This is a genomic window from Gammaproteobacteria bacterium (genome assembly GCA_016705365.1).
Classification (GTDB): Bacteria; Pseudomonadota; Gammaproteobacteria; order Pseudomonadales; family UBA5518; genus UBA5518.
The window spans coordinates 456,021-513,103 of sequence record JADIYI010000008.1 but is presented as its reverse complement, the minus strand read 5'-3'; the positions used below and the strand labels follow the sequence as shown (position 1 = coordinate 513,103).

Here is a 57,083-nt window from a genome sequence, read left to right as displayed (position 1 = left end):
GCGCCCGGTCGGAATCGATCAATACGAAATCGTCGCCGGTGAGCGTCGCTGGCGCGCCGCACAACTGGCTGGCATGAGCGAAATTCCTGCCCTGGTGCGCGACGTGCCCGATGAATCCGCGATCGCGATGGCGCTGATCGAGAATATCCAACGGGAGGATTTGAACGCGATCGAGGAGGCTGTCGCGCTGGCGCGCCTGCAGCAGGAGTTTGGCTTGACCCATGAGCAGATTGCCGAGGCGGTCGGGAAGTCGCGCACCACGGTGACGAATATCATGCGCTTGCTTGGCCTGCAGCCGGAAGTGCGCGGACATCTGGAAGCCCGCCGCCTGGAAATGGGACATGGCCGCGCCTTGCTCGCCCTGTCCCAGCACCAACAGATCGAAGCGGCCCGGGATATTGTTGAAAAAGGGCTTTCGGTGCGGGCTACGGAGGCGCTGGTACGGCGCCTGCTGAACCCGCCCGCGCCGGCGTTAAAACCGGCCGCGCAGAGCGCGGATATTCGTCGCCTCGAGCGCGAGTTGTCGGAAACGATCGGGGCAAAACTGGCGATCGAACACCGCAAGGGCGGCAAGGGTCGGCTGGTAATCGATTATTCGAGTCTTGAACAACTTGACGGAATACTTGGCTATTTTCGCGTTTCCTGAGCGTGTTTTCGCAGTTGAAGGGAGCGCTTCAACTGCCTATAATGCCGGCCCGGCCCGCAGTCGTGAGCTCTGATCCAAGTGCCACCTAGCCCTGGAACGAAGCGAACCGCGACCGGAAGTTCATTGCCGCGACCGCCGCTGAAGCGCGTGTTGCTGGCCGAGTCCGGACTACTAGCTTTGGCCGTCCTCGGGGCGGGAATCATGGATCCGGTGACGGGAAAATCCCTGCTGATCGGCGGGCTGATCTTCCTGATACCGCAGTCCTGGTTTGCCTGGCGAGTGTTCAGATTCAGTGGTGCTGGCGCCGCACGGGAGGTTGTGCAGGGCTTTTATCGCGGTGAGGCAGGCAAATTCCTGCTGACCACCGCAGGCTTCGCCAGCGCGTTTTTGATTGCCGGGCCGCTGCAGGCGGCGGCCCTGTTTGGTGCCTATATCGTTCTGCACGTCGTGCATTGGCTGCTGCTTTCCCGCTTTGCGGGCATCTGAGCGGCCATTGACGAACGAGAGGAGTTTTATGTCGGCTGAAGCCCAGACGTCGAGTGAGTACATACTCCACCACTTGACCAATATGACCTACGGCAAGTTGCCGGCGGGTTCCTATTGCGACGGCAGCCAGGTACTGAGCCATGATGCATGGGCCTTTGCGCACTGCAACGAGCAGATCGACGCGATGGGATTCCTTGCAATCCATCTCGACAGCATGGGCTGGGCAATCATCATAGGCCTGCTGTTCACGTTCCTGTTCAGCCGCGTGGCGCGCACAGCGGCGGGCAACGCCGGCGCGCCCAGCGGACTGCAGAATTTTGTCGAGATGGTGATCGAATTCGTCGATGGTACCGTCAATGATATTTTCCACCACAAGAACCGCATGGTCGCGCCGATGGCGCTGACGATATTCGTGTGGATCTTCATGATGAACCTCATGGACCTGCTGCCGGTCGACTGGCTGCCACATGCTGCCGGGTATCTGACGGGCAATACACACCTGTTCCTGAAGGCGGTGCCGACCACCGACCCCAATGTCACGCTCGGCATGTCGTTCACGGTATTTGGCCTGATGTTGTATTTTTCGGTGCGTGAGAAGGGCATCGTCGGTTTCGTGAAAGAGCTGACCCTGCACCCGTTTCATGCACCGAAATGGTACTTCAACGTCGTCCTGGTGCCGATCAACCTGTTGCTCGAAACCGTGTCGTTGATCGCCAAACCGATTTCGCTCGGCCTGCGTCTGTTCGGCAACATGTACGCCGGGGAGATGATCTTCATCCTGATTGCCATCATGTTTGGCGCGGGCTGGCTGCTGGGGCCGTTGGCAGGTGTGCTGCAGTGGGCGTGGGCCGTGTTCCACATTCTGATCATCACGCTGCAGGCCTTCGTGTTCATGGTCCTGACCATCGTCTACATGTCGATGGCACATGACGTCGCGGAAGAACATTAATTTCTTTATCAATACTCACTCACTCGCTGGGAGAACATCATGGAACAAGCAATCCTCTACGTCGCGGCCGCGCTGATGATCGGTCTGGGCGCCGCCGGAACCGCCATCGGTTTCGGCATCCTGGGCGGCAAACTGCTCGAAGGCTCGGCGCGCCAGCCGGAAATGGCGCCGATGCTTCAGGGCAAGATGTTCCTGATCGCCGGTCTGCTCGACGCCGTGCCGATGATCGGTGTGGGTATCGCGATGTACCTGATTTTCGCAGTCCAGCTCTGAAGTCTGCCGCTTGCGGAGCCATTCGCGTGATAACGGCTAAACCGATCGCAGGAGTGACGGCGTGCATATCAATCTGACACTCATAGGCCAGTCCATAACCTTTCTGATCTTCGTGTGGTTCTGCATGAAGTTCATATGGCCGGTCATCCGTAACGCGATGGACGCGCGCACCCAGCAGATTGCCGCGGGGCTTTCGGCTGCCGAGCGGGCCCACCGTGATCTCGAGCTGGCCCAGGACAGGGCGTCCAGCCAGTTGAAAGAAGCCAAAGTGGAAGCGGCATCGATCGTCGAGCAGGCCAATCGCCGTGCGGCGCAGATCGTCGACGAAGCCAAGGACCGGGCGCGCGAGGAGGGTGATCGACTCAAGGTCGCGGCGCAGGCCGAGATCGAACAGGAACTCAACCGTGCCCGCGAGCAGTTGCGCACCCAGGTTGGCGCGCTGGCGGTCGCCGGTGCCTCGCGCATTCTCGGCCGGGCGGTCGACGAAAGCGCCCACCGCGACATCGTCGACAAACTCGCCGCGGAACTCTGAGCCAAACCTCATGGCAGAACTCATCACACTTGCCCGGCCCTACGCCAAGGCCGCGTTCGAACACGCACTGGCCGCTGATCAGCTCACGGCATGGTCCGAGGCGCTGGCCGACGCTGCAGCGGTGACGGTCGAGCCACGTATTGCAATATTGCTTGCCTCGCCGGGACTGACATCCACCCAGAAAGCCGAGGCCCTGATCTCGGTCTGCGGTGAAGAATTGCCGCAGTCGACCGCAAATTTCATCCGCGTTCTGGCGGAGAACCGACGCCTTCCGCTGCTGCCGCAGGTGCATCAGCTGTTCCTGGCCTTCAAGGCAAATCAGGAGCGAGCGGTGGATCTCGAGGTAGTCAGCGCGTTCGAGATCAGCGATGACCAGGCGGCGAGACTGGCCGGCGTGATGGGCGAGAAGCTGCGGCGTCAGGTGCGTGTCAGCACCTCGGTCGACAAAACACTCATAGGCGGGGTGGTCATGCGCGCGGCCGATCTGGTGATCGACGGCTCGGTGCGTGGCCGGCTCGCGAAACTATCCGAAGCAATGAATTCCTGACGGGATTAAAGGAAACCGAGATGCAGCAACTGAACCCAACGGAAATCAGTGAAATCATCAAGAGCCGTATCGAGCGGCTCGACATCAGCACCCAGGCCCAGAACGAGGGCACCATCGTCAGCGTGTCCGACGGTATCGTGCGGATTCACGGCCTGGCCGAGGTGATGTACGGCGAGATGATCGAGTTCCAGGGCGGCGTGTACGGGATGGCGCTCAACCTCGAGCGCGATTCGGTCGGCGCGGTTGTGCTGGGCGAATACAAGGGCCTCGAGGAAGGCCAGACCTGCCGCTGCACCGGGCGCGTGCTCGAAGTGCCGGTTGGCCCGGAACTCGAGGGACGCGTGGTCGATGCGCTGGGCAGCCCGATCGATGGCAAGGGTCCGATCAATGCCAAGATGTTCGAGCCGATCGAAAAGGTGGCTCCGGGCGTGATCACGCGCCAGTCGGTTTCCCAGCCGGTGCAGACCGGACTGAAGGCGATCGATGCAATGGTTCCGGTCGGTCGCGGCCAGCGTGAACTGATCATTGGCGATCGCCAGATCGGCAAGACCGCGATAGCCATCGACGCGATCATCAACCAGAAGGGCACCGGCGTTAAGTGCGTCTACGTGGCGATCGGGCAGAAGCAATCCTCGGTCGCGGCCGTGGTGCGCAAGCTCGAGGAGCACGGTGCGATGGCTCACACCGTGGTGGTGGTGGCGAGCGCGTCGAACCCGGCCTCAATGCAATACATCGCGCCGTTCTCGGGCTGCACCATTGGCGAGTACTACCGCGATCGCGGCCAGGATGCGCTGATCATCTATGACGATCTGACCAAGCAGGCCTGGGCCTATCGCCAGATCTCGCTGCTGCTGCGTCGCCCGCCGGGCCGCGAAGCCTACCCGGGTGATGTGTTCTATCTGCACTCACGCCTGCTCGAGCGCGCTGCGCGGGTCAACCCGGAATATGTCGAGAAGTACACCAACGGTGAGGTCAAGGGCAAGACCGGTTCGTTGACTGCGTTGCCGATCATTGAAACCCAGGCCGGCGACGTGTCGGCCTTCGTTCCGACCAACGTGATCTCGATCACCGATGGCCAGATCTTTCTCGAGAGCAGCCTCTTCAACTCGGGCGTGCGCCCGGCAATGAACGCCGGTCTGTCGGTATCCCGGGTGGGCGGTGCCGCCCAGACCAGCATCATCAAGAAGCTCGGCGGCGGTATCCGTCTGGCGCTGGCCCAGTACCGCGAACTGGCCGCCTTCGCCCAGTTTGGTTCCGACCTCGACGAGGCCACCCGCGCCCAGCTCGAGCACGGCGAGCGCGTGACCGAACTGATGAAGCAGAAGCAGTATTCGCCGTTGTCGGTGTCACAGATGGGCGTGTCGCTGTTTGCCGCCAATGAAGGCTACCTGAAGAATGTCGAGACCAGGAAAGTGCAGGATTTCGAGGCGGCATTGCACTCCTACATGGCCGGCACCCACGCCGACCTGATGAAGAACATCGACGAGACCGGCGATTACAGCAAGGAAACCGCGGCGGCCCTGAAGGAAGCGCTGGACAAGTTTGTCGCGACCCAGGCCTGGTAGGCAACCCGAGGTTATTCCATGGCAGGCACAAAGGAAATCCGCACCAAGATCGCCAGCGTGTCGAGCACGCAAAAGATCACCAAGGCGATGGAAATGGTTGCGGCCAGCAAGATGCGCCGGGCTCGTGAGCGCATGGCACGCGGCAAACCCTATGCCGAGCGCATCCGGGCAGTGGTCGGGCATATCGCCAATGCCGCGCCGGAGTACAAGCACCTCTATCTGCAGGAGCGCGAGGTGCGCCGGGTTGGCTACATCATAATCTCCAGCGATCGCGGACTGTGCGGCGGTCTGAACACCAACCTGTTCAAGGCCGTGATCCGTTCGATGAAGGAATGGCACAGCGCTGGTGTGGAAATCGATCTCTGCATCGTTGGCGCCAAGGGCGCGAGTTTTTTCAGCAGCCTCGGCGGCAATATCGTCGCGGTGCTCAGGCAGCTCGGCGATGCGCCGCTGGCAACCGATCTGATCGGTGGAGTCAAGGTCATGCTCGATGCCTATGGCGAGCACAAGATCGATCGCCTGTTTCTTGCCAGCAACAAGTTCGTGAATACCCTGACCCAGCTGCCGACCATTGCCCAGACCCTGCCGCTCGAGGCGTCGGATGATGCCGCGATGAAGCATCACTGGGACTATCTCTACGAGCCCGATGCCAAGGAATTGCTCGATGGTCTGCTGACCCGCTACATCGAGTCGCAGGTCTATCAGGGACTGGTGGAAAACCTGGCCTGCGAACAGGCCGCGCGCAAGGTTGCGATGCAAAACGCAACCGACAACGCGGGCGAGCTGATCGCCGACCTGAAGCTGGTGTACAACAAGGTACGCCAATCCGCGATCACCCAGGAACTTGCGGAAATTGTCAGTGGCGCTGCGGCCGTATCGTAAACTGAAGAAATCTTTGACGAGGAACAGGAAATGAGCAGTGGAAAAATCGTCCAGGTGATCGGCGCCGTCATTGACGTCGAGTTCCCCCGTGACGCGGTTCCCGCGATCTATGACGCGCTGGCGGTCGAGGGCAAGGATCTGGTGCTCGAAGTGCAGCAGCAGCTCGGCGACGGCGTGGTGCGCACCATCGCGCTGGGATCCACGGAGGGCGTACGCCGCGGGCTGGACGTGAACAACACGCAGGCGGCCCTGTCCGTGCCGGTCGGAAAGGAAACGCTGGGGCGCATCATGGATGTGCTCGGACGTCCGATTGATGAGAAGGGTCCGATCGGCGAGCAGAAGCGCATGCCGATCCACCGCGCGGCCCCCACTTATGCCGAGCAGTCTTCGAGCATCGAACTGCTGGAAACCGGCATCAAGGTCATCGACCTGATCATGCCGATCTCCAAGGGCGGCAAGATCGGATTGTTCGGCGGTGCCGGTGTGGGCAAGACCGTGACCCTGATGGAGTTGATCCGCAATATCGCGATCGAGCACTCCGGCTACTCGGTGTTTGCCGGTGTCGGCGAGCGTACCCGTGAAGGAAACGATTTCTACCACGAGATGAAAGAGTCCAACGTACTGGACAAGGTCGCATTGGTCTACGGCCAGATGAACGAGCCGCCGGGCAACCGTCTGCGGGTGGCGCTGACCGGATTGACGATGGCCGAGGACTTCCGCGACGAAGGCCGTGACGTGCTGATGTTCGTCGACAATATCTACCGTTACACGCTGGCGGGCACCGAGGTCTCCGCATTGCTTGGCCGGATGCCGTCGGCGGTGGGTTACCAGCCCACACTGGCCGAGGAGATGGGTGTGCTCCAGGAGCGCATCACCTCTACCAAGAACGGTTCGATCACCTCGTTCCAGGCGGTCTACGTTCCGGCGGACGATCTTACCGATCCGTCGCCCGCGACCACCTTCGCTCACCTCGATGCGACGCTGGTGCTGTCGCGCCAGATCGCGGAGCTGGGTATCTACCCGGCGGTCGATCCGCTCGACTCCACCTCGCGCCTGCTCGACCCGCTGGTCATCGGCGAGGAGCACTACAGCGTCGCACGTGGCGTGCAGTCGGTGCTGCAGCGTTACAAGGAGCTGAAAGACATCATCGCGATCCTCGGCATGGACGAGCTGTCGGAAGAAGACAAGCGTACCGTTGCCAGGGCGCGCAAAATGCAGCGCTTCCTGTCGCAGCCGTTCTTTGTCGCGGAAGTGTTCACCGGCAGCCCCGGCAAGTACGTTTCCCTGAAAGACACGATCGCGAGCTTCAAGGGCATCCTGAGCGGTGATTACGATCATCTGCCCGAGCAGGCGTTCTACATGGTCGGTGGCATCGAAGAAGCCATCGAGAAAGCCAAGAAGCTCTGACCGGGCACACTCTGGAGCGAACAAGGCATGGCAATGACCGTACACTGCGATATCGTGAGCGCCGAGGAGGCCATCTTCTCGGGGCTGGTGGAACTGGTCGTTGCGCATGGTGCGCTCGGTGATCTGGGCATTGCGCCCGGGCATGCACCGCTGCTGACCGAGTTGCGGCCAGGGCCGGTCCGCGTGACCACCCAGGCTGGAGAAGAGCAGATTTTCTATGTCTCCGGCGGCTTTCTCGAGGTGCAGCCAAGCACCGTGACCATACTCGCCGACACCGCGGTGCGCGCCGGTGACATGGATGAGGCGGCCGTAGTCGAGGCGCAGAAAGCGGCCGAAGCCGCGCTCACGAACCAGCATGCGGAATTCGACTACGGGCGGGCGGCAGCCCAGCTTGCCGAGGCGGTTGCGCAGGTGCGTACCATCCAGGCGCTGCGCAAGAAGATGGGCAAGGGCTGAGCCGCGCTGCGAACCCGGGGCGAAGGCACATACTTCGCCCATGTCAGACCCGATCCTCTATCTCGATCGCAACAGCGTGCTGAATCCGCAGGTGCAGATTCGCCAACAGCCGATCGAGTCAATTCGCTTCGCAGGAATCAAGTCACGGCGTGCTTGCCGGCCCAATTTATGCCAGTAACACGCGGAGTCATTTGCGGCGTCGGTGACTCCGGCTAAGCTGTAAGCTCCGATCCCGCAAACAATCACCGGGACACACAACTGCCAGGAGCCCAGGGTGCCACTCGAGATCGTCATTCTTGCCGCGGGCCAGGGCACCCGCATGGTGTCCGATCTGCCGAAAGTGTTGCACCGCCTTGCCGGACGCGCGCTGTTGCAGCATGTGGCCGATACCGCGGCGCTGCTCGGCCCGCAAAATCTTCATATCGTGATCGGACATGGCGCGGAACAGGTCAGGACCGCCCTTGCCACCAGTGACGCACACTGGGTGGTGCAGGAGCGCCAGCTCGGTACCGGACACGCGGTGCAGCAGGCACTGCCCGGACTCGCCGACGGGGGCATCACGCTGATTCTGTATGGCGATGTGCCACTGGTGCGGGAAAGTACCTTGCGCGAACTGGTGGCGATTGCCGAGGAAGGCGCGCTGGCATTGTTGACCGTCGAGCTTGCCGACCCGAGCGGTTATGGACGCATCCGGCGCGATGAGCACGGGCGGGTCGCGGCAATCGTCGAGCACAAGGACGCGAGCAGCGCCGAGCGTGCCATCTGCGAGGTCAACACCGGCATCATGGCCATGCCGACCGCGCAACTGCGCAACTGGCTCGGGAGGCTCGGCAACAACAATGCCCAGGGCGAGTACTACCTGACCGATATCATCGCGCTGGCGGCCGGCGACGGCGTGATCGTGCAGCCGCTGGCAGCGGCCAGCGAGGAAGAGGTTGCCGGGGTCAATGACCGGCAGCAGCTGGCGATGCTCGAGCGCAGCTACCAGCGCCGGAAGGCGCGCGAACTGATGCTCGCCGGGCTGACGCTGGTCGACCCTGCACGTTTCGATCTGCGTGGCAGTCTGCGTCACGGTCGTGACACGGTGATCGACATCAACGTGATCATCGAAGGCGATGTGGTGCTCGGCAACAGGGTCAGGGTTGGCGCCAATTGCGTGCTGCGCAACGCCCGCATCGCCGATGGTGCCATCATTCATGAAAACTCGGTGATCGAGGATGCCGATGTGGGACCCGCCTGCAGCGTCGGACCTTTTGCGCGCTTGCGCCCGGGTACCCGGATGGCCGACGGCGCGAAAATCGGCAATTTCGTCGAGACCAAGAAGGCGCGCATCGGCGCCCACAGCAAGATCAGCCATCTCAGCTATGTGGGCGATGCGGTGCTCGGCGAGAATGTGAATGTGGGTGCCGGCACCATCACCTGCAATTACGATGGCGTGAACAAGTTCCAGACAGTCATTGGTGATGGCGCTTTCATCGGCTCCAATACCGCGCTGGTGGCACCGGTCGAGGTCGGACGCAATGCCACGGTGGGCGCCGGTTCGGTGGTGACCACGGCGGTGCCCGACGAGGCGCTGGCGGTGGCGCGCGGCAAGCAGCGCAATATCGAACGCTGGCAGCGGCCAGCCAGGAAGAGCAGGGATCAGTAGCATCAATCACGCGCGTCGTCCGGATCCGGGCGGGCGTCAGCAGGGTCAATGAGTCATGTGTGGAATCGTCGGCGCGGTGGCGCAAAGACAGGTAGGCGGCATCCTGCTCGAGGGGCTGCGGCGCCTGGAATACCGCGGCTACGATTCGGCGGGCATTGCCCTGCTCGATCCTGGGCTCGGGCTCAAATGCACCAAGCGCGCCGGCAAGGTTGCCGCGCTCAGCGCCAGTCTAGAGGCCGAACCGCTGCTCGGCGTGACCGGTATTGCCCATACTCGCTGGGCAACCCATGGGCGTCCAAGCGAAGTGAATGCCCACCCACAGTTGAGCGCAGACCGCCTGGCGCTGGTGCACAACGGCATCATCGAAAACCACGAGCGGCTGCGCGAACGCCTGCGCAAGGCCGGGTACCGGTTCGTTTCCGAGACCGACACCGAGGTGATCGTTCACCTGATCGACAGCCTGCGTGCCAGCGGGCTCTCGCTGCTGGACGCCGTGAAAGCATCCATTTCCGAACTCGAAGGTGCGTTTGCGATCGCGGTGATCGCGAGCGACGAGCCGCACCGTCTGGTTGCAGCGCGCAAGGGCAGCCCGCTGGTGGTCGGCATCGGTATCGGCGAGCATTTCGTCGCCTCCGATCAGATGGCCCTGCGCCAGGTCACCGACCGCGTGATCTTCCTCGAGGAAGGCGATATCGTGGATGTGACCACGCTCGGCGTGCGGATCTCCGATGCGGCGGGCCATGATGTGCAGCGCCCGATCGAGCAGCTGGGGGAAATGGCGGATCATGCCGACAAGGGCCATTTCCGCCATTTCATGCTGAAGGAGATCCACGAGCAGCCGAGCGCAATCGCCAATACCTTGCGCGGGCGTATCGGTGCCGAGCGGATCTACGAACAGGCTTTTGGGGTCGCGGCCAACGAAGTGTTTGCCGATGTTGCCGCGGTCCAGATCGTGGCCTGCGGCACCAGTTACCACTCCGGGCTGGTAGCCCGCTACTGGGTCGAGGAACACGTCGGGATTCCGTGCGCGGTGGAAATCGCCAGCGAGTTCCGTTACCGCAAGCTGGTGGTGGCGGCAAACACGCTGTTCGTGACCATTTCCCAGTCCGGAGAGACCGCCGACACGCTGGCCGCGCTGCGCCTTGCGCACACGCTCGGTTATCGCTCGACGCTGGCAATCTGCAACGCGCCGCAATCATCGCTGGTGCGTGAATCCCATCTCGCGATCATGACCGAGGCCGGACCCGAGATCGGCGTTGCCTCGACCAAGGCCTTCACCACCCAGTTGGTGGCGTTGATGCTGCTCACTGGCGTGCTCGCGAAGCGTCGTGGTGCCGATGCCGCCCATGAACGGCGGCTGGTCGAGGCGCTGCACGGGCTGCCCGCCCTGGTCGAGCAGGTGCTGGCCCTCGATGAGCGGATCCGCGAAGTTGCCGGGCAATTCGTCGAAAAGCGCCATGCCCTGTTCCTCGGTCGCGGGGTGCAGTACCCGGTGGCAATGGAGGGTGCGCTGAAGCTCAAGGAAATTTCCTATATCCACGCCGAAGCCTACGCGGCCGGTGAACTCAAGCATGGCCCGCTGGCGCTGGTGGACGATGATATGCCGGTGGTAGCGGTGGCCCCGAACAACGAGCTGCTGGAAAAATTGCGCTCGAACCTCAGCGAGGTGCAGGCGCGCGGCGGGAGGCTCTATGTGTTCGCCGACGAGCAGGCCGGCTTCAGTGACAGCGATACCGTGACCGTGGTTCAGTTGCCGCATGTGCCGTCCATGCTCGAGCCGGTGGTCTACACCGTGCCGCTGCAGTTGCTCGCGTATCACGTCGCGGTGATGAAAGGCACCGATGTCGATCAGCCACGCAATCTCGCCAAATCGGTGACGGTGGAGTAGCGCTGCGTCGGGCGTGCCATGCGCGTGTTTCGGGCACACCGCATCCTGCCGGTTTTCGGCAGATGGCGGCGAATTGGGTAAACTGCCCGCTTGACCAGCTGCCCATGATGACCCGATGCCGGATTTACTGAACGACGCATGCCACTGCATCCTGCTCGACGAAGCAGCGCTGCGCAGTCATTTCGACGCCGCGCTGCTGCGTGAGGAAGTCTGCCGGAACTGAGCCTGGGGCGCGAGCATCTGTTTGCGCCCTACCCTGTCTTTGCCAATCACCATCAGGTTGCGGCGATGCGCGTGCTGATCGAGGCCGTGCATGAAGTGATCGCGTTGCCCGCTTTCCAGCTCGATGCGCTCGCAGGCAGCGACTGGCCCGACCAGCACACCCTGAGTGCGCTGATGGCCTTCGATTTCCATCCCGAGCCGCAGGGCGCGAAGCTGATCGAGATCAATACCAACGCCGGCGGTGCCTACCTCGCCGCGCTGTTGGCCGAGAGCCAGCGGGCCTGTTGCGTGCCGGTCGAAGAGTTGCTCGACAGTCCGACGCGCGGCAGCGACGTGCCGCAGCGCCTGCTAGGCGATTTCCTCAACGAGTGGCGCCTCGCGCGCGGCACGCGGCCGCTGGGCAATGTGCTGATCGTCGATGACCAGCCACGCGAGCAGTTCCTGTACCCGGAATTCCTGCTGTTTCGCGAGCTGTTCCGGCGTCATGGCATCGCCGCGGAAATTGCCGATGCGCGTGAGCTCGATTTCGACGGTAATGCCCTGTTGCACCAGGGGCAGCCGGTCGACCTGGTCTACAACCGCTGCACCGATTTCAAGCTGGCTGCCGATGATCACGCCGCGCTTCGTGCGGCCAGTATGCAGGACGCCGTGGTATTGACCCCCTCACCGCGCCACCATGCACTGTACGCCGACAAACGCCACCTGGTGCGCCTTGCGGACGAGGCCTGGCTGCAGCGCATCGGTGTCCCGGCCGCAGCCCGAAGGGTTCTGGCGGCACATGTGCCGAAAGCGCGCCTCGTTGCGGCGACGGATGCCGAGCAGTTGTGGAGCGAGCGCAAACGCTATTTCTTCAAGCCCTTCGCCGGCTACGCCAGCCGTGGCGCCTACCGCGGCGATCGCCTGACCAAACGGGTATGGTCGGAGATCATTGCCTCGGGCAATTACATAGCCCAGGAGTTCGCGCCGCCCGCGACCCGGCGCGGAAGCCCCGGCGATGAGGCGGCGATGCTGAAATTCGATTTGCGTTGTGTCAGTTACGGGACCGAAATCCGCCTGTTGAATGCTCGCCTCTACCAGGGACAGACCACCAATATGCGCACGCTGTCCGGCGGGTTGGCCTCGGTGTTCCTGATCAAAGAGGATCAGCTGCCGGCCGGATCCGTTTCCTCGCCGAACCAGACTACCGCGTAATGCTCACCGATCGCCGCGCCCATCGCGCGCCAGGTATTGTCGGCCCAGCGCCCGCCGTTCACGATCATCACGTGGTGGTTGGGGCTTTCGCGCCAGATCTGCAACGCCATCGCCGGCGTCATCGGGTCACTGTAATGCGCGACGATCTCGTAGCCTGGAGACTGGTAGACATTGTTGCTGAGTTCCTTGGGTTTGTTCCACATGCAGGCTGCCTGCGCATGATCCGGCGTATAGCAGCAGGAGGACCAGTTGCCGTGAGCAGACCACGAGTGCATGTTGCAGGCGCTGCCCTTGGCGGTAGTTTGCCTCGAGGTCGGCCACGTGCGCCGCCGCGACCCGGTTGAGCGATCGCGACTGCGCAATCGGCGCCAGCCCTCTGCCTGCACGATAGCGATTGACGGTGTCCGCAACCGGATTTGAGCCGTCAGCCGGAGCAACCGGCACTGCCGGCATACGGTCTGGTGGTGGCGCGCTGCTGCAGGAGGCGAGCAGCACAGCCAGGGCGAGCGTGAGTGTTCGTGTCATGGCGGGTGCTTTCCAGGGGCGCAGGCAGAAAATTTACACTACCGTGCGGCGCACGGCCAATCGGGTAATCCAGACGGTGCGCGCCGGCGCGAAACACCCGCTATCATGATCGCGCCCTGCAGGACGGAGGAAGTGCAGTGAGACGAATCGCCAGGCTGGCTGTCGTGGCCTTGTGGGTCGCCGCTGTTGCGGGCTGTGATCGTCGTACGGATACGATCGATTATGCGGGTCCGGTTGCCGACTGGCCGGCATACGGTTCCTCGCCGGGGGGCGGGCACTACTCCGCTGCCACGCAGATCACGCGCGCCAACGTCCACGCGTTGCACAAGGCCTGGGAGTATCGCAGTGGCGATATGCGCGAACCGGGCACCTCGGTGATCGAGATCGCACCCGGCATCAGCAAGCCGATGCCGGGCAGCAGCTGGCAGATGACGCCGATACTGGTCGGCGACACGCTTTATGGTTGCACGGCATTCAATCGCATGTTCGCGCTGGACCCGGTCACCGGCCGGGAAAAATGGAGCTTCGATCCGGGCATCGACAAGAGCAGGGATATCCTCGCCAATTGCCGCGGGGTGAGCAGTTGGCAGTCGCGCGTGCCGGGTGGTGGCGATTGCGACCACCGCATCGTGATGGGTACCCTCGATGGGCGCCTGATCGCGGTGAGCGCGGCCGAGGGCAAACCGTGCAGGGACTTCGGCAGCAACGGCACCGTGGATCTGCGCGATGGGCTTGGTGAGTACGCCGAGCACGAGTACTCGGTGACATCGCCGCCGGCGATCATCGGCGAGCGCATCATCGTCGGCGCACAGGTGCTCGATCGTATCCACGACCACATGCCGAGCGGCGTGGTGCGCGCCTACAACGCGCGCAGCGGTGTACTCGAATGGTACTGGGATGCGATTCCGCCCGGCCAGACGCCGGCAATCGACAGCGACGGCAAGCCCCTGTACCGGCGTGGCACCACCAATGTCTGGTCGATTATCTCGGTGGACGAGGCGCGCGACCTGGTGTTTCTGCCAACCGGCAATACCTCCACCGACTTTTTCGGCGGGCAACGCAACCAACTCGATTACTATTCGAGTTCGGTGGTCGCCCTGAAGGGCAGTAGCGGCGAACTCGCCTGGCACTACCAATTGGTGCACCACGATCTGTGGGATTACGACACGCCGGCGCAGCCAACATTGTTCGATCTCGAGCGCGACGGCAGGAGCATTCCCGCCCTTGCCCAGCCAACCAAGATGGGCCACCTGTTCATACTCGACCGCGAGACCGGCAAGCCGCTGTTTCCGGTCGAGGAGCGCGCGGTTTCGCAGCGGGGGCAGGTGGCCGGGGAGTATCTTTCGCCAACCCAGCCGTTTCCGCTGCAACCCGTGCCGCTCAACCGCGCGCCACTCTCCGTGGACGATGCCTGGGGCTTCACGTTCTGGGATCGCGATTCCTGCCGCGAGCGCATCGCCGGTTTGCGCAACGAGGGCATCTTCACGCCGCCTTCCATCCAAGGCTCGGTCTACTATCCCAGTGATTTTGGTGGCAACAACTGGGGTACGCCGGCGATCGATCCGCTGCGCAAGCTGATCGTGCTGAACACGATGTACGTGCCCTCCGCGATCAGGCTGATTCCGCGCGCGGAATGTACCGCGGGCGCTGACCTGCTGACCTCACCACAACTCGGTACGCCGTATTGCGTGAAGATCGAGCCGCTGATGTCGCCGCTTGGTGCGCCCTGCGTGGCGCCACCTTGGGGTACCCTGGCGGCAATCGACCTGGTGAGTGGCGACAAGCGCTGGGAGGTCCCGCTCGGGACGCTTGGTTCGCTTGCGCCGTGGCCGTTCTCGTTGATGAAAGGCGCGCCGAACGTCGGCGGCGCGAGCGTGACGGCCGGTGGTGTTACCTTTATCGCCGCAACCCCGGATTATTATCTGCGTGCCTTCGACAGCGAGACCGGCGCGGAACTGTGGAAAGCGAAATTGCCGACCGGCGGGCACGCCACGCCGATGGTCTATCGCGCCGCCGCCGACCAGAAGCAATACGTGGTGATTGCGGTCGGCGGGCATTGGGGCATGCCCCAGGAACCGGTTGGTGATTACCTGATCGCGTTTGCGCTTTAGCATCCGGGAGCGAGCGCGGGTCTTTCATCGGCCCACCTTGCCCGATAGCCAGCCGGCCTGGTATTCGCCAGCGAAAATCCGCGTAGCGGCAGGGCACACGGCATTCATCCATTGCGGATCAACCGCTTCATCACTTGCCCCTGGCGCGGCGAACTTTGCCGACAGTGACGTGACCTGTGGTTCGAGTCCCGGCAAGCTGTGCGCTCGAGCTTGTAATGATGGTGTCATATCGGCTGGTAACAATGCCCATGCCGCGCGCAACCGGTCACGGTAGCGTTACTTGAAGAACAGCGTATTGGCAACGCCAATCAGATCGAGGAGACAGGATATGCGTATTTCAAAAGCAGGTGCAGGTATGTGCGGCGCTCTGCTGCTGGCAGCCATTGCGCCGGTCAATGCCGGTTCGGTCGATGCCAAGCTGCTCGACATGCTGAAGGCCAACGGCGCGATTACCGCGGCGCAGCATGCGGAACTCAGCGCCGACCTCGCCAGGGAAGCGAGTGAGGAGAAGCTCGCCGCCAAGACCCAGGTCAGCGAGAAGGATTTTTTTGAATTCAAGGAGTTGGCGGGCTGGGCAGCCAATACCAGGCTCAAGGGCGATATGCGGGTGCGTCATGGTTATGTCAACATCGAGGACGAGAACAAGGACGCCGGGCGCGACAAGGATCAACAACGCATCCGCGCACGTCTCGGTGCCTTCACGCAGGTGAACCCCGAAATCGAGGCAGGTATACAGGTTGCGAGCGGCAACAGTACGGATCGCCGCTCCAGCAACCAGGATCTGGATAATTATTTTGACAAGAAGAGCATCTGGCTGGATCTGGCTTATATTGACTATCACCCCGCCGCGGTTCCCGGTCTCAAGGGCTTCGCTGGCAAGATGAAGCAACCCTGGGTGGCTGTCGCCGATATGGCCTGGGACACAGATATCAACCCCGAAGGCTTTGCCGCGAGTTACTCGAGAAAATTCGGTTCCACCACGCTGTTTGGCAGCACCGGATATTTCATCGTCAAGGACAATGTCGATGCTGAAGGTGTCGAGTGGCAGCACGACCTGAGCCTCACCGCGCTGCAGATCGGTGCATCTTTCGACGCCAGCGAAGAGCTGCGAATCATGCTGGGCGGCAGCGTCAATTCGTTCAGCAACGACAAGTACGGCAGCACCAGCTCGTTTCGCACCAGCGGTAACACTACCGACAAATTCGGTCTTTACGAGTTGTTCGGCCAGGTTGACGTGAATGGCTTGCCGCTGCCTCTCTCGGTGTATGGGCAATACATCCGGAATGTCGAGGCCGAGGACTTCGGTGTTTACCAAGACGGCGATCAGGACACCGCGTGGCTGGTGGGGCTACGGACCAACATCGATGATTTCTCCATCGACTACAACTACCGCGATGTGCAGAACAATGCGGTGGTCGGTGGCTTTACCGATTCCGACTTCGCCGCCGGTTTCACCGGTTCGAGCGGGCACAAGCTGCAGCTGAAATACGAGTTCCTGAAGAACTTTTCGGGTGGCGTGACGTATTTCAACACGGAGGCTGATGCGGTAAGTCGGAGCAAACCCGACGACGCTCAGGTGGATGTTATCCAGATTGATCTCAACGCCAGGTTCTAAGTGAGAGAGCGGGGGCTATTTCAGCGCGAGGTCTGCATCCGTGCTCGGGATCGTGAAGTTCCCGCCCAGCGCGAGGTGCAGATTCACCCGCTGCGCCAGCTGTTCGGCCTGTACCCGCAGCAAGGCGAGGCGAGCGGCGTTGACGCTGAGTTGTTGTTGCCCGGCAGCGCGTTGATCCGCCTGCCCGACACGCACGCTGGTCTGCACCATTCCCAGCGCCCGCAGGTTGTAGTCGAGACTGTCCTGCAGTAACGGCACGCGCTCGGCAAGCGAATGACCGGCCGCCAGCGCCCCTTCCACGTCGGCAAGTGCACGCAATGCGAGGCGTGCGTATTCGATGACTGCCTGTTTCTGTTCGAGCGTGCGGATCTCGACCTGCGCCTTCAGCTCTCCCCCCTGAAAGATCGGTGCGATCAACTTGGCTCCGGCGCCGCCGATCGGGTTCTCGAAGTCCTTTTTCAGATCGACGACATTGCTGTCGATCGCGGCAATGTTCGCATTCAGTATGATGCGCGGCAGGCGGGCCGCCTTGGCCTCGCCAACGCGGTTGAAGGCCGCTGCCACCCGGCGCTCGGCGGCCAGCATGTCCGGGCGTCGCTCCAGCATCTCGAGCGGCAGACCCGCGGGAACATCGGCGGGGAGCGCAACGAGCTCCGCGCGGGCCTGCAGCTCGGCTCCCGGGTAGCGGCCGAGCAGCAGTTCCAGAGCGCGCACGGCCTGCGTATGTGCGTACTGCAGCTGCCGTTCCGCGTCCTGCAGATTGCCCAGATTGGCTCGCGCCAGCAGCACCTCCTGTTCGTTGCCGGGACCAACTTCCATGCGCTTTTCGGCCAGGCGCACCAGCTCCGAGGCTACCTGTGTCGTCTCCCGGGCAATACCCGTTTGCAACAGGGTTTCGGTTGCCGTGAACCAGCTTTTGGCCACCGTGGCGGCCAGCGATTGGCGGCCGAACTCCAGGTCCGCCTCCGCCGATTCATAGGTGGCCTGGGTGGCGTTGCGTCCGTAGCGCAAGCGACCCCACAGATCCGGTTCCCAGGAAGCGCCGAGCGAGATGCCCTGCAGCGCCGAATTGACATCCCCGCCGCCCATGTTCAGACCGCCGGTACCGAATATGTTGATGCCCGGCAGCAGCGCCGCTTGCGCCTGTATGACGTATTGCTGGGCCTGTTCGACCAATACCGCGGCGACTTGCAGGTCCGGGTTGTGTGCGATGGCCTCGCCAACCAGCGCATCCAGCTGCGCATCGCCAAACGAGCTCAGCCAATTGTCCGTGACCGTGCCTGCGACGGCCTTCTCGTGCCAGTCCGCGTCCGGGGCAATGGCTGCAAGCGGCGTTGATTGGGCCTGGATTTCGTGGCTGGTCGGGGGGTCGAGGACGGCGCAGGCGCCAAGCCCCACCACGCAGGCCAGCAATGGCAGCGCGCACCAGCGACGCTTGCGCTGGATCAGGATTGCAAGCGAGTGCTTGCTTGCTGCAGGTCGAGGCATATCCATGAGCATGCTCAATGCAGCTTCAGAATCAGCCAGTCGAGCTTGGCACCAACACGCATGAACACCTTGCGCAGGATTTGGATTGCGTGACCGCTGTCGGTATAAATCGCGCCATTGCCCTTCGAGCCGGAAGCAAGGAACAAGCCCTTGTCCTTTGCGTCCACCAGAAGACGCACAGCCAGGTGGCCCGGGGGAATCGGGGCGATGCCGCTGTTGTTGCTCGCCGCGCCGATGGGCAACTGGCCCTGCGCGGTGGCCCACATGATGGAGTCCACGCGGCATTTGATGATCCGCCCGGGCCACATGCCGAGCGCCATCTCGGCTTCCTGCCCGGGTTTGACCTTGCGCACCTCGTTCTGGGCGAAAACGGCCATGATCCACTGCTCGTTCTCGACGAAGCTCATGGCCGGCATCGCGGGAAACTGAACTGCCATCGCGCCCGGACGCAGTGCCAGCGAGACCACTGTGCCATCGGCGGGCGCGCGATATTCGGTCTGGCTCAACTCCCACCGGGCGTTGGCAAGTTGTGCCTGCGCGTTGGCGATCTGGGCTTTCACCTTCGCGACTTCATCCAGTTCCCCGTCGGGCGTGGTCGCGGCGAGTTTCGCGCGCACCTGTTGTTCTGCCGCGTTTGCGGCGGCCAGATCCGCCTCGAGACTGGCGACATCCGCCTGGGCCTGCTCCTGGTCGAAACGGTTACCCGCGCCGGCGCTGGCGAGTTCCTTGAACTGTTGCGCGCGCTGGCGGCTGAGCAGCAGCCTGGAGCGGATTGAATCGCGATTGCCGGCGGCGGCTTTCAATTGCTCACCGAGCGAGAGCTGGTTTGCTTGTGCGGTGATCAGTTGCGCCTGCAGTTGAACGATCTGCGCTTCAAACGACTCCACCGCCAGCTTGAATGGCGTCGCATCAAGGCGGAACAGCACATCGCCCTTGCTGATCGGCCGGTTCGGCTCGATCGGGACCTCGGTAACCAGGCCATTCACGCGCGGGTTGATCGGTACCACGTAGTTGATCACCCGCACATCGGCCGAAGAGGGTGCCACGATATTCAAAATCAGGATCAGCACGGTCAGGCCCACGACCGGGATCGTGAATGAAATCACCTGGCTGATGATATTCCACGGCAACAGCCGGAATTTGAAAAAAATCAGCCAGACGAAGAAGGCGTAGATACCAAGCAGCAGGATTTCCATCGATCAGACCCGCCCTGCCGGGTTGTGGCGCGACGCCAGTTCCGCCTCGAGCCGCGCGATCTGTGCGCGCAATGCGTCGATTTCGTCTGGCTGAGGCTCCTCCGGCGCTGCAGATTGCGCGTCGGGAACATGCGATTCATGCTTGTCGGTGCCATACGCCATTTTGTAGAGCACCGGTTTGGAATAGGCCCACAGCCAGGCCAGCGGCCACAGCATTCCGCCGAAAAACAGGGAAAGCAGACATAGAGTCTGGATCGCTTCGGCCTGCGGATGCTGCCTCTTCTCGGCGATTTTTTCCGGCAGTATGTGCACCAGCCAGAAAAGGGCGAGGACCACGAAGGGCACCACTACCAGCACGATCCAGGCCAACACGTTGGCCGCGGTATCAAGTGCTTCGCCCTGGAATATGGAGGCCTGCGCCGGCAACGGAAGCAGCGCCGCGACGAGCAGCGTGCACAGCGTGCCGCAAGCGCCTCGGGGGGCTGGTGGAGTTGAGGGGTCGGCCGCCGGGTTCATGTTCATTGTTGCTGCTATTGGCTCGGACAAAGACGTTAATAGCTGATTGGCGCAGGAATTATAAGCGCAATGCGGGATGCGTGGAGGGGGAATTTGTCCGGATTAAACTGGATCGAGTACCACCACCGGGATCTCGCGCGCACCGGCCGTGACCTGGTATTTCCCGTAGGGGTGGTAAATCTCCACCAGTTGCTGCCACAACGCGGCACGCTCGGCACCGGTTGCGGTGCGGGCGCGCGCATTGAAGCGCTCGGCCTTCACCTGCAAGCCTACCTCCGGATTGGCCTGCAGGTTCAGGTACCACGCCGGGTGGGCTGGCGCGCCGCCCTTGGAGGCAATCACCACATAAGCGTTTCCGCGCTGCCCGTAGATCAACGGCAAGGTCAACGCTACACCCGATTTGCGCCTGATGGTCGTGAGCAGCAGGGTCGGGACCATGCCGGTGCCACCGCCGAGAGTTGCGTCCCACATATGTCCGTTCTCGCCATTGCTGGCGAGGTAGTTCTTCAGGTGCTCTTTTATCCAGTCCGGAAGCTGCGGCGAGATACGTGGTTCGATCATGAGCGCGATCCCCAGGGTAATTCGTGACAGTAACTGACAATAACCTTTTGCGTTTCCGCAAGAAAGTATACTGTCACGAAGCAACTGGCACCAATCAACCCGGGAACAAGCATATGGCTCTGGCTTCCAGCGAAAAGATGCGTGGACTGGTGTATCCGTGGGGTGCACAGGCGGCGGCCGAACCCGGGGTGCCTTACCGTGTCGCGGAAGGCGTGTGGTGGCTGCGTTTTCCGATGCCGATGTCGCTCGATCACATCAACCTGTGGTTGCTCGAGGACGGCGATGGCTGGACCATCGTCGATACCTGTCTCGATCTGCCGGCTTCGCGCGAATTGTGGGAGTCACTTTTCGGTGGCTTTATGCAGGGCAGGCCGGTCAAGCGTGTGATATGCACCCACATGCACCCCGATCACGTCGGACTCGCGGGCTGGCTGACCCGGCATTTCGATTGTGAACTGTGGATGGCGCGTGATGAATTCCTGATGTGCCACACCCTCGTCGAAGATACCGGCCGGCCGGCCCCCGACGTGGCGATCCGTTTCTACCGCGCGGCGGGCTACGACGAGGCTGCGCTCGACAGCTATCGCGAGCGATTTGGCGGATTCGGCAGGTATATATCGGCGCTGCCGGAGAGCTATCGCCGCCTGGTCGAGGGCGAGACCGTCGAGATCAATGATCGCTATTGGCAGGTCGTGGTCGGTTGCGGACATTCACCCGAGCACGCCGCGTTGTATTGTCCGGCGCTGAAAATCCTTATTGCCGGCGATCAGGTGCTGCCGCGTATCACCCCCAACGTCAGCCTGTTCCCGACCGAGCCTGGCGGCGATCCGCTGCTCGAATGGTTGCTCTCGAGTGCTCGCATCCGTGAACGCCTGCCCGACAACCTGCTGGTGTTGCCCGCCCACCAGGCGCCGTTCTACGGGCTGCATGTACGCCTCACCCAGATCATCGAATCCCATGAGCGCGCGCTGGCCAATCTGTTCGAACACCTCGATGAGCCGCGTCGTGCGGTCGATTGTTCGCGGGTGATGTTCCGCCGCGAATTCAGTAACGAGATGTTGACGATGGCGATCGGCGAAACCCTGGCCCATCTCAATTGCCTGGTTGGCCGGCGCATGATCACCCGTACCCGTGATGCCGATGGCGTCGACTGGTATGCTCAGAAACCCGAATCGCTGGAATTCGAGTCATGAATCATCACGTAAGGCCGCGCGCGGCGGGTAGCGCATGAGTCAGCGTTCCGCCGAACTCGAGGCGATACTCGCGGCGGTACCGGTTGATTTCGCCGATGGCAATGCGGATTTCAACGCGGTGCGCGCAATGATGGCGCCTTTCCACGGACACCCGGTCGCAGCGGACCTGCACGTCGAAATCCGCGCGCTCGGCCCGGTGGCGGCCGGCTGGTACACGCATGCGCGCAACGCCGACAGCCCGCGGCTCGCATTCCACTGTCACGGTGGTGCGTTCGTGTCGTGTCCGCTGGCGGTCTATCACTTCTACGGTGAAATCATTGCACGCGAACTCGACATGCGCGTGGTGATGCCCGATTACCGGCTGGCACCGGAACATGTATTCCCGGCGGCACACGATGACTGTTTCGGAGCCTACAAGGCGCTGCTGGAAAGTGGTGTGCGCGCCGCGGATATCTGCGTGCTGGGCGAATCCTGCGGTGGATCGCTGGCGCTCGGGATGCTGCTGCGTGCGCGTGACGAAGGCTTGCCGATGCCGGCCTGCTTCGTATCCGTCACCGGCTGGTTCGATCTCTCGGTGCCCGGCGTGATGGTCGGACGCGATCCCTTCCTTACGCCGGCCTGGGTGCGCAATCGCGCGCGCGAATACAGCGCCGGCAAGCTGGCGCTGGACGATCCGGCGTTGTCGCCCGCGCACGCCGACCTGCACGGATTACCACCGTTTTATCTGCAGGTTGGAGAATTCGACACCATGGGCGAAGGCGCGCGAATACTGGCCGCCAATGCCAGCCGGGCGGGTGTCGAAGTGACGCTCGAGCCGTGGCCCGGGATGATCCAGGGCTGGCACGGGCTGGTGAACGCGGCCGTGCCGGAAGCACGCGACGCGTGGGCCGCGATCAGGCGCTACGTCGATGCCCGCCTGCCGCCCTGATCATTGCGGTTGCGTTTGCAGGTAGTCCAGCGCCAGCGTCGACAGGGTGCGCACACCGGTTTTCAGCGCGGATTCGTTCACCACGAACAGCGGCGAATGATTCGGCGCCGCCTGGTCTGCGCTCACCCCGGGCAGGTTCACACCGAGCATCACGAACAGCCCGGGAATCTGTTGCTGATACCAGGAAAAATCTTCCGCCCCCATCACCATCGGTCCCTCGGTCACCTTGTCCGCGGCGCGCTGCAGCGAAGGCAGCATGCGCGCGGTCAGCTCCGGATCGTTCCAGGTCACCCCGGAATAGGGATCGATGGTCACGGTTGCCTCGGCGCCGGCCGCGCTGGCGATGGCGGTTGCGGTGCGCTCCACGCGCATCAGCAATTCCTTGCGCACACCATCATCGAAATTGCGTATGGTTCCGACCATTTCCACGGTATCGGGAATGATGTTGCCGCGCACCCCGCCATGAATGCTGCCGATGGTGATCACGGCAGGCGCCTTGGTAATGTCGAGCTGACGGCTGGGTATGGCCTGCAACGCCGTCATGATCTGTGCGGCGACGATGATCGGATCGACGCCGCGCCACGGCGAGGAGCCGTGGGTCTGCTTGCCGGTCACCACGATCTTGAGCTCATCGGAGGCCGCCATCGCGCCGCGTGGGCGGTACAGTATCTCGCCGGCCTCCCCGGGCCAGACATGCAGACCGAAAATCGCGCTCGGATTCGCAGCTGTTTTCAGCACACCCTCAGCGAGCATCAGCTTCGCTCCACCCTCCTCGCCCTCGGGCGCGCCCTCCTCGGCCGGCTGGAAAATGAAGCTCACCGTGCCGGGGATCTCCTCACGCATGCCCGCCAGCACGCTCGCCACGCCCATCAGGATCGCGGTGTGCGCATCGTGACCGCAGGCGTGCATCACGCCCACATCCTGGCCGTTGTATTCCCCACGCACTTGCGACGCAAACGGCAGCGAGTTGCGCTCCTCGACCGGCAGCGCGTCCATATCGGCGCGCAGTGCCACCACACCGCCCGGCTTGCCGCCCTTCAGTATGCCCACCACGCCGGTATGGGCGATGCCGGTATGCACTTCATCAAAACCGAGCGCGCGCAGGTGATCGGCCACCAGTTTCGCGGTGCGTACTTCGCGGTTCGATAGCTCCGGATGCTGGTGCAGATCACGACGCCAGGCAATGACCTGCGGATCCACCGCAGCGGCAGCATCGATTATCCGGGCCTGCCGATCATCGGCGAGCGTGTTGAACGCGAGCAGCGAGCCCAGTGCTGCGCCGAGCAGCAAGGCCTGTGGTTTGGACATCGTCATGGTTTCCCGGCTTTATGTGAGCCGCGCAAGTGTGCACTACTCAGGCCGGTCGACAAAGCCTCTGCCGCCATGGCCGGCCGCGGGTAATGGCACCATGGTGGCGCTGAATGCCGGTACCCGCGAAATGGCGGACAAGCTGCACGCCAAGGCGCTCGCGCTGGGCGCCACCGACGAAGGCGCACCGGGGCCGCGTGGCGAGGGCTTCTATGGCGGCTATTTCCGCGACCCGGATGGCAACAAGTTCGTCGCCTTCGTGATGGGTTGAGTCCATATCCGCACGCGTTCGCGTCACGGCGCGAACACGTGCGCGTCCGGGAGGACATATGAACATTCTGCTGCTCGGGCTGGTGCTGTTTCTCGGCGCGCATTCGCTGCGCATCGTTGCCGACGACTGGCGCGAACGACGCATCGCGCAATTCGGCATCCTGTTGTGGAAAGCCGGGTATTCGCTGGTTTCGCTAGCGGGCCTGCTGATGATCATCAATGGTTATGGCGCGGCGCGTGGGACCAGCGCCACGGTCTATGCCCCACCCGGTGGCTTGCAACTGCTGGCACTGGTGTTGATGTTGCCGGCGCTGATCCTGCTGGTGGCTGCCTATGTACCGCAAACCCGGATCAAGGCGATGGTGGCGCACCCGATGCTGCTGTCGGTCAAGGTCTGGGCGCTCGCGCACCTGCTGGCCAATGGGCGCGCGGTCGATCTGCTGCTGTTCGGAACATTCCTCTTGTGGGCGGTATTTGGCTATCGCGCGGCAAAAATCCGCGATCGTGCCGCAGGGACGCGCTATGTGGCCGGGCCGTGGCTGCGCGATGTGCTGGCGATCGCCGTCGGCGCGTTGCTGTGGCTCTGGTTCGTATTCGGTTTGCATGGATGGCTCACCGGGGTGCCGCTGCAGCCGGCATAGCGGTCGCCGGCGCAGGATCGGGAACTGAATATGGGAGATGTGCTGCCGTTTCGCGGAGCGCGCGGGACCAAGGGTAAAACCCTCTGTCTCGAGGGCCATCACAAGTGGGTGGTGTGGAAAGCCAAGCAGTTCGACACCCGCGCCGGAAAGTTGGTGACGGTATATCGCTGCGAGCGCTGCAAGGCGCAGAAGGTAAAGGCCCTTTGAAGCAGGCCCGCCAGCTTCAGTCGTTGCGCTCGATACGCTGGCGGTAACGCTCGCGCTCGCTCTCGCTCATGCGCTCCCACTGACGTCGCAAGTCCTCGCGTTGCTGCGGATCGAGCTGCTGGTAACGTTGCTCGGCGGCGCGCAGGCGCTGTTGTTCCTCGCTGCTGAGCGAGCGGAATTCACGCTCGCGCTGTTGCAGGCGCTGGCCGTCCTCGGCGCTGGTCTGGTTGCGCCTCGGCGCATCCTGGGATTTCCCGTCAGCCGGGCGCGGTTGCGTTTGCTCGCGGGCTTGCTTGTCCCGCCCTTGTTGCCCGCCTTTGCGCCGCGCGTCCTGACCTGAAGCGCGCTGTTCCAGGCGCGCTTTTTCATCGCGTTGATCGCCGCGATTCTTGCGCTGCTCCTGTTTGTCATTGCCGGCCAGCTGGTAGCTCGCGGCCCGCTCGTTCCCGTGTCGCGAATTTTTTTGCGGGCTGGTTCGGGTCTTGCATGTGCCGCATTTGCCAGCAGCAGGGCACTGGCAAGTACGAATGCGCCGAGAAGATTGCGTCTGCTAGCCACGATGGCCCATATCCGATTCAGCGAGCCACAGGTAGAAATCGAGATCGCGGTAGAACTCCGGATTGTCGACCAGTTGTTCTCCGGTGCCGGTCGATGAAGGTAGCTCGCTGCGCGGCATCAATACGGCAACCCCGATCACGGCTGCCAGCACCGCACTGCCGATTGCGGGGGTCAGAAAGCGCCGCCACGGTCGCGGCATGGCCGCCAGTGCGCTTTGCCGGTTGGCAGCGAGGCGCCTGAGCGTGGCCGCGTCGAGTTGCTGCTCCTGCTCGCGCAAGGATTCGCGCAGTTGTTGTTCAAAAGTGTTCATTGCCAATGGTCCTCGAGCTGTTCTCTCAGCGTATGCAGGGCCCGGAAGTAGTGAGTCTTTACACTGCCCTCGCTGCAGCCCATTGCCCGCGCGCTTTCAGCGGTGGAAAGACCATCCCAGCAGCGTAGCATGAACGCCTGTTGCTGACGTTGCGGAAGGCGGTTCACCGCATCCATCAGCACCTCCGCGCCACGCTCGGCGGCCAGAATACGAACCGGGTCGAATGCCGCCGGATCTGGCGCCTCGTCAAGCGGGTCGGTGTCGTCCTCGTGCCGTTCGAGCCAGCCAAACAGACGCGTGCCAAGGCTGCGCCGACGGCGGGCATCGGTAATCCGGTTCTGCAGTATGCGGTAGAACAACGGTCGCCACTCATCCGCTGGCCTGCCCGAATAACGCTGCACCAGTCGCAGCATCGTGTCCTGCAGCACGTCGAAGGCATCAGCCTCGTTGCCGAGCGCGGTGCGTGCCATCAGGAACCCGCGGCGTTCGATGGCGCGCAGGAATCCCTCGATGTCCGGGGGATCAGCCACGTCGTCTTCCGCATCGCTGCAATTCTCCCGGGTACGCATCAACACTTGCGGATACGCTGCTCTCAGCGGTGATGGTCGACGTGATGCAGCACCGCGCCAGCCAGCATCGCCGTGCCGATCCACATGCCGGCATTGTCGTGGCGGGGATATTCCCGTACGTAAACCGGCGCAGGCGCGTAGTAGCGCGGCGGCGCGGAATAATAGTGGTGCACGACGGTGCGGGCCGGCACGTGGTAAGCCTCGCGATAGACCACGGCGTGGCGATGGTGATGTCCGTCATGATGGCCGTGATGCCCCTTGTGGTGCTTGCGATCAGCCAGTGCCGGCGCGGAGATCGACACAACGCACAGCGCGAGCGCTATGAACAGATGCCTGGGCATGGAATTCTCCTTTCATGACAGTATTCCTGCTGCATGAAACGTCCCAAGGCACGATCGGTTGACCCGGGCTCAACGCAACAGCCGGAAACAGTTGCGCAGTTCCTGGACATAACTCCCGGGCTGCTCGAATGCCGCGAAATGCCCTCCGCGCTCCAGTTCGTTCCAGTAGATCAGCTTGCTGAAGCGCTTTTCGGCCCAGCGTCGCGATGAGCGGAAGATCTCCTTGGGAAAGATGCTCGCACCGACCGGGATATCGACCGGATCCATGTTCGGGTTGCCAAAACTCTCCCAGTACAGGCGCGCCGAAGACGCCGCGGAATCGGTGAGCCAGTACATCATCACGTTGTCGAGCATTTCATCGCGGCTCAACGCATTTTCGGGGTGCTGCGCACTGCCTTCGCCGCAATCGGTCCAGGCCCGGAATTTTTCGAGTATCCACGCCGCCTGGCCGGCCGGCGAATCCGCCAGCCCGTAACCGAGGGTCTGGGGGCGCGTACCCTGCTGCTTCGAGTAGCCGGAATCGTGCTCGTTGTAGTGCTGCATGCCGGCAAGCGCGCTCTGTTCGAGTTCGCTCAGATCGTTCAGCGTATCCATGTCGGGCGCGACGATCGGCATGTTCAGGTGGATGCCGCGACAGTGCGCGGTTTCGGACAATCCGATACAGGTCGTCACCATCGCCCCCCAGTCGCCGCCCTGGGCCACGTAGCCGTCATAGCCGAGCCGTGCCATCAGCTGGCCCCAGGCGCGTGCGGTACGCTTGACGCCCCAGCCGTTCGTGCGCGGCTTGTCGGAGTAGCCGTAGCCGGGAAGTGAGGGGCAGACCACGTGGAATGCGTCGCTTGGCGATCCGCCATGACGAACGGGGTCGGTCAGCGGCTCGATCACCTTCAGGAACTCCACCACCGAACCGGGCCAGCCGTGGGTGATCAGCAACGGCAGCGCGTCGCTGTGTGCCGAGCGAACGTGCAGGAAATGGATACCAAGATCATCGATCGTGGTGCGAAACTGCGGGAATTTGTTCACCCGGTCCGCGACCCGCTGCATCTCGTAGCCGCTGGCCCAGTAATCGCAGACCGACTGCATGTAGTCGAGCGGAATACCCTGGTTCCAGTCGCCGGTGGTTTCGCGATCGGGCCAGCGGGTAGCGGCCAAGCGACGGCGCAGCTCGTCAATCTCTGCGCTGTCGATCTCGATGCGAAATGGGGTGATGCTTTGCGGCATGGGCAATTCTCCTGGGTATTTGCCGCTCAGACTACACGAGCGCGGCGGGTGATGTCGCTACCTCGCACCGTGTTGCGTGATGGTAGTAGCCGGGAGTTTTTGCACAGCCGATAATGTCCTGCCCAATCGCTCCGGGAGCTGTCCATGAGCCATACCATCAATCCCGCCGGTGAGCCGATTAGCGATGATGACGCAACCATCGCGCGCGCGCTCGAGGAAGCGAGTGTTCCCTGCCTGCTGATGGCGATGATCCACATGAGCGGCGATGCCACGCTGCTCGATGGAGAACTGCGACCGGTGATGTGTTTCCTGAACGAGACGCAGTGTGCGATGTCACCGGAAAGCCAGGCCGAGGTGCGTCGGCTGGCGCTCGATGTGATCCGGGCCTATCGCGATCGCGGTTGTACCCTGCCGCCGTCGCCGGACGTAGCGACCCTGCGCCGCATGATGAGCTTTCTGGTCGCGGGCGAGGTGCCGGCCGAGTACGTGTCGATGATGCTCGAGGAGATGGAACTCGACGGTCGCGACGCGCGTGATGTGTCGCTGGAGCATATTTCCGAGGAACAACGCGCGGCCTTCCCGGTGCTGGTGATCGGTGCCGGCATGTCGGGCATCCTGGCCGGGATTCGCCTGCAGGAGCAGGGTATTCCCTACCTGATCATCGAAAAGAACGCCGGCGTTGGCGGTACCTGGTACGAGAACACCTACCCGGGCTGCCGGGTCGATGTGGGCAATCACTTCTACTGCTATTCCTTTGAACCCAACAACGACTGGAGCGAATTCTTCGCCCGCCAGCCCGAACTGCGGCGCTATTTCGAGCACTGCGCGCGTAAATACGGGCTGCTGCCGAATATCCGCTTCGAAACCGAGGTGCTGCGCGCCCGATATGACGAGGCAAGCGGCAGCTGGGCGGTCACGGTGCGCACGACGGATGGTCGTGAGGAGACGCTGGATGCGCGCGTGCTGATCAGCGGCGTGGGCCAGCTGAATCGTCCGAAGCTGCCCGAGGTGCAAGGACTGGGCACATTTCGTGGTCCGGCTTTTCATTCCGCACAGTGGGACCACGCGGTCGATATCCGCGGCAAGCGGGTCGCGGTGCTCGGCACCGGGGCCAGCGCGTTTCAGCTGGTTCCCGAAATCGCGACCCGGGCGGCCGGGGTAACGGTGTTCCAGAGCACACCGCAGTGGATGTTTCCGAATCCCGATTACCATCGCGCCATGGGCGATGGCGCGCGCTGGTGTTTCCGCCATCTGCCCTATTACGGGCGCTGGTATCGCTTCCTGTTGTTCTGGCCCGCCACCGACGGGCAGTGGGAGGCCACCTTCATCGATCCCGACTGGCCGCACCAGGACCGCTCGGCAAATGCGGTCAACGAATTTACCCGCGAGTTTTTCACCGACTGGATCCGCCAGCAGACCGGTACCAATCAGGAGTTGTTCGAGCGCGTGCTGCCGCACTACCCGCCGCTGGCGCGGCGTACGCTGCAGGACAACGGCAGCTGGTTGCAGGCCCTGCAGCGTGACAATGTGGAACTGATCGAGCAGGCGGTCACCGCCATCGATGCGAGCGGGGTGCGCGATGCTGCTGGGCGCCACCATGAGGTCGACGTGATCGTCTACGCCACCGGCTTTCACGCCAACCGCTATCTCTGGCCGATGGAGATACGCGGGCGCAACGGTGTCGTGCTGGGCGAGCAGTGGGGCGACGATCCGGCGGCCTACCTCGGCATCACGGTGCCGAATTTCCCCAACCTGTTCGTGATGTACGGCCCGGCCACGAACCTTGCCGCGAGCGGCAGCCTGATCTTTCACGGCGAATGCCAGATGCGCTATATCCTTGGCTGCATCCGGGCCATGCTGGAGCGCGATGCGCACAGCATGGAAGTGCGGGCTGAAGTGCACGATGAATACAACGAGCGCCTCGCCGCCACGCTGGCGCGTACGCTGTGGGCGCATCCGGGGGTGGCGCACAGCTGGTATCGCAATTCCAAAGGGCGGGTCACGGTACTCTCGCCGTGGAAACTGCTCGATTACTGGAATTGGACCCGCGAGCCGCAGCTCGCTGAGTACGAGTTGCGCTGAAGGGAGCGTGGTTAGGCGTCCTTCCAGACCGGCGCGCGTTTCTCGAGAAATGCCGTGACGCCTTCCAGCGTATCGGCGCTGGTGGAAAGCTCGCGCACGATCTCGCGCTCCAGCGCCAATGCGTCGCTGAGCGGCAACGGCAGCCCTTCATGCACCGCGCGCCGGATCGCCCGCTGCGGCACGAGGCTGTGGCGGGCGCAGGAACGCGCCAGGGCGCAGGCCAGTTCCACCACGTCCTCGTCGTCCTCGCACACGCGATTCAGCAGGCCGATCGACAGCGCCGCCGGGGCTTCGATCGGTTCACCGCTCAGCATGATCTCGAGCGCGCGGGTTGCGCCGACCAGGCGCGGCAGCAACTGGGTTCCGCCATAAGCCGGCAACAGGCCGAGCTTGACTTCAGGCAGGCCGAGTTTTGCGCTGCGCCGTGCCACGCGGAAGGTGCAGGCGAGCGGAAATTCCAGCCCTCCGCCGAGCGCCAGCCCGTTGATCGCCGCGACGCTGATTTTGGGGAAGTCGAGCAGCCGACGCAGCAACGCATGCACCCGCAGCAAGCGTTGCTGCGGATCGCCGTGCCACTGGTTCAGATCGGTGCCGGCACAGAAAGCGCGCCCGGTGCCGGTCAGCACCAGCGCGCGGCTGTCGTCGTGCTCGATTCGTTCCAGGTGCAGTTCGAGCTGCGACAACATCTCGTTGGTAATGGTGTTCAGCGCGGCCGGCCGGTTCAACGTCAGCACCGCGCATTCGTTGCTGCGTCGATAAAGAACTTCACTCATGGGTCTGTCTGCCGCGTGCCATGCCGGTTCGGACTATAGGCCAAATCGAACGCGCACTAAAGAGCGCCTGCGGGCTTCGTGCTACATTTAACGAGTAATATCATGAATTTCGGGAAAGAGCATATGTCGTCGCGCCGGAACGGCCTGTCGCTGCTGCGCAGGCGAAGCCGCATCCTGCTGTGCGGGCTCGTGGTGTCATTGCTTGGCAGCAGCTGTGCCGCGCCCTCGGCCGCGCGGTCATCTGCTGACGCTGTGGATGCCGATGCGCTCTACAACGGTATCGAAATCGCGGTGCAGCGTTATCGCGATGGCCTGCACCTGATGCGCGAGGGTCGCCGCGATGAAGGCCGCACACAGATGGAGAGCGCCAGTGCCCAGCTCGCCGCTGATGGTGATGCCTGCGTGCAGCTGCGCGGTTGCGAGCCGCAACGCTTCATGGCGGCCTACAACAACCTGCTCGCACTGCGCAGTGCCGAGCTGGCCGGAGCAGCCGAGGGTTTTGCGGAGATCGAACCGCTCGAAAACGACTCGCCGCTACTCACCGACGTACCGGAGCTGAGTCGTTCGATAAACCTGTTGCAGGGACAGAAATTCGAGGACGTGATCAAGGTCAACGGTCCGATCAAGGCCGCGATGCAGGACTGGCTGACCTGGATGCGTCCGAGCCTGGTGGATTCCTGGGAACAATACCAGTACATGCGCCACCTCATGTGGCCGGCCTATCAGCAGGCCAATCTGCCCGAGGCGCTGCTGTTTGCCATTCTTGCCAAGGAATCGGGTGGCAAGGTGCATGCGGTGTCGAACGCCGGCGCCGCGGGTCCGTTTCAGTTCATGTATCACACCGGGCGGCGTTTCGGTCTCGGCAACGAGAATGGTTTTGATACACGCTACGATCCGGAAGCGGCAGCGCGCGCCAACGTGGCTTATCTGAACGAACGCTTTCACGAGCTGAACAACAATCTCGAGTACGCGCTGGCTGCCTACAATGGTGGCGAGGGCCGTATGCGCGGGATCGCGCGCCGCACGCAGGGCAAGCCGTTCTGGTCACCGGAAGTGATGGGGCATCTGCCGCGCGAAACCCAGGAATACGTGCCCTACGTGCTGGCCGCGGCATGGCTGTTCCTGCACCCGGATGATTACGGTCTGGTGTTTCCGCGGGTCGACGGTACGCCCGGAGAAGTGCGTCTGCAGCAGGCCATGACGCTCAACGAGCTGACCGTGTGTCTCGGTCAGGCCGGTGACAGTCGCGATGGCTGGTTCCGCACACTGCGCAACCTCAATGCGCGAGTGGACCCGAACAAGCGGCTGGCGGTGGGGAGCGTGGTGGCGATGCCCGGGACCTTGCTTGGGCCCTATGCAGAGCAATGCGTGGATGGCCGCATGGCGCGGGTCGCGCTGGAACTGCAGCGCGCGCGGGTACCGGGAAGCGTTGCCAGCGGGGGCGGGCGCAACTATATCGTGCGCTCGGGGGATACGCTCGCGAGCATCGCCAAACGCCAGGGCTGCCCGAGCCCGGTGGCGCTGGCGCGGGCCAACAATATCCAGGGTCCGCGTTACCTGATACGCCCGGCACAGGAGCTCAAGCTGGTGGGTTGCAACGCCTGAGCGTCAACCCCCGCCGGCGCGCTCCTCCAGTTCGCTCCAGCGCTCGAATGCGGCCTCCAGCAGGGCGGTGATCCCCGCGGCGCGCAGCGATGCGCTCTGCAGTTGCTCGACCGTGGCGCCTTGCATCCCGGAAAGCAATTGCTGTTGCTCCTGTTCCAGTGCGTGAATCGTTGCGGGAAGCGCATCGAGTTCGCGTTGTTCCTTGAAGCCGAGCTTTTTCTGTGTTTTGCGCTCGCGTGCTGCTGCCGGTTCCACCGGCTGGACTGCGCTGGCGGCGACAGCCGCTGGTGGGCGCTGCAGCAGCCAGTCGCTGTAGCCGCCGGCATATTCCTGCCAATGGCCCTCAGCCTCCGCGACCAGGGTCTGGGTCACGACATTGTCGAGAAACACCCGGTCGTGGCTGACCAGCAATAGCGTGCCGGCGTAGCCTTGCAGGGTGTCCTCGAGCAGTTCCAGCGACTCGATATCGAGGTCGTTGGTCGGTTCGTCGAGCACCAGCAGGTTGGCCGGGCGCGCAAACAGGCGCGCCAGCAGCAGGCGGTTGCGCTCGCCTCCCGACAGACTCCCGACTGGTGTACCGGCGCGTTGCGGCGGAAACAGGAAGTCGGCCAGGTAACTGATGATGTGCTTGCGCTCGGTACCGATCTCGATCCAGTCCGAACCGGGGCTGATGGTTTCGGCCAGCGTCTTGCTCGGGTCGAGCTGCTCACGCATCTGGTCGAAGTAGGCGACATCGAGTTTGGTGCCGAGCCTGACCGTGCCGGCATCAGGTTCGAGTTGCCCCAGCAGCAGCCGGATCAGGGTGCTCTTGCCGGCACCGTTGGGGCCGATCAGCCCGAGGCGATCGCCGCGCAGGATGGTCAGCGAGAGATCCTTGACCAGGGTGCGCCCGCCGAAACCCATGCTGACGTGTTCCAGTTCCGCAACCAGCTTGCCGCTGCGGGCGCCGCTGTCGACCTGCAGGCGCACGTTGCCAAGCCTCTCGCGGCGTTCGGCGCGCTCGGCACGCAGGCGCTCGAGACGGCGTACCCGCCCTTCATCGCGGGTACGCCGGGCCTTGATGCCCTGACGAATCCAAACCTCCTCCTCGGCCCAGAACTTGTCGAATTTGCGTGCCGCCACCGCTTCCGAGGCCAGTTGCTCGGCCTTGCGTGTCTGGTAGGCGGAGAAATTCCCCGGGTAGGAGCGCAGCCAGCCGCGATCGAGCTCGACGATGCGGGTCGCAAACCGGTCCAGGAAGGCGCGGTCGTGGGTGATCACGATCGCGGCCGATACCCGGCCGAGCAAATCCTCGAGCAGCGAGATGCCGGCGATATCGAGGTGGTTGGTGGGCTCGTCGAGCAGCAGCAGATCGGGTTCCTGGGCGAGCGCCAGCGCCAGTGCGGCGCGCTTGCGCTCGCCGCCCGAGGCCCGCGCGGGGTTGGCGTCCTCGTTCACATCGAAGCGATGCGCGTATTCGCTGAGCCGTGCCTCGAGGCGCCAGCGTTCCTTGTCGTCATGGATATCATCGAAGCGCCCGCGTAGCACCAGGCTCTGGCGCAGGGTTGCGGCCACGGGCAGCTCGGGCTCCTGCTCGACCAGCACCACGCGTACTCCATCCATGCAGCGCAATGCCCCGTCGTCGAGCTTTGCGAGCCCCGCGATGATACGCAGCAGCGAGGATTTGCCGGTGCCGTTGCGCCCGATCAGACCGATACGCTCGCCACGTGTCACGGTGAGACTGGCGCGATCGAGCAGCGGGTGCAGGCCGTAGGCGAGTTCCGCGTTGTCGAGGGAAAGTAATGTGCTCACGGAAACTCAATCTGGCTGAAGGGCCGCTGGATGTGCCGGCCCGTACGGGGTGTTCATGGTCCAATGCGCAACGCCGCGCCGTCGATCGCGCCAGCGGAGCGCGGCAGCTCAGGGAGCGAGCGAATAGCCGCGTGCGCCCATGCACGACGAGTAGGCCTGCTGCGAAGCGGAATCGGCAGAGGCGCTCGATTGCTGCTGGGTCTGCTGCTCCTGGGTCTGTTGCTGCTGACGCCGCGACTGGCGCTGCTTGGCACCACCGACCACGGCACCCGCAACCGCCGCGTCCTTGGCCTGGTTCTGACGGTACTCCTGCTGCACATCGCTATCGATCTTGTCGTAGTTTTCGTAGCGATTCCCGCGCACCTGGGCCGCTGCCGCTCCGGCAGCCGCACCTGCGGCAGCGCCACGCGCACGGCCACCGGAGGGCGCAGTGCTGGTCGTCGGCGCAGCAGGAGTGGCCGCCAGCGCCTGGTCATACGTGGTCTTTGCCTCTGCCTGGCACTGCGTCACGTCGATCTGGATCTGTTCCGGGCTTTGCCCCTTGTTGGGGATCACCGTCTCGGCATGCGCAAGGGCGCCGCCCAGGGTGGCGATCAGGGAGCAGGTACCGATCAATGTCTGATAACGCATGACGCTGTTCCTCATGTTCAGGGGGGTGTCCGGGCGCGCAGCAGCCGCGTGAAACGCGAGCATACACCGTCGCGGACAGGCGCAGTGCGGAGTCAACACTTTTGCCACAGATATCATCAGGCGCGGGCGTGATGGCGTGCCACACGGCAGATCACCGCGGCAAGCGTGCGCTGCGGCCGGAGCGCTTCAGGCTGCGCGGTTCCCGGGCTCGAACCAGCGGTTGGTCCGGTTCACTATCGCGACCAGCGACAGCATCACCGGCACTTCGACCAGCACCCCGACCACCGTTGCCAGTGCGGCGCCCGAATTCAGCCCGAACAACGATATCGCAACGGCTACCGCCAGTTCGAAGAAATTGGAGGTCCCGATCAGGCAGGCCGGCCCGGCGATATCGTGCGCCAAGCGCAGCACTTTCGCGGCGCCATAGGTGATGATGAAAATCCCGTAGGTCTGGATCAACAGCGGTATCGCGATGAGCAGGATCGTTTGCGGCTGCGCGATGATCTTGCCGGCCTGAAATCCGAACAGCAGTACCACGGTCGCCAGCAGGCCGATCACTGACCAGGGCTTGAGGATCTTGACGAACGTCTCGACGCGCTGCTCATCGCCACCGACCTCCAGCCGATGACGGGTAATCGTTCCCGCCACCAGAGGTAGCAGCACATACAAAACGACCGCTAGCAGCAGCGTTTCCCAAGGTACCGCGATATCGCTCACGCCAAGCAGCATGGCGGCGATCGGTGCGAATGCAAAGATCATGATGATATCGTTTACCGATACCTGCACCAGGGTGTAGTTGGGGTCGCCGCGCACCAGTTGACTCCACACGAACACCATCGCCGTGCACGGGGCGACACCGAGCAGGATCATGCCGGCGATATATTCGCTGGCTGACCGGGGATCGACCCAGCCGGCAAAGATCACCTTGAAGAAAAGCCAGCCCAACGCAGCCATCGTGAACGGCTTGATGAGCCAGTTGACAACCAGCGTAAGCATCAGGCCCCTGGGCTTTTTGCCCACGTTCTTGAGGGCGGAAAAGTCGATCTGCACCATCATCGGGTAGATCATGATCCAGATGAGCACTGCCACCACCAGGTTGACGTGAGCATATTCCAGCGCGGCAATCTGCTGAAAAGCATCGGGCAGGAGATTGCCGAACAGCACGCCCGCCAGGATGCAAAGACCCACCCAGAGGCTCAGGTAGCGCTCGAAAATTCCCATCAGCCTTGCCCTCCGGCATCACCGAGCAGACAGGTCAACTGCTCTGCATCCATGGTCTCGAACGGTTGCTCCAGCAAGCGTGCAATCCGCTGTTCGATGGTTGCGATAACCCTGGCGAAGCATTCCGCCCGGTCCTGATCAGACCCGGCCTGCCGCGAGGGATCGGGCAAGCCCCAGTGAACCTTCAGCGCGGTGCCCAGCCAGACGGGACACGGCTCCTGCGCGGCCTGGTCGCAGACCGTGACGACTGCCTGCGGCCCGAATGAACCGAGCGCATCGATGCTCTTGCAGTGCAGGCCGTCGGTGCGATAGCCACGATCGCGCAGATACGCAAGGGTCAGGGGATGGACCTGGGTTGCGGGATTGCTGCCGGCGCTGGCTACCTGGATGCGACCACGACCGAGCTGACGGGCGATCGCCTCGCTCAGGATGCTGCGGCACGCGTTATGGGTGCAAATGAACAGGATCTTCATCCGGGCGTTCGCGAGTTTGTTCCTTGCATGTTTCTCCGGCTCGGATAACATCTGATATATTCCATGAGCAGTATATGCCAATAAATGCATATAGAAAAGACAAGATTGTTTGCGACGCTGAGCAATGCCGTCCGTCTGCGTTGCCTGTATCTGCTTGCAAGCAATGGAGAGGTCTGCGTATGCGAGGTGGTGGAGGCGCTGGGTATCACCCAGCCTGCCGCATCGAAAGCCCTGACCGGGCTGAAGTCCGCGGGACTGGTGCGAGATAGACGGGAGGCGAACTGGATCTACTATCGCCTCGAAAGCGAGCTGCCCGACTGGATCGGGACCATCGTGCGTGCCACGGTGGCCGAGTTGAACAATTGCGCAACCTGTGTTGCGGATCAACAACGCTTCAAGCGTCTGGTTGCAAGACCGCGAGCACTCGCCTGCCCCTGATCACCTTTTGACAAGCAGCTTGCAACCGCTTTGGTTCAATCCACCTGAATGGTGATGCGCTGCGAGACCACCGGCGGCTGGTGCGGGACATGCGCCTGGTCGGCCAGTAGAAGCTGCAGCGTATGCACGCCGGGGGAGAGCTCCAGCGTGGTTTCGGTCTGCCCTCCTCCAAAGTGGCGATGCTGCTCGTCCGCCGGGACGGGCTGGCCGGGCGCGGGCAGCTCCGCCACATCGATCAGCAGATGATGATGCCCGGTATTGGCCTGGGTTACCCCCGCCGGAGCGACGCCCATGCCGCGCAGGCCAAAGCGCACGGTCACCGGATTGTGAACGGTTTCCCCGTCGCGCGGGGATATGAAATAAACCTCGGCACCCGGTGCCGATGGCGTCTCGGCAGTTGCACCAAGTGCGATCAGCAGGACCAGGGTGCCAAATATTCTGCGCTTCATGACGTTCTCCAGGTACGGAATCGGGGGCGGCGTAGCTCGGCGGGCTCCCGGATTTTGTGCTAATTCCCGTTGCCGGTGTGGCGGCGGACGAATCGCCCGCGCCTGGCGACCAAGTATACGCTGATCAATCCGTCGGGCGGCGCCCGACGGTCCTTGGCGAACCCGCCGTGGTTGTTTGTTGCTAGAATCCGCCCGATGTACGCCGAAAACATTCTCGACTCCCTGAATCCCGCGCAGCGTGAAGCCGTGACCGCACCCGACACCAACCTGCTGGTATTGGCGGGCGCGGGCAGCGGCAAGACCCGCGTGCTGGTACACCGTATCGCCTGGCTGATCTATCAGGAGGGCATTTCCGCGCACGGCATCATGGCCGTCACCTTCACCAACAAGGCGGCGCGCGAAATGCGCGGGCGCATCGAGGAAATGGTTGGTGTGTCGACCCGCGGCATGTGGGTGGGCACCTTTCACGGGCTCGCACATCGCTTCCTGAAGGCGCACTGGGAGAGTGCGGGTCTGCCACAGAATTTCCAGATCCTCGATTCCGACGACCAGCTGCGGGTGATCAAGCGCGTGTACCGCGAGATGCGCCTCGACGAGGACCGCTGGCCGCCAAGACAGGCGCAGTGGTGGATCAATTCGCAAAAGGACGAAGGGCGCCGCGCCGCGCATATCGAGGACTTCGACGACAGCTTCGTCACCACGATGCTGAGCGTCTACCGGCTCTACGAAGCGGCCTGCGAGCGCGGCGGGCTGGTGGACTTCGCCGAGCTGCTGTTGCGCTCCCACGAACTGTGGCTGAAGGACTCCGCGTTGCTGGCGCATTACCAGCAACGCTTCGAGCATCTGCTGGTCGATGAATTCCAGGATACCAACACCATCCAGTATGCCTGGCTGAGGGTGCTTGCCGGCAACAGCGCCCGAGTGACCGCGGTCGGCGACGATGACCAGTCCATCTACGGCTGGCGTGGGGCGAAGATCGAGAATATCCACCAGTTCCAGCGTGATTTCAGCGCTGCCCGGGTAGTGCGCCTGGAACAGAACTACCGCTCGACGTCCACCATCCTGAATGCGGCCAATGCATTGATCGCGAACAACGCCGGTCGCCTCGGCAAGGAGCTGTGGACCAGTGGCGAGGATGGTGAACCGATCACGCTCTATGCCGCGTTCAACGAACAAGATGAGGCGCGCTTCATCGTGGACCATGTCGAGCGCTGGATCGGCGCCGGGCACCCGCGGGCCGATGCCGCGATCCTGTACCGCTCCAATGCGCAATCGCGGGTGCTGGAGGAATCACTGTTGCGCGCCAACGTGCCCTATCGCGTGTACGGCGGGCAACGGTTCTACGAGCGGCTCGAGATCAAGAATGCCCTCGCCTACCTGCGCCTGCTCACCAATCGTGACGACGACGCGGCCTTCGAGCGGGTCGTCAACACGCCGCCGCGCGGGATCGGCGCCGCCACCATCGAACTGGTGCGCGAGCATGCGCGCGCACACTCGATCTCGTTGTGGACCGCGGCGCAGCAGCTCGCCGATACGCTTGCCGCGCGGGCCCGCAACGCCCTGCACACGTTTTTCGACCTGTTGAACCAGCTGCAACGCGACAGCGAAGCATTGGAACTCGCCGACCTGGTCGATCAGATGCTCACCCGGAGTGGCTTGCTGGAATTCCACCGCAACGAGAAAGGCGAGCGCGGTGAAACCCGCGCCGAAAACCTTGATGAACTGATCAGCGCCTGTCGCCAGTTCGTGCCCGAGGATCCCGAACAGCCGGTATTGCAGCAGTTTCTTGACCGCGCGTCGCTCGATGCCGGTGACGGACAGGCCGAGGAATTCGAGGACTGCGTCCAGTTGATGACGCTGCACTCGGCCAAGGGGCTGGAATTTCCCCTGGTGTTCCTGGCCGGCATGGAGGAAAACCTGTTTCCGCACGCGATGTCGCTGGAGGAGCCGGGGCGGCTCGAGGAGGAACGGCGCCTGTGCTACGTCGGAATCACCCGCGCCATGCGGGTCCTGTATCTGAGTTATGCCGAAACGCGGCGCATGCACGGCAAGGAGAGCTATAACACGCTGTCACGCTTCGTGCGCGAGATCCCCGCGCAGCTGATCCGCGAGGTGCGTCCGCGGGCGATGATCACGCGACCGGTGACGCTTGCCGGCAAACCGCGAATGGGTGAACCGTCACCCTCGGGATTTCGTCTTGGCCAGCGGGTCGGGCACCCGAAATTCGGTGAGGGCGTTATCATCGATTTCGAAGGACAGGGCTCGCACGCGCGCATCAACGTCAATTTCGCGCGCGAGGGTGCCAAGTGGCTGGTTCTGTCGTATGCGAATCTGCAGGCGATCTGAAAAATAACGGGGATGCCGGTGCCGCGCCGGTGTCCCGATGTTGAATTCCGGGCGAGGGAAGCCATGATGCTGCGTATGAAGACCGGTGCAATGCTCATTGCCGTGCTGGGCTTGCTGCTCACGGGCTGCGGTGATGCGGCCAAGACCGCCGGCACCGCCGTGCAAAACGAACCCGCCACGGTTTTCAAGTGGAAGCTGGTCACGACCTGGCCGAAGAACTACCCGGGTCTCGGTCTCGGGCCGGAAAACTTCGCCAAACTGGTGGAGCGCATGAGCAACGGCCGCATGCAGGTGAAAGTTTACGGTGGCAACGAACTGGTGCCGCCTTTCGAGGTGTTCGATGCGGTGTCGCGGGGCACGGCCGAAATGGGTCACGGGGGCGCTTATTACTGGAAGGGCAAATCGCCGGCCACGACCTTCTTTTCCACTCTTCCGTTCGGGATGACCGCACAGGAAACCAATGCCTGGCTGCATTACGGCGGGGGCATGGAATTGTGGCGTGAGCTGTACGCACGGTTCAACCTGGTGCCGCTTGCCGGGGGCAATACCGGGGTGCAGATGGCGGGCTGGTTCAACAAAGAGATAAAAACCCCCGATGATCTGAAGGGTCTCAAGATGCGCATACCAGGCCTGGGTGGCGAGGTGATGACGCGCCTCGGTGCCACCGCGGTCAGCCTGCCCGGGAGCGAGATCTATACCTCGATGCAGACCGGCGTGATCGATGCCACCGAGTGGGTGGGACCCTACAACGATATGGCGCTCGGGCTGCACGAAGTCGCCAAATATTATTACTACCCTGGCTGGCACGAACCGGGGCCGAACCTCGAATTCATCATCAACAAGCAGGCCTTCGACAGTCTGCCCGATGATCTGCAGGCGATCGTGGAATCGGCCGCCCGCACCATCAATGGCGATATGCTCGACGAGTACACCGCGCGCAACAACCGTGCCTTGCAGGATCTGGTCAACAACCATGGCGTGCAGCTGCGTGCGCTGCCCGACGAGGTGCTGCGAGCAATGTACCGCGCAACACTCGATGTTTTGCGTGACACCGCTGCCAGCGACGATATCACCCGGCGCAGCTATGAAAGCTACTGGAATTTCCGCAATGACGTGATGGCCTATCACCGCATCTCGGAGCAGGCCTATCTCAATGCCCGCACGATGGTGGAAGAGCCCGCCGGCGAATAAAAAGATGCCAATGCGCATCACTCATGCGGTAGTGCTGGTCCTGTGCCTGTGCCTGGTGAGTGCCTGTGGCGAAGTGTGGAACGATCCTTACCCGGATGTCGAGAAACAGCAGGGGATCATCTACGAATTCTTCAACTCGCGGCCCAAGCACCTCGACCCCGTGCAGTCCTACGTCGAGGACGAGGCGTGGTTCGTCTATTCGACCTATGAACCGTTATATGATTATCACTATCTCAAGCGCCCCTACGTTCTGCAGCCGAAAACCGCTGATGCGATGCCACTCATCAGTTACCGCGACGCCGCGGGCAGGGAATTGCCGGCGGATGCCGCGCCCGCTTCGATCGCGGAGACGATCTACGAGATCCACCTGAAGCCGGGAATCCTCTACCAACCCCATCCCGCGTTTGCGCTGGACGCCGCGGGTCGACCGCTCTATCTCGGCCTCGATGACGAAGCCATTGGCGCCCGTACCGAGATCAGTGATTTCGAGCACACCGGCACCCGCGAGCTGGTCGCGGCCGATTACGCCTACCAGATCAAGCGCCTGGTGCGCCCGGGGCTGGAATCGCCGGGTATTGCGATATTCGAGCAGATCGTCGGGCTCAAGGATCTTTCGCAGCGGCTGGAGGCAGCGCTGCAGGCCGGGCGGATCGATGTGAATGGCTGGATAGATATGCGCGACTTCGCCCTCGAGGGAGTGGAAACGCCGGATGCCCACACCCTGCGTATCCACATTCGCGGCAAGTACCCGCAATTCGTGTACTGGCTGGCGACCTCGTTCGTGGTGCCGGTGCCGTGGGAGGTGGAGCGTTTCTATGCCCAGCCGGGCATGGCAAAACGCGAGTTCACGCTCGATATGTGGCCGGTTGGCACCGGTCCGTTCATGCTGACGCGCAACCTTCCGCTGCGCGAACTGCGCCTGGAGCGCAATCCGAACTTCCGACTCGAAACCTATCCCTGCGAGGGCGAAGCGGGTGACGCCGAGAGCGGCCTGCTCGATGATTGCGGCAAGCCGCTGCCGCTGGCGGACGGCTTCCGCTTTTCCTACGAGCGCGAGGCGCCACCGTTCTGGAACAAATTCCTCCAGGGCTACTACGATTTCTATTCCTCGGCCCGCTTTGCCGGCTTTGCCAGCTTCGATACCGCATTGCAGGTACAGGGCGATGGTCTGTCGCTGTCAAGGCAGATGCTCGAACAGGGCATTACGCTGCGTACCGAAATCGAACCCAGCGTGGAATATTTTTTTGTGAACATGCTGGACCCGGTGCTCGGCAACGGTGCGGATACGCCCGAAAAGCGTGAGCGCGCACGCAAACTGCGTCATGCGATCGCGATCGCGATCAATATCGAGGAGTACCTGGCAATCATCAAGAACGGGCTTGGAATGGCGATGCAGGGGCCGTTGCCGCCGGGGATTGCCGGGTATCGGGAAGGCGAGGCCGGCATCAACCCGTACAGCTACACCTGGGAAAAGGGGCAAGCCGCGCGCCGCGGTATCGACGCGGCGCGCGCGCTGCTTGCCGAAGCGGGTTACCCGAATGGACGCGATGCCAAAACCGGCGAACCGCTGCTGATCTATTTTGATGGCTATGACAGCTTCGATCGCACCCGGCTCGAGTTGCTGGTCAAGCAGCTCAAGCGCATCGACATACAGCTCGTGCCGCGCCTGTCGGAGTGGAACCGTTTCCAGGAGAAACACCGCAAGGGCAATGCCCAGCTCTCGTTCTGGGGCTGGAATGCCGACTATCCGGACCCGGAAACCTTCCTGTTCCAGTACTACAGCAAGAACGGCAAGGTGAAGTACCAGGGCGAGAACGTGACGAACTATGACCGCCCCGAGTTCGACCGCCTGTTCGAGGAGTTCCGCGGCATGGATCTCGACGCGGACCGCCAGCAGCGGATCGATGCCATGGTGGCGCTGCTGCGGCACGACGCGCCGGTGTTGGCGGGATGGCACAACGAGGCCTTTCTGCTCTCGCATGCCTGGTTTGCCAACGCCAAGCCCGGCAAGATCATCCACAGCAACCGCCAGTACTACAGCATCGACGTTGCGCGCCGCGCAGCCCTGCGCGCGCAGTGGAATCGCCCGGTCTTGTGGCCGCTGGGGCTGACGGCGCTGCTGATGGTGATGCTGGTTGTGCTGGCGCTGCGTCATTACCGGCATCATGAATCGCGCACCGCGCGCGAGGAGACGGTCGCATGATCGCCTATCTGCTGCGCCGCCTGCTGTTTGCGATCCCCACCCTGATCGGCGTCAACCTGCTGCTGTTCACGCTGTTCTTCGTGATCAGCAGCCCGGATGACATGGCGCGGGCGCAACTCGGGGCCAAGCGCGTCACGACCGAGGCGATCGAGCGCTGGAAGGCCGATCGAGGCTATGACAAGCCCCTGTTCTGGAATGGCGCTGCGAGCGGCACGATGCGTCTCACCGACACCATTTTCGTGCAGAAATCGGCGCGCATGTTCCTGCTCGATTTCGGCAAGTCCGACGTCGGCCGCGATATCAACCACGAGTTGCGCACGCGCATGTGGCCATCGCTCGCGATCGCGTTGCCGGTGTTCCTGATCGGCCTGTTTCTGGCGGTGTCGCTGGCCCTGATGCTGGCCTTCTTCCGCGCCACCTGGATCGATATGAGCGGCGTGGTGATCTGCGTGATGCTGATGTCGATTTCCAGCCTGTTCTACATCATCGCCGGGCAATACGTCGTGGCGCGGGTGTGGAACATGGTGCCGATCTCGGGTTTTGGTGACGGCATCGATGCGGCCCGCTTTCTCGTGCTGCCGGTGGCGGTGGGCGTGATCGCCGGACTCGGCGGCAATGTGCGCTGGTACCGCGCCATATTTCTCGAGGAGATCGGCAAGGATTATGTGCGCACCGCGCGTGCCAAGGGCGTGTCGGAACTCGCGGTGCTGTTCCGCCACGTGCTGAAAAACGCCATGATCCCCATCCTTACCGGCACCGTGGTGGTGATCCCCTCCCTGTTTCTCGGCAGCCTGATCACCGAATCGTTTTTCGGCATCCCGGGACTCGGTACCTTCACCATCGACGCGATCCTGATGCAGGATTTCGCGATCGTGCGCTCGATGGTGTTCATCGGCTCGATTCTTTACATCCTCGGACTGATCCTTACCGACCTCTCCTACACCCTGGTCGATCCCCGGGTGCGCCTGCAATGAACGGCTTCCAGATCGTGGTGTTGTGGTCCGATGCGCTGCTCGGCGTGCTGCTGCTTGCGCTCGGCGCGGGCATCGTCGCCGCCACCCGTCGCGAACATCTGCGCCGTGCCTGGAGTGCCGTGTTCGCGAGCCGCGTCGCGATGGCCTCGCTGGTGGTGCTGACGGCCTATGTGCTGGTCGCGGTGCTCGATTCGTTCCATTTCCGCCCGGCGCTGGAAACCGCCGACGCGCCAACGCCCGGTGCAACGCGCTATTCGGTCGAGGTGCTGTCGCTGCTCGATGTGGCGCTCGGCACCCTGCGCGCCGGACGCGAACAGAGTTACTCGGCACCGCTGGCCACCCACGGCTTCGAGAAGCGCATGCAGGTGCTGGCCGATGGCAGGCGCGAAAGGGTGCAGCCACGACTCCTGTTCGGCGGCGCGCACCTTGCCGACCCCGCGCAGGGGCGCGCCACCGATATTGCATTCCGTGTGCTGGGTGGTGTGTTCGGCGGCGTGCTGGCGTGGACGGTGTTGGTGTTGTTGATTGCGTGGCTGGCCGCGAGACCAGCCGGGGAAGGAACTCTTGCCACGCTGAAGGCGATGCTGCGCGGGCGCACCGCGGTTGCCTGGGACGCCCTTGCATGGAGCCTGCTGGGCGTGTTGACGGTGAGCGGTGCCCTGTATGCTGTTGCGGCTGGCTGGCACGTATTCGGCACCGATGCCACCGGCAACGATGTGCTTTACCAGAGTCTGAAGGCGATGCGCATCGCGCTCCTGATCGGCACCCTGGCGAGCTTCGTGGTGTTGCCGCTCGGTATCGGGCTCGGGCTCATCGCCGGTTATTTCGGCGGCTGGATCGATGATCTGATCCAGTACGTGTACACGGTGATCAGCTCGATCCCCTATGTGCTTCTGATTGCCGCCGCAGCGCTGATGATGCAACTCGTGATCGAGCAGAACAGCGTCATGTTCGATACCGCGGCAGCACGCGCCGATGCAAGGCTGGTGGCGCTGTGCGTGATCATCGGCGCGATCTCCTGGACCACGCTGTGCCGGCTGCTGCGTGCCGAAACACTGAAACTGCGCGAAACGGATTATGTGCAGGCCGCGCGCTGCTTCGGGGTCTCGAGTGTGCGCATCATGCTGCGTCATATCCTGCCGAACGCGTTTCATATCGTGCTGATCATGATGGTGCTGGAATTCTCCGGCCTGGTACTGGCGGAGGCGGTGTTGTCGTATGTCGGCGTCGGTGTCGACCCGACCACGATCAGTTTCGGCACGATGATCAACAAGGCTCGTGGTGAACTGGCCCGCGATCCGCTGATCTGGTGGTCGATCACCGCGGCCTTCGTGTTCATGGTCACCTTGGTATTGGCGGCAAATCTCTTTGCCGAAGCGGTGCGTGAGGCCTTCGATCCGCGCGCAGTGGTACCGAAGCGGCGCCGTGCACTGCCACCGGAGGCAACATGAGCGCGCCGTTGCTGGCGGTCGAGGGGTTGTCGCTGCAGATCGACAGCGAGAACGGTATCGTGCGCGCGCTGGACCAGGTCTCGTTCAGTGTCGCCGAGGGCGAAACCTATGCGCTGGTCGGCGAATCGGGCTGTGGCAAATCGATGACCGCGCTGTCGCTGATGCGCCTGCTGCCGCCGGGCGGGGCAATCACCCGCGGCAATGTGATCCTGGATGGACGCGATCTGTGCCGGATCAGCGAGGCCGACATGCGCCGCGTGCGCGGCGCCGGCATGGCGATGATCTTCCAGGAACCGGGCACCAGTCTCAATGCGGTGCTGACGGTGGGTCAGCAAATCGGCGAGGTGCTTGCGATCCATCGCGGGCTGCGCGGCAAGGCCGCGGCGCAGGAGGCGATCTCGCTGTTGCGCCAGGTCGGAATTCCCGATCCGCAACGCCGTCTCGGAGAATACCCGTTCCAGTTCTCCGGTGGCATGAAGCAGCGGGTGATGATCGCCATGGCGCTGGCCGGCGAGCCGCGGTTGCTGATCGCCGATGAACCGACCACCGCGCTCGATGTGACCATCCAGGCGCAGGTGCTCGAGGTAATGAGCAAACTGCAGCGCGAGCGCGGCATGGCAATGATCCTGATCACCCATGACCTCGGCGTGGTGGCTCGGGTGGCGCAACGCATCGGCGTGATGTACGCCGGGCATTTGATAGAGGAAGCGCCGCGCGAGCGGTTTTTCGCACATCCTGCGCACCCTTACTCGCGCAAGCTGTTTGCCGCGCTGCCGGAGGGGCACCGCGAACGCGGCATGCTGGCAACGATCCCGGGCAGCGTGCCTCCGTTGACCACGGTTTTCACCGGCTGCCGGTTTGCCGAACGCTGCGACAGCGCCTGGCAACGCTGCCATGGCGAACCGCCCGCCTGGCACGATGCAGGGCCGCAACAGCGCGTGCGCTGCCACCTGTTCGATCCCGATGAGACCATGCAGGCGGCTTCCGACAGCGAGCTCGCGGTCCACGCTGCGCGCGACACGTCGGTCGGGAGCAGTGGAAATCTGCTCGAGGTGCGCGATCTGAAGGTGCATTTTCCGATTACCAGCGGGGTGTTCCGGCGCGTGGTCGGGCAGGTGCGCGCAGTCGATGGGCTCGACCTGGAGATTGCCGCGGGGCGCACCCTGGCGCTGGTCGGAGAATCGGGTTGCGGCAAGACCACGGTGGGCAAGGCGATCCTGCGGCTGATAGAGCCGAGCGGCGGCGTGACTCGCCTCGACGGTGAAGATGTCGCGAGCTTCGCCGGCGCCAGGCTGCGCGCCATGCGTGCCAGCATGCAGATGGTTTTCCAGGATCCCTTCGGTTCGCTGAACCCGCGATTGCGGGTGCTCGAGATCATCGCCGAAGGATTGCAGGCGCTTGGCAGCGGCGGCAACGCGATCGAGCAACGCCGCCGGGTCTGCAAGATCATGGAGCAGGTCGGGTTGCGCACGGAACTGGTGGACCGCTATCCGCACGAATTTTCCGGCGGTCAGCGCCAGCGCATCGCGATAGCGCGGGCATTGGCGGTCGCACCACGCCTGATCGTCTGCGACGAGCCGACATCGGCGCTCGATGTATCGGTACAGGCGCAGATTCTCAACCTGTTGCAGGAGTTGCAGGCGCAACTGGGCATCGCCTACCTGTTCATCACCCACAATATCGCGGTGGTGGAGTATCTGGCGCACGAGGTGGCGGTGATGTACCTGGGGCGGATCGTCGAGCGCGGCAGCGTCGAGGAAGTATTGCGCGAACCGCGTCATCCCTACACGCGCGCATTGCTTGCGGCGGTTCCACGCGCATCGTTGGCGGAAGCGGAGCACATTGCCGAAGCCCCCGTCGCGGGTGATCTGCCCTCGCCCGCCAGTCCGCCGCCGGGTTGCCATTTTCATCCGCGCTGCCCGCTGGCGACGGAACTCTGTACGCGCGAGTATCCCGCGGTGCGCAGCCTCTCTGGCGGGCACACCGTGCGCTGTCACAACGCGTGATATCGGGCATCAGCCAACCCGGCGACGCAATACAGCTGCTGCCCGATCGAAGAGAGTCATCCGCTCGGGCAGGGTTCGCTGATCTTCAGCCGGGTTTGGGCACCGGGCGCGTGCGCCGGTTTTCATCGATCGCGACGAACACGAAAGTGCCCTCGGTGACCTTGCTCTGAAGAGTGACCGGCCCGGGTGCGGCATTGGCCACGGTGGACCAGACCTCGACCTGCACCTGGATGGAACTGCGGCCGATCGCGATGACTTCGGTGTGACAGCTGACTACCGAGCCCACCTTAACCGGGATCATGAAGCTCATCCGGTCTATCGCCACGGTCGCGACGCGACCGCGCGCCACTTTTGCGGCGGCGATGCCGCCCGCGAGATCCATCTGCGACAGCAGCCAGCCGCCGAAGATGTCGCCGTTGGCGTTGGTGTCCTTGGGCATCGCAATGGTCTGCAGCGCCAGCTCGCCGCTGGGGCCGGGGGTGTCGTCGAGTGATGTCATGGTGTTCTTGTTCTTCATGGTGGTACTCAGTGGTCGGCAAATTGTGCAGGCAGCCAGCTGATGATCTCCGGCCATACCGAAAGCACCACCAGCAGCAGCAGTTGAATGACGATGAACGGTATCACGCCGCGATAGATATGGGCGGTCGCTATTTCAGGCGGTGCGACGCCGCGCAGATAAAACAGCGCGAAACCGAATGGCGGGGTCAAAAACGAGGTCTGCAGGTTGATCGCGATCATGATGCCGAACCAGATCGGATCGACGCCCATGCCGAGCAGGATCGGAGCCACGATCGGCACGACCACGAAAATGATCTCGATGAAGTCGAGGATGAAGCCAAGCAGGAATATCACCAGCATGACGATGCACATCGCGCCCACGGTGCCGCCAGGCATGCGGTCAAACAAATGCGCCACCTGTTCGTCACCGCCGAAACCGCGAAACACCAGCGAGAACAGCGCCGCGCCGAACAGGATCATGAAAACCATGGAGCTCACTTCCAGCGTCGCGAGCCCCACTTCGCGCAGCCGCGCGATGCCGAGCTGTCCCTTGACCAGCGCGAGCAGGCTGGCAGACAGGGCGCCCACTCCGGCGGCCTCGGTGGGCGTGGCGGCGCCGGAGAGGATCGAGCCGAGCACGGCGCCCATCAACAGCAGCGGCGGCAGCAGACCGCCGAGCAACGCCGCGAGCGACAGTGACTGGGCACGTTCCTCGCGCGGTATTGCCGGTGCCTTGTCGGGCATCAGCAGCGCGTACCCGGCAATGAATGCCATATAGAGCGTGACCAGCGCGAGGCCGGGCAGGATTGCGGCCAGGAACAGATCGCCGACCGATACCGTCTTGGGGGCAAAACTTCCGGCCGCGAGTTGGGCCTGCTGATAGGCGTTGGAGAGGATGTCGCCGAGCAGCACCAGCACGATCGAAGGCGGGATGATCTGCCCGAGCGTGCCGGTGGCGCAGATCGTGCCGCTTGCCAGGGCCGGTGAATAGCCGCGGCGCAGCATGCTCGGCAACGACATCAGGCCCATGGTGATCACGGTTGCACCGACAATGCCGGTGCTGGCCGCCAGCAGCATGCCCACCAGCACCACCGAGATCCCGAGACCGCCGCGCACGCGGCCGAACGCCGCACCCATGGTATCGAGCAGTTCTTCCGCGATCCGTGATTTCTCGAGCATCACGCCCATCAGCACGAACAGCGGTACCGCGATCAGCGTCGTATTGCTCATGTTGCCGAACAGGCGGTTCGGATAGGCAGCAAGGAATGCCGGGTCGAAAGTGCCGGTCAGCATGCCGATGCCGGCAAAGGCCAGCGCGGTGCCGGCGAGCGAAAACGCCACCGGATAACCGGCCAGCAACACCAGGCAGACCGCGAGAAACAGCAACAGCGCCATCAGATGCGCTCCTCGGGTGCCAGCGACGGGCGCGCCTCGCCGTGCTCGAGGCCGGCCAGCACCAGGGCATTGCGCAACGCATCGGCCACGCCCTGCAGCAACAGCATCACCGCCATCACCGGAATCAGGGTCTTCAGCAGGTATATGCCGTGCAAACCGCCTGGCTCGATCGACGATTCCCGCACCGCCCAGGCATCGGCCACATAGCCCCAGCAGCTGTAGAGAGTGAAAATCATCAGTGGTATCAGCAGCAGCAGGGAACCGAGCAGATCAACCAGCGCGCGTCGCGGCACCGACCAGTCGCGATAAAAGATATCTACCCGCACATGACCGCCGCGCTCGAGGGTCATCGCCGCGCCGAGCATGAACACCATGCAGTGCAGGTAGGTCACCGATTCCTGCAGCGCCACCGATCCCTGGCCGAGGCCATAGCGCAGGCCGACCACCAGCGCGGTCAGCCCCACCATCAGCAGGGTCAACCAGGCGACACCGCGCCCGATCCAGCCGTTGAGGCGGCCAATCAGTTCATACACCGCATGCAGGCGGCGCGCCCGGCGTTTATCCATGTATGCGGCGTCCCCTGGGCCGGTGCAGACTCAGCGACTGTATCCACGCAGCTTTGCGATCCGTTCGCGCGCTGCCGGCGCCAGCGACGAGTTGCTTTTTGCCACCGGCTCGTAATAACGGATCGCGGTCTGCGTATCGCCCTGGCGCGCGGCGATATCGCCGAGGCCGAGGGTCGCATCGGCGGTGGGGAACAGCCGGTTGGCAACCGTGAGGTCCTCGCGCGCCACATCGAGATTGCCGCGTTTCAGGTGCAGCATGCCGCGCAACAGATAGGGACGAAAGAATCCCTGGTTGCGTGCGATGGCCTGGTTGTAACTCTTGATCGCATCGACCGGGCGGTTCAGCTGGGCACTTGCGACGCCGCGCAATTCATGGAACAGCGCTTCGCGATCCTGCAGCTTCAGCGCGGTGTTGCTGAATTTCAATGCCTCCTCGTAACGCTTGGCGTTCATCGCGGCGAGGCCCTTGTCATAGGCTGCATACGCCGGCTGGTCACGGCGCAGTGGTGCCGTCTCGCGCTGGAATTCCTCGCGCCCGTCATCACCCGGACCCAGTTTCCTGGCGGTGCGCCGGTTGGCATCGACGCGCTCCTGAGAGGGTGGATGACTGGCAAACAGCCCGCCCTGCGGCTTGCCGGCGGACAGCCGCAACAAAAGCTCCTGCACCTGCACCGCGCCCTGCGGATCGTAACCGGCGCGCGCCATGTAGTTCATGCCGTAATGGTCGGCTTCGAGCTCGGCCTCGCGGCTATAACGGGTCTGGACCAGCGCGCCGCCGACCTGCGCGCCCTGCATGACCAGGTCCTGGTAACCGCTGCTGGAGGTGGCGACGCCGAGCACCGCGAGCCCTACACCGAGCAACGTGTCCTTCGCCTGCTGCTGTGCGCCGTGACCCGCCGCGGCATGCACGATTTCGTGCCCCAGCACCGCGGCAAGCTGCGCTTCGCTTTCCAGCAGCACCAGGAGTCCGCGGTTCAGCGCAATCTTGCCGCCCGGCAGCGCCCAGGCATTGGGTTCCGAGTTGTTGAGCACCACGAACTCGTAAGGCAGTTCCGGGCGATCGCTGACCCGCGCGAGGCGCATGCCCACGCGCTGCACGTAGCGGGTCAATTCGGGATCGAGCACGTACTGCCCGCCCTCGCTCTGCTGGCTCGGCCCGTACTGCTGTTCGCCGGTACGGATTTCCTCCGCCTCCGACATGAAGCTCATCTCGGAGGATCCCGTGACCGGGTTGACGCCGCAGCCCCCGAGCAACAGGCCACTGCCGACGATGACGAGCAGGTATCGCAACAGGAAGACGGAGTGCTTCATTGAGTTAGAATCGCAAATCAGGTTGATCAAAGCGCCGATTCTATCGGCAGATGCGCCCGTCCTACCACCCGTGAAAATACCGAGGCACACCCCGACCATGCTGCTGATCGTCTCACCGGCCAAGACGCTCGACTTCGTTACGCCAGCCGCGACATTTGCGCCAGACAGGGCGGAGTTTGCGCGCGAGGCGCAACAACTGGTCGCCAGCCTGCGCGGGTTTTCGACCGGGGCACTGGGCGAACTGATGGGCATCAGCCCGGATCTCGCATCGCTGAACGTCGCGCGGTACCGGAGCTGGAGCACCCGCCCGGCGGCGCGCAACACACGGCCTGCCGTATTCGCGTTTCGCGGGGATGTGTATCTGGGTCTGCGCGCGGAGACTTTCGATGCGCCGGACATGGCGTTCGCCCAGCAACATCTGCGCATCCTCAGCGGGCTCTACGGCGTGCTGCGCCCGCTCGATTCGATACAGGCCCATCGACTCGAGATGGGGACGCCGCTGACGACATCGGCTGGCCGCAATCTCTATGAGTTCTGGGGTTCGCGCATCGCCCTGGCGTTGCGGCGCCAGGCCGTGAAGAGCGGCGCCACCGCGCTGGTTAACCTGGCATCCCGGGAGTATTTCCGCGCTGTCGACTGCGCCCGGCTCGAGCTGCCGGTGATCACGCCGGTATTCAAGGAGCAGCGCGCGAGTGGTTTGAAGATCGTGAGTTTCAGCGCCAAACGCGCGCGCGGGCTGATGGCCGGATTCGCGATCCGCAACCGCATCACCGACCCCGAAAAGCTGAAGAAATTCACCGCCGACGGTTACCGCTTCCAGCCGGCACTGTCGAGCGCGTCGGAATGGCTGTTCGCGCGCGCAGCACCTGCCGTGACGCCGCCATGACAGGCTTGCCTTGCTCCGCAGCCTGCGAGCGCAACAAGCAGCCGATCCTGGATCGTCTCGTGCTGCATTTTGCCGATTGCACGCGGGTGCTCGAGATCGGCAGTGGCACGGGCCAGCATGCGCTGCATTTTGCCGCGGCGCTGCCGCATCTGGTGTGGCAGACCAGCGAGGTGCCGGGACACCTTGACGATGTGTGTGCCTGGCTTGCCAGGTACCCGTTGGGGAATGTGCGGGCGCCGCTCGAGCTGAATGCCAGCAGCCCCTGGCCAGCTGGCGAGTGGGACGCAGTGTTCACGGCCAACACGCTGCACATCATGAGCTGGGAAAGCGTGCGTGGCCTGTTCGAGGGCTTGCGCCGCGCCCTGCTGCCCGGGGGCGTGCTGGCCATCTACGGCCCGTTCAATTACGCCGGGAAATTCACCAGCGAGAGCAACGCCGCTTTCGATGGCTGGCTGCGCGCCCGCGACCCGCGGAGCGCTATCCGTGACGTCGAGGCCGTGCACGGGCTGGCCGCGACGGCCGGGCTCGTGCCCCTGGCCGATCATGCCTTGCCGGCCAATAATCGTTTGCTGGTGTGGCGGCGCGATGCGCGCGACGGTTTGCCCGCGTCTCCACTGCCGGGCTGAAGCACGCCGCTGCGCAGATGCCGCTGAAAGTGGCTCGACCCAAGGCGGCAGCAACTGCGCTCGCCGGATCCGGTTATCCAACGCTCGGCAAGCTGTTTTCCTGCTTCCGATAGGGAAGCGCGAGCTGCGCCTCGAGCAGATAGGCGTCGGTTGCTGCGCGCTCACGCTCCAGGAAATCATGGATCGCGGCGCGGAACCCCGGATGTTCGATCAGGTGGCAGGATCGGGTCAGCACCGGTATGAAGCCGCGGGCGAGCTTGTGCTCGCCCTGGGCGCCGGCATCGAATCGCTGCAATCCCTCGCGGATGCAGAAATCGATGCCCTGGTAATAACAGGTCTCGAAATGCAGGTGGGCGAATTCCTCGGTGCAACCCCAGTAGCGACCGTACAAGGTGTCGTGACCGATGATGTTGAGCGCCCCGGCTACCGGTTCGCCACCGTGGCGGGCAATGACGAGCAACAGCCTGTCGGGCATCGCGGCGCCGAGACGATGAAAGAATTCGCGGCTGAGATAGCCGCCATGACCGCTGCGTCGCGCGTAGGTCATCTGGTAGAAGAGGTAGAAGCGGTCCCACAACGCGGCATCGACTTCGCCACCGCGCAGCGCCTCGATGGTGAGGCCCTGCTCTGCGACCTGGCGGCGTTCACGGCGCAGGCTCTTGCGTTTGCGTGACACCAGCCGTGCGAGAAAATCCTCGAAATCGCGGTAGCCGTGATTGATCCAGTGGAATTGCACGCCGCTGCGCAGCTCCAGCCCCCGTGCCACGAAGGCGTCGGCGAGCGCTGGCTCGGGGAACAGCAGGTGCCAGGACGAGGCGCGCAGCCGACCCAGTTCCGCGCGCAGGCTGTCGACGATTGCGGGAATCAGGCTTTGCGGCTGGACACCCGACGCGACCAGCAGCCTCGGCCCGGTGGTTGGCGTGAAGGGTACCGCGCTCAGCAGCTTCGGGTAATAGTCGAGACCGTTGCGCTGGTAGGCTTCGGCCCAGCCCCAGTCGAAGACATATTCGCCGTAGGAGTGTGTTTTGAGGTAGCAGGGCATCACCGCCAGCAGCCGCGCCCCGGCGTGCAGCACCAGGTGATGCGCCGCCCAGCCGCTGGCTCCGCCCACGCTGGCGCTGTCTTCCAGCGCGGCGAGGAATTCATGCCGCAGAAACGGAAAGTCGGCCCCGGTCAGCGCATTCCATTCTTCGCGCGCAAGCGCATGGACGGAGGAAACGAAGCTCGCCTGGCTCATCGCAGCAGCAGGTCGCCGGCGATGCCCGCAAAGATCGCAAAACCAAACAAGTTGTTGTTGAGGAATGCCGCGAAACAGCCTGCGCGCTTGCGCTCGCTGATCAACCACTGCTGGTATACGCACAGCAGTCCGCCCGCGAACAGGCTTGCAAAATACACGGGCCCCAGCGCGAACTCGCGCCCGACCAGTGCCAGCAACACCAGTACCAGCACCTGCAGCGCGGCGGTAATGAAGCGGTCTGCCTCGCCAAACAGGATTGCGGTCGATTTCACGCCGAGCTTCAGGTCGTCCACACGATCCACCATCGCGTAGAACGTGTCGTAGACCACGCTCCAGGTCAGCGCCGCGCAGAATACCAGCCAGGCCGATGGCGGCACCGTATTCTGTTCGGCTGCGAACGCCATCGGGATGCCCCATGAAAACGCGATGCCCAGCCCGATCTGCGGCAGATGCGTGTGACGCTTCAGGAACGGATAGGTGGCGGCAATGGCAACGCCGGCCAGTGACAGCCAGACCGTCAGTTCGTTGGTCTGAAGCACCAGCACCAGCGCGCAAAGCGCCAGCCCCGCGGCGACCAGCAGCGCTTCGGCCCCGCTGACCAGGCCGCTGGCCAGCGGGCGCTCGCGCGTACGCTCGACATGGGCATCGATGTGGCGATCGGCATAATCGTTCACCGCGCAACCGGCCGAGCGCATCAGGAATACGCCGGCGCTGAAGATCAGCAGGTTGGCGATCGATGGACGCCCCGCGGAGGCGAGCCACAGCCCCCACCAGGTTGGCCACAACAGCAGCAGGGTGCCGATCGGGCGCTCGAAACGAATCAGGCGCAGGTAGAGATGAAAGCGTTCGGCGAGGCGACTCATGCGGGATCCGCTACGGTTCGGTCGGCGGATTATAGCGAGCCCAGCCGACAGGCAGGCAGAAAGACTTCCTGCACCAGGAGCGGCCGATCGTGGACATGAAATACCGATCGTCGTGCCCACGTCAGCCCCTCCGGGTGCATCCTCACGCAGGCGATCTCGAATTCCTCGCGGCGCATATCGCGTTGCGAGAACAACTGCGCGCCCAGCGAGCGCGCCCCGAAACGGCGCAGATGGCGCAGCGCACCCTCGAGGGAGCGCGCCGGCAGGATGCTGCGCGCATACACCCAGGGCTGGCCCATGCACTCGAGCACCACTTCGCGCACCAGCGCGACGGCGTGGGACTGCATGCCGAGCGCACGTCGCTCATCGGGTAATGGCCGGGCCCATGACTGGGCGATCACGCGCACCCTGAAGCTGTCACCGCCGGCTGCGAGGAGGCGCTCGGTGAGCGATCCCTCGTCGAGCAGCCAGGCCCGCACCCGGGGCGGCAAGCGGATGTTGTCAAAGCGATGCAGCGGTTGCCAGCGCAACGCCGCATACTGGTGCCTTGCGGCGCCCAACGCGTACAATGGCGCGCTCTCCCTGTGGTCAAATGGCGCTGATTCTAGCGGGTTTGGTTTCATGGGTGACCCGGCGCGCGAAGTTCGGCGCGGGCGGCAGCAAGAGGGAGTCGGGATGGCGCGCTGGGAATGTATCGTTTGCGGTTGGGTATATGACGAAGCCAAGGGTTGGCCCGAGGATGGCATCCCGGCCGGAACGCGCTGGGAAGACGTGCCCAATGACTGGCTGTGCCCCGATTGCGGGGTGGGCAAGGAAGATTTCGAGCTGATCGACGACACGCCGCTGCCTGCGGTGCCGCACCACCAGGAAGCGGAAATCGTCTCGATAACGCATCCGCTGATCATCATCGGAACCGGGCTCGCCGGTTACAACCTGGCGCGCGAATTCCGCAAATACGATAACGACACCCCGCTGGTGCTGATCAGCTCGGATGATGGGCGAATGTATTCGAAGCCGATGCTCTCCACCGGGTTCACCAAGAACATGACTGCAAACGATCTCGCCAGCACCGATGCCGGCAGCATGGCGATCCAGCTGCGCGCCAGTGTCTGGACCCATACCCACGTGACCGGGATCGATACTGCAAGGCACGAGTTGCGGGTTGGAGAGACGACCACCATCGGCTACAGCAAGCTGGTGCTGGCATGGGGCGCGGACACCATCCGCCCGCCACTCGAGGGTGACGGACTCGATCATGTTTACGCGGTCAACGATCTGCTCGACTACGCGGATTTCCGCGCCGCGGTCCAGAACAATGACGTGAAGAAGGTGCTGATCATCGGCGGCGGTCTCATCGGTTGCGAGTTCGCCAACGATCTGAGCAACGGCGGTTTCGATCTCGACGTGGTCGATCCGCTGGGTTGGTGCCTGCCCACATTGTTGCCGGAACCCGCCGGGCGCGCGGTTCAGGGTGCGCTGGAGGCCTGCGGGGTACGCTTCCATTTCGGCTCGCTGGTCAGCAAAGTGAATCTCGCTGCCGGCGGCAAGGGCATCGTGGCGACCCTCGGCGATGGCCGGCAGATCGCGGCGGATATGGCGCTGTCGGCGATCGGCGTGCGCCCGCGGGTCGAACTGGCACGCAGCGCCGGGATCGGCGTGAATCGTGGCGTGCTTGCCAACCGCCTGCTCGAGACCAGCGCTGCCGATGTCTATGTGCTGGGTGATTGCGCCGAGGTCGACGGGCAGGTGCTCTACTACGTCGCGCCGCTGATGGCCTGCGCGCGCGCGCTGGGCAAGACGCTGTCTGGCACGCCGACC

At 63.4% G+C, this 57,083-nt stretch carries 55 protein-coding genes and 1 pseudogene (2 of these 56 cut by a window edge); 33 read left to right on the top strand and 23 right to left on the bottom strand.

Annotation, left to right across the window (positions count from 1 at the left end; genetic code table 11):
• The 13 genes from IPF49_09895 to IPF49_09835 all read left to right on the top strand — a co-directional run.
• On the top strand, positions 1-646 hold the 3' portion of the coding sequence (locus IPF49_09895; GenBank protein MBK6287924.1) for a ParB/RepB/Spo0J family partition protein. 233 nt of this gene lie to the left of the window's left edge; only the last 646 of its 879 coding nucleotides appear in the window; its start codon lies off the left edge, out of view; the stop codon is at positions 644-646.
• Positions 647-793: 147 nt separating this feature from the next.
• Complete coding sequence (locus IPF49_09890) at positions 794-1,132, top strand: ATP synthase subunit I (GenBank protein MBK6287923.1); 339 nt, start codon at positions 794-796, stop codon at positions 1,130-1,132.
• 28 nt (positions 1,133-1,160) lie between these two features.
• Complete coding sequence (gene atpB, locus IPF49_09885; GenBank protein ID MBK6287922.1) at positions 1,161-2,081, top strand: F0F1 ATP synthase subunit A; 921 nt, start codon at positions 1,161-1,163, stop codon at positions 2,079-2,081.
• A 39-nt stretch (positions 2,082-2,120) separates the two neighbouring features.
• Positions 2,121-2,354: a F0F1 ATP synthase subunit C gene (gene atpE / locus IPF49_09880; protein MBK6287921.1), complete on the top strand. Its 234-nt coding sequence runs from the start codon at positions 2,121-2,123 to the stop codon at positions 2,352-2,354.
• A 61-nt stretch (positions 2,355-2,415) separates the two neighbouring features.
• Entirely contained in the window at positions 2,416-2,886 is a 471-nt protein-coding gene (locus tag IPF49_09875) for a F0F1 ATP synthase subunit B (GenBank protein MBK6287920.1), read from the top strand.
• A 10-nt stretch (positions 2,887-2,896) separates the two neighbouring features.
• Positions 2,897-3,433 carry a F0F1 ATP synthase subunit delta gene (locus IPF49_09870; GenBank protein ID MBK6287919.1) on the top strand — a complete coding sequence of 179 codons (537 nt, stop codon included), beginning with the start codon at positions 2,897-2,899 and terminating at the stop codon, positions 3,431-3,433.
• A 20-nt stretch (positions 3,434-3,453) separates the two neighbouring features.
• Positions 3,454-4,998, top strand: coding sequence for a F0F1 ATP synthase subunit alpha (locus IPF49_09865; GenBank protein MBK6287918.1), 1,545 nt, complete (start codon positions 3,454-3,456; stop codon positions 4,996-4,998).
• A gap of 18 nt (positions 4,999-5,016) precedes the next feature.
• A complete protein-coding gene (gene atpG / locus IPF49_09860) occupies positions 5,017-5,880 on the top strand; it encodes a F0F1 ATP synthase subunit gamma (protein ID MBK6287917.1) in 864 nt (287 codons plus the stop codon).
• Between the two features lie 30 nt (positions 5,881-5,910).
• Positions 5,911-7,287, top strand: a complete 1,377-nt coding sequence (gene atpD / locus IPF49_09855; GenBank protein ID MBK6287916.1) for a F0F1 ATP synthase subunit beta — start codon at positions 5,911-5,913, stop codon at positions 7,285-7,287.
• A gap of 27 nt (positions 7,288-7,314) precedes the next feature.
• The gene (locus IPF49_09850; protein ID MBK6287915.1) at positions 7,315-7,743 is read left to right on the top strand and encodes a F0F1 ATP synthase subunit epsilon; all 429 of its coding nucleotides are present in this window, start codon (positions 7,315-7,317) and stop codon (positions 7,741-7,743) included.
• Between the two features lie 274 nt (positions 7,744-8,017).
• Entirely contained in the window at positions 8,018-9,391 is a 1,374-nt protein-coding gene (gene glmU, locus IPF49_09845) for a bifunctional UDP-N-acetylglucosamine diphosphorylase/glucosamine-1-phosphate N-acetyltransferase GlmU (protein MBK6287914.1), read from the top strand.
• Positions 9,392-9,446: 55 nt separating this feature from the next.
• Positions 9,447-11,279, top strand: a complete 1,833-nt coding sequence (glmS, locus tag IPF49_09840) for a glutamine--fructose-6-phosphate transaminase (isomerizing) (protein MBK6287913.1) — start codon at positions 9,447-9,449, stop codon at positions 11,277-11,279.
• A gap of 288 nt (positions 11,280-11,567) precedes the next feature.
• Positions 11,568-12,692, top strand: coding sequence for a hypothetical protein (locus tag IPF49_09835; protein ID MBK6287912.1), 1,125 nt, complete (start codon positions 11,568-11,570; stop codon positions 12,690-12,692).
• Here the strand turns inward: IPF49_09835 and IPF49_09830 are convergent.
• Positions 12,644-12,895, bottom strand: a complete 252-nt coding sequence (locus IPF49_09830) for a hypothetical protein (protein MBK6287911.1) — start codon at positions 12,893-12,895, stop codon at positions 12,644-12,646. The two genes, IPF49_09835 and IPF49_09830, sit on opposite strands and share 49 nt — an antisense overlap.
• A 459-nt stretch (positions 12,896-13,354) precedes the next feature.
• Here IPF49_09830 and IPF49_09825 point away from each other — a divergent pair, with 459 nt between their 5' ends.
• Entirely contained in the window at positions 13,355-15,328 is a 1,974-nt protein-coding gene (locus IPF49_09825; protein ID MBK6287910.1) for a pyrroloquinoline quinone-dependent dehydrogenase, read from the top strand.
• Between the two features lie 328 nt (positions 15,329-15,656).
• Positions 15,657-16,943 carry a putative porin gene (locus IPF49_09820; GenBank protein MBK6287909.1) on the top strand — a complete coding sequence of 429 codons (1,287 nt, stop codon included), beginning with the start codon at positions 15,657-15,659 and terminating at the stop codon, positions 16,941-16,943.
• Between the two features lie 15 nt (positions 16,944-16,958).
• Here the strand turns inward: IPF49_09820 and IPF49_09815 are convergent, their stop codons facing one another.
• The 4 genes from IPF49_09815 to IPF49_09800 all read right to left on the bottom strand — a co-directional run bounded on the left by IPF49_09815 (position 16,959) and on the right by IPF49_09800 (position 20,704).
• Entirely contained in the window at positions 16,959-18,437 is a 1,479-nt protein-coding gene (locus IPF49_09815) for an efflux transporter outer membrane subunit (protein MBK6287908.1), read from the bottom strand.
• A gap of 8 nt (positions 18,438-18,445) precedes the next feature.
• The gene (locus IPF49_09810) at positions 18,446-19,627 is read right to left on the bottom strand and encodes an HlyD family secretion protein (GenBank protein ID MBK6287907.1); all 1,182 of its coding nucleotides are present in this window, start codon (positions 19,625-19,627) and stop codon (positions 18,446-18,448) included.
• 3 nt (positions 19,628-19,630) lie between these two features.
• Entirely contained in the window at positions 19,631-20,143 is a 513-nt protein-coding gene (locus IPF49_09805) for a DUF3302 domain-containing protein (GenBank protein ID MBK6287906.1), read from the bottom strand.
• A 102-nt stretch (positions 20,144-20,245) separates the two neighbouring features.
• Positions 20,246-20,704: a nitroreductase family deazaflavin-dependent oxidoreductase gene (locus IPF49_09800; GenBank protein ID MBK6287905.1), complete on the bottom strand. Its 459-nt coding sequence runs from the start codon at positions 20,702-20,704 to the stop codon at positions 20,246-20,248.
• 113 nt (positions 20,705-20,817) lie between these two features.
• Here IPF49_09800 and IPF49_09795 point away from each other — a divergent pair, with 113 nt between their 5' ends.
• Positions 20,818-21,897 (top strand): MBL fold metallo-hydrolase, encoded by a 1,080-nt coding sequence (locus IPF49_09795; GenBank protein MBK6287904.1) that lies wholly within the window; start codon positions 20,818-20,820, stop codon positions 21,895-21,897.
• 34 nt (positions 21,898-21,931) lie between these two features.
• Positions 21,932-22,825 (top strand): alpha/beta hydrolase, encoded by an 894-nt coding sequence (locus IPF49_09790; protein MBK6287903.1) that lies wholly within the window; start codon positions 21,932-21,934, stop codon positions 22,823-22,825.
• On the opposite strand, the gene IPF49_09785 is transcribed toward IPF49_09790, so the two are convergent.
• Entirely contained in the window at positions 22,826-24,133 is a 1,308-nt protein-coding gene (locus tag IPF49_09785) for an amidohydrolase (GenBank protein ID MBK6287902.1), read from the bottom strand.
• 88 nt (positions 24,134-24,221) lie between these two features.
• Here IPF49_09785 and IPF49_09780 point away from each other — a divergent pair.
• The 4 genes and pseudogenes from IPF49_09780 to IPF49_09765 all read left to right on the top strand — a co-directional run bounded on the left by IPF49_09780 (position 24,222) and on the right by IPF49_09765 (position 25,591).
• A pseudogene (locus IPF49_09780) lies at positions 24,222-24,404 on the top strand (VOC family protein).
• A gap of 58 nt (positions 24,405-24,462) precedes the next feature.
• Positions 24,463-25,044, top strand: a complete 582-nt coding sequence (locus IPF49_09775) for an NnrU family protein (protein MBK6287901.1) — start codon at positions 24,463-24,465, stop codon at positions 25,042-25,044.
• A 30-nt stretch (positions 25,045-25,074) separates the two neighbouring features.
• The gene (locus IPF49_09770; GenBank protein ID MBK6287900.1) at positions 25,075-25,251 is read left to right on the top strand and encodes a hypothetical protein; all 177 of its coding nucleotides are present in this window, start codon (positions 25,075-25,077) and stop codon (positions 25,249-25,251) included.
• Positions 25,252-25,351: 100 nt separating this feature from the next.
• The gene (locus IPF49_09765; protein MBK6287899.1) at positions 25,352-25,591 is read left to right on the top strand and encodes a hypothetical protein; all 240 of its coding nucleotides are present in this window, start codon (positions 25,352-25,354) and stop codon (positions 25,589-25,591) included.
• Positions 25,592-25,801: 210 nt separating this feature from the next.
• Here IPF49_09765 and IPF49_09760 read toward each other — a convergent pair whose 3' ends face one another.
• The 4 genes from IPF49_09760 to IPF49_09745 form a co-directional block, all read right to left on the bottom strand.
• On the bottom strand, positions 25,802-26,119 hold the full coding sequence (locus tag IPF49_09760; protein MBK6287898.1) for a hypothetical protein: 318 nt from the start codon (positions 26,117-26,119) through the stop codon (positions 25,802-25,804).
• A complete protein-coding gene (locus IPF49_09755; protein ID MBK6287897.1) occupies positions 26,116-26,688 on the bottom strand; it encodes an RNA polymerase sigma factor in 573 nt (190 codons plus the stop codon). Before IPF49_09755 ends, IPF49_09760 begins: the two co-directional genes overlap by 4 nt.
• Before the next feature lie 23 nt (positions 26,689-26,711).
• A complete protein-coding gene (locus IPF49_09750) occupies positions 26,712-27,029 on the bottom strand; it encodes a hypothetical protein (protein MBK6287896.1) in 318 nt (105 codons plus the stop codon).
• Positions 27,030-27,098: 69 nt separating this feature from the next.
• Entirely contained in the window at positions 27,099-28,250 is a 1,152-nt protein-coding gene (locus tag IPF49_09745; protein ID MBK6287895.1) for an alpha/beta fold hydrolase, read from the bottom strand.
• Between the two features lie 144 nt (positions 28,251-28,394).
• On the opposite strand from IPF49_09745, the gene IPF49_09740 reads away from it, so the two are divergent.
• On the top strand, positions 28,395-30,332 hold the full coding sequence (locus IPF49_09740; GenBank protein MBK6287894.1) for an NAD(P)/FAD-dependent oxidoreductase: 1,938 nt from the start codon (positions 28,395-28,397) through the stop codon (positions 30,330-30,332).
• 11 nt (positions 30,333-30,343) lie between these two features.
• Here IPF49_09740 and IPF49_09735 read toward each other — a convergent pair whose 3' ends face one another.
• Positions 30,344-31,105, bottom strand: a complete 762-nt coding sequence (locus IPF49_09735) for an enoyl-CoA hydratase/isomerase family protein (protein MBK6287893.1) — start codon at positions 31,103-31,105, stop codon at positions 30,344-30,346.
• A gap of 102 nt (positions 31,106-31,207) precedes the next feature.
• Here IPF49_09735 and IPF49_09730 point away from each other — a divergent pair, with 102 nt between their 5' ends.
• A complete protein-coding gene (locus tag IPF49_09730) occupies positions 31,208-32,710 on the top strand; it encodes a transglycosylase SLT domain-containing protein (protein MBK6287892.1) in 1,503 nt (500 codons plus the stop codon).
• A 3-nt stretch (positions 32,711-32,713) separates the two neighbouring features.
• Here IPF49_09730 and IPF49_09725 read toward each other — a convergent pair whose 3' ends face one another.
• The 4 genes from IPF49_09725 to IPF49_09710 form a co-directional block, all read right to left on the bottom strand.
• Complete coding sequence (locus IPF49_09725) at positions 32,714-34,501, bottom strand: ATP-binding cassette domain-containing protein (GenBank protein ID MBK6287891.1); 1,788 nt, start codon at positions 34,499-34,501, stop codon at positions 32,714-32,716.
• A gap of 108 nt (positions 34,502-34,609) precedes the next feature.
• Complete coding sequence (locus IPF49_09720; GenBank protein ID MBK6287890.1) at positions 34,610-35,131, bottom strand: hypothetical protein; 522 nt, start codon at positions 35,129-35,131, stop codon at positions 34,610-34,612.
• A gap of 186 nt (positions 35,132-35,317) precedes the next feature.
• A complete protein-coding gene (arsB, locus tag IPF49_09715) occupies positions 35,318-36,352 on the bottom strand; it encodes an ACR3 family arsenite efflux transporter (protein ID MBK6287889.1) in 1,035 nt (344 codons plus the stop codon).
• Positions 36,352-36,825: an arsenate reductase ArsC gene (locus tag IPF49_09710; GenBank protein ID MBK6287888.1), complete on the bottom strand. Its 474-nt coding sequence runs from the start codon at positions 36,823-36,825 to the stop codon at positions 36,352-36,354. Before IPF49_09710 ends, arsB begins: the two co-directional genes overlap by 1 nt.
• A gap of 84 nt (positions 36,826-36,909) precedes the next feature.
• Between IPF49_09710 and IPF49_09705 the strand changes: the two genes are divergently transcribed.
• Positions 36,910-37,263: a metalloregulator ArsR/SmtB family transcription factor gene (locus IPF49_09705; protein ID MBK6287887.1), complete on the top strand. Its 354-nt coding sequence runs from the start codon at positions 36,910-36,912 to the stop codon at positions 37,261-37,263.
• 35 nt (positions 37,264-37,298) lie between these two features.
• On the opposite strand, the gene IPF49_09700 is transcribed toward IPF49_09705, so the two are convergent.
• Positions 37,299-37,712, bottom strand: a complete 414-nt coding sequence (locus tag IPF49_09700) for a DUF4399 domain-containing protein (protein MBK6287886.1) — start codon at positions 37,710-37,712, stop codon at positions 37,299-37,301.
• Positions 37,713-37,907: 195 nt separating this feature from the next.
• Between IPF49_09700 and uvrD the strand changes: the two genes are divergently transcribed.
• The 6 genes from uvrD (at position 37,908) to IPF49_09670 (ending at position 47,883) form a co-directional block, all read left to right on the top strand.
• Complete coding sequence (gene uvrD, locus IPF49_09695; protein MBK6287885.1) at positions 37,908-40,058, top strand: DNA helicase II; 2,151 nt, start codon at positions 37,908-37,910, stop codon at positions 40,056-40,058.
• 75 nt (positions 40,059-40,133) lie between these two features.
• On the top strand, positions 40,134-41,249 hold the full coding sequence (locus IPF49_09690) for a TRAP transporter substrate-binding protein (GenBank protein MBK6287884.1): 1,116 nt from the start codon (positions 40,134-40,136) through the stop codon (positions 41,247-41,249).
• Between the two features lie 10 nt (positions 41,250-41,259).
• Complete coding sequence (locus IPF49_09685; GenBank protein ID MBK6287883.1) at positions 41,260-43,452, top strand: ABC transporter substrate-binding protein; 2,193 nt, start codon at positions 41,260-41,262, stop codon at positions 43,450-43,452.
• Positions 43,449-44,426: an ABC transporter permease gene (locus IPF49_09680; protein MBK6287882.1), complete on the top strand. Its 978-nt coding sequence runs from the start codon at positions 43,449-43,451 to the stop codon at positions 44,424-44,426. Before IPF49_09685 ends, IPF49_09680 begins: the two co-directional genes overlap by 4 nt.
• The gene (locus IPF49_09675; GenBank protein MBK6287881.1) at positions 44,423-45,877 is read left to right on the top strand and encodes an ABC transporter permease; all 1,455 of its coding nucleotides are present in this window, start codon (positions 44,423-44,425) and stop codon (positions 45,875-45,877) included. Before IPF49_09680 ends, IPF49_09675 begins: the two co-directional genes overlap by 4 nt.
• Complete coding sequence (locus IPF49_09670; protein MBK6287880.1) at positions 45,874-47,883, top strand: ABC transporter ATP-binding protein; 2,010 nt, start codon at positions 45,874-45,876, stop codon at positions 47,881-47,883. The genes IPF49_09675 and IPF49_09670 overlap by 4 nt, the downstream gene beginning before the upstream one ends.
• 85 nt (positions 47,884-47,968) lie before the next feature.
• Here the strand turns inward: IPF49_09670 and IPF49_09665 are convergent, their stop codons facing one another.
• The 4 genes from IPF49_09665 to IPF49_09650 are packed head-to-tail and all read right to left on the bottom strand — an operon-like array spanning position 47,969 to position 51,653.
• Positions 47,969-48,382 carry an acyl-CoA thioesterase gene (locus IPF49_09665; protein ID MBK6287879.1) on the bottom strand — a complete coding sequence of 138 codons (414 nt, stop codon included), beginning with the start codon at positions 48,380-48,382 and terminating at the stop codon, positions 47,969-47,971.
• 26 nt (positions 48,383-48,408) lie between these two features.
• A complete protein-coding gene (locus IPF49_09660) occupies positions 48,409-49,776 on the bottom strand; it encodes a TRAP transporter large permease subunit (protein ID MBK6287878.1) in 1,368 nt (455 codons plus the stop codon).
• On the bottom strand, positions 49,776-50,342 hold the full coding sequence (locus tag IPF49_09655; protein ID MBK6287877.1) for a TRAP transporter small permease subunit: 567 nt from the start codon (positions 50,340-50,342) through the stop codon (positions 49,776-49,778). Before IPF49_09655 ends, IPF49_09660 begins: the two co-directional genes overlap by 1 nt.
• Positions 50,343-50,372: 30 nt before the next feature.
• A complete protein-coding gene (locus IPF49_09650; GenBank protein MBK6287876.1) occupies positions 50,373-51,653 on the bottom strand; it encodes a M48 family metalloprotease in 1,281 nt (426 codons plus the stop codon).
• A gap of 97 nt (positions 51,654-51,750) precedes the next feature.
• On the opposite strand from IPF49_09650, the gene yaaA reads away from it, so the two are divergent.
• A complete protein-coding gene (gene yaaA / locus IPF49_09645; protein MBK6287875.1) occupies positions 51,751-52,539 on the top strand; it encodes a peroxide stress protein YaaA in 789 nt (262 codons plus the stop codon).
• Positions 52,536-53,165 carry a DUF938 domain-containing protein gene (locus IPF49_09640; protein ID MBK6287874.1) on the top strand — a complete coding sequence of 210 codons (630 nt, stop codon included), beginning with the start codon at positions 52,536-52,538 and terminating at the stop codon, positions 53,163-53,165. The genes yaaA and IPF49_09640 overlap by 4 nt, the downstream gene beginning before the upstream one ends.
• A gap of 73 nt (positions 53,166-53,238) precedes the next feature.
• On the opposite strand, the gene IPF49_09635 is transcribed toward IPF49_09640, so the two are convergent.
• The 3 genes from IPF49_09635 to IPF49_09625 are packed head-to-tail and all read right to left on the bottom strand — an operon-like array spanning position 53,239 to position 55,834.
• Complete coding sequence (locus tag IPF49_09635) at positions 53,239-54,402, bottom strand: N-acetyltransferase (protein MBK6287873.1); 1,164 nt, start codon at positions 54,400-54,402, stop codon at positions 53,239-53,241.
• Positions 54,399-55,265 carry a 4-hydroxybenzoate octaprenyltransferase gene (ubiA, locus tag IPF49_09630; GenBank protein MBK6287872.1) on the bottom strand — a complete coding sequence of 289 codons (867 nt, stop codon included), beginning with the start codon at positions 55,263-55,265 and terminating at the stop codon, positions 54,399-54,401. The genes IPF49_09635 and ubiA overlap by 4 nt, the downstream gene beginning before the upstream one ends.
• 29 nt (positions 55,266-55,294) lie before the next feature.
• Positions 55,295-55,834 carry a chorismate lyase gene (locus IPF49_09625; protein MBK6287871.1) on the bottom strand — a complete coding sequence of 180 codons (540 nt, stop codon included), beginning with the start codon at positions 55,832-55,834 and terminating at the stop codon, positions 55,295-55,297.
• A 106-nt stretch (positions 55,835-55,940) separates the two neighbouring features.
• Here IPF49_09625 and IPF49_09620 point away from each other — a divergent pair, with 106 nt between their 5' ends.
• Positions 55,941-57,083 carry the 5' portion of an FAD-dependent oxidoreductase gene (locus IPF49_09620; protein MBK6287870.1) on the top strand. Its footprint extends 231 nt past the window's final position, so 1,143 of the gene's 1,374 nt are visible here — the first part of the coding sequence; it begins with the start codon at positions 55,941-55,943; the stop codon falls past the right edge of the window.

Coding starts and splice junctions, on each gene's coding strand:
- atpB (MBK6287922.1), top strand. CDS start 1,161: ATGTCGGCTGAAGCCCAGACGTCGAGTGAGTACATACTCCACCACTTG.
- atpE (MBK6287921.1), top strand. CDS start 2,121: ATGGAACAAGCAATCCTCTACGTCGCGGCCGCGCTGATGATCGGTCTG.
- IPF49_09870 (MBK6287919.1), top strand. CDS start 2,897: ATGGCAGAACTCATCACACTTGCCCGGCCCTACGCCAAGGCCGCGTTC.
- IPF49_09865 (MBK6287918.1), top strand. CDS start 3,454: ATGCAGCAACTGAACCCAACGGAAATCAGTGAAATCATCAAGAGCCGT.
- atpG (MBK6287917.1), top strand. CDS start 5,017: ATGGCAGGCACAAAGGAAATCCGCACCAAGATCGCCAGCGTGTCGAGC.
- atpD (MBK6287916.1), top strand. CDS start 5,911: ATGAGCAGTGGAAAAATCGTCCAGGTGATCGGCGCCGTCATTGACGTC.
- IPF49_09850 (MBK6287915.1), top strand. CDS start 7,315: ATGGCAATGACCGTACACTGCGATATCGTGAGCGCCGAGGAGGCCATC.
- glmS (MBK6287913.1), top strand. CDS start 9,447: ATGTGTGGAATCGTCGGCGCGGTGGCGCAAAGACAGGTAGGCGGCATC.
- IPF49_09835 (MBK6287912.1), top strand. CDS start 11,568: ATGCGCGTGCTGATCGAGGCCGTGCATGAAGTGATCGCGTTGCCCGCT.
- IPF49_09830 (MBK6287911.1), bottom strand. CDS start 12,895: ATGTGGAACAAACCCAAGGAACTCAGCAACAATGTCTACCAGTCTCCA.
- IPF49_09820 (MBK6287909.1), top strand. CDS start 15,657: ATGCGTATTTCAAAAGCAGGTGCAGGTATGTGCGGCGCTCTGCTGCTG.
- IPF49_09815 (MBK6287908.1), bottom strand. CDS start 18,437: ATGGATATGCCTCGACCTGCAGCAAGCAAGCACTCGCTTGCAATCCTG.
- IPF49_09810 (MBK6287907.1), bottom strand. CDS start 19,627: ATGGAAATCCTGCTGCTTGGTATCTACGCCTTCTTCGTCTGGCTGATT.
- IPF49_09805 (MBK6287906.1), bottom strand. CDS start 20,143: ATGAACCCGGCGGCCGACCCCTCAACTCCACCAGCCCCCCGAGGCGCT.
- IPF49_09800 (MBK6287905.1), bottom strand. CDS start 20,704: ATGATCGAACCACGTATCTCGCCGCAGCTTCCGGACTGGATAAAAGAG.
- IPF49_09795 (MBK6287904.1), top strand. CDS start 20,818: ATGGCTCTGGCTTCCAGCGAAAAGATGCGTGGACTGGTGTATCCGTGG.
- IPF49_09790 (MBK6287903.1), top strand. CDS start 21,932: ATGAGTCAGCGTTCCGCCGAACTCGAGGCGATACTCGCGGCGGTACCG.
- IPF49_09785 (MBK6287902.1), bottom strand. CDS start 24,133: ATGTCCAAACCACAGGCCTTGCTGCTCGGCGCAGCACTGGGCTCGCTG.
- IPF49_09775 (MBK6287901.1), top strand. CDS start 24,463: ATGAACATTCTGCTGCTCGGGCTGGTGCTGTTTCTCGGCGCGCATTCG.
- IPF49_09770 (MBK6287900.1), top strand. CDS start 25,075: ATGGGAGATGTGCTGCCGTTTCGCGGAGCGCGCGGGACCAAGGGTAAA.
- IPF49_09760 (MBK6287898.1), bottom strand. CDS start 26,119: ATGAACACTTTTGAACAACAACTGCGCGAATCCTTGCGCGAGCAGGAG.
- IPF49_09755 (MBK6287897.1), bottom strand. CDS start 26,688: ATGCGTACCCGGGAGAATTGCAGCGATGCGGAAGACGACGTGGCTGAT.
- IPF49_09750 (MBK6287896.1), bottom strand. CDS start 27,029: ATGCCCAGGCATCTGTTCATAGCGCTCGCGCTGTGCGTTGTGTCGATC.
- IPF49_09745 (MBK6287895.1), bottom strand. CDS start 28,250: ATGCCGCAAAGCATCACCCCATTTCGCATCGAGATCGACAGCGCAGAG.
- IPF49_09740 (MBK6287894.1), top strand. CDS start 28,395: ATGAGCCATACCATCAATCCCGCCGGTGAGCCGATTAGCGATGATGAC.
- IPF49_09735 (MBK6287893.1), bottom strand. CDS start 31,105: ATGAGTGAAGTTCTTTATCGACGCAGCAACGAATGCGCGGTGCTGACG.
- IPF49_09730 (MBK6287892.1), top strand. CDS start 31,208: ATGAATTTCGGGAAAGAGCATATGTCGTCGCGCCGGAACGGCCTGTCG.
- IPF49_09720 (MBK6287890.1), bottom strand. CDS start 35,131: ATGCGTTATCAGACATTGATCGGTACCTGCTCCCTGATCGCCACCCTG.
- arsB (MBK6287889.1), bottom strand. CDS start 36,352: ATGGGAATTTTCGAGCGCTACCTGAGCCTCTGGGTGGGTCTTTGCATC.
- IPF49_09710 (MBK6287888.1), bottom strand. CDS start 36,825: ATGAAGATCCTGTTCATTTGCACCCATAACGCGTGCCGCAGCATCCTG.
- IPF49_09705 (MBK6287887.1), top strand. CDS start 36,910: ATGCATATAGAAAAGACAAGATTGTTTGCGACGCTGAGCAATGCCGTC.
- IPF49_09700 (MBK6287886.1), bottom strand. CDS start 37,712: ATGAAGCGCAGAATATTTGGCACCCTGGTCCTGCTGATCGCACTTGGT.
- uvrD (MBK6287885.1), top strand. CDS start 37,908: ATGTACGCCGAAAACATTCTCGACTCCCTGAATCCCGCGCAGCGTGAA.
- IPF49_09690 (MBK6287884.1), top strand. CDS start 40,134: ATGAAGACCGGTGCAATGCTCATTGCCGTGCTGGGCTTGCTGCTCACG.
- IPF49_09685 (MBK6287883.1), top strand. CDS start 41,260: ATGCGCATCACTCATGCGGTAGTGCTGGTCCTGTGCCTGTGCCTGGTG.
- IPF49_09680 (MBK6287882.1), top strand. CDS start 43,449: ATGATCGCCTATCTGCTGCGCCGCCTGCTGTTTGCGATCCCCACCCTG.
- IPF49_09675 (MBK6287881.1), top strand. CDS start 44,423: ATGAACGGCTTCCAGATCGTGGTGTTGTGGTCCGATGCGCTGCTCGGC.
- IPF49_09670 (MBK6287880.1), top strand. CDS start 45,874: ATGAGCGCGCCGTTGCTGGCGGTCGAGGGGTTGTCGCTGCAGATCGAC.
- IPF49_09665 (MBK6287879.1), bottom strand. CDS start 48,382: ATGACATCACTCGACGACACCCCCGGCCCCAGCGGCGAGCTGGCGCTG.
- IPF49_09660 (MBK6287878.1), bottom strand. CDS start 49,776: ATGGCGCTGTTGCTGTTTCTCGCGGTCTGCCTGGTGTTGCTGGCCGGT.
- IPF49_09655 (MBK6287877.1), bottom strand. CDS start 50,342: ATGGATAAACGCCGGGCGCGCCGCCTGCATGCGGTGTATGAACTGATT.
- IPF49_09650 (MBK6287876.1), bottom strand. CDS start 51,653: ATGAAGCACTCCGTCTTCCTGTTGCGATACCTGCTCGTCATCGTCGGC.
- yaaA (MBK6287875.1), top strand. CDS start 51,751: ATGCTGCTGATCGTCTCACCGGCCAAGACGCTCGACTTCGTTACGCCA.
- IPF49_09640 (MBK6287874.1), top strand. CDS start 52,536: ATGACAGGCTTGCCTTGCTCCGCAGCCTGCGAGCGCAACAAGCAGCCG.
- IPF49_09635 (MBK6287873.1), bottom strand. CDS start 54,402: ATGAGCCAGGCGAGCTTCGTTTCCTCCGTCCATGCGCTTGCGCGCGAA.
- ubiA (MBK6287872.1), bottom strand. CDS start 55,265: ATGAGTCGCCTCGCCGAACGCTTTCATCTCTACCTGCGCCTGATTCGT.